Below are 57671 nucleotides of genomic sequence, written 5' to 3' on the forward strand. Positions count from 1 at the left end.
TAGAAGCAATCAAAAATGCGGTTCAAAGCTGGTTGCAGTTGCATATTGGCGGCACTTTGGCCTTAGTGGTAGAAAATATTTTGCTGGGTATATTGGTAATTGCATTATTTGCTGTACTGGGGTTACTATTGGTATTTATGGAACGTAAAGTGTCGGCCGTTATGCAAATTCGTTTAGGCCCCAACAGGGTAGGGCCTAAGGGTTGGTTACAAACCTCTGCCGATACTTTAAAACTCATGTTGAAAGAAGGTTTAACGCCTGATGGGGCAGATCGCTTTTTATTTAATTTGGCGCCATTTATGATTATGATTGCTGCCATGCTAATAATGGCACCTATTGCATTTGCCAAAAATTTCCAAATTTGGGATATTAATATTGGTGTATTGTATATTTCTTCGGTAGCTTCTATTTCCGTAATTGCTATTTTAATGGCAGGATGGTCTAGCAATAACAAATATTCGTTATTAGGTGCCATGCGCAGCGGCGCACAAATTATTAGTTATGAATTGTCGGCCGGTGTTGCTGTGATTACCATGATTATTTTAACCGGAAGCCTGAGTGTAAATGAGATTATTGCCTCACAGGAAAATGGATGGTGGATTTTTAAAGGTCATATCCCGGCAATAATTGCATTCATCATTTTCATGATTGCAGTTACTGCTGAAACAAACCGTGCGCCCTTCGATTTGGCTGAAGCAGAATCAGAGCTAACGGCCGGTTTCCATACCGAATATTCCGGGATGAAATTTGCTTTGTTTTTTCTGGCAGAGTATATCAATATTTTTATTGTTTGTGCCGTTGCTGCAATTTTATTTTTTGGTGGATGGATGCCCTTGCATATTGGCCATTGGCAGGCTTTTAACCATTTAATGGATTATATTCCATCTTCAATTTGGTTTTTTGGGAAAACCTTTTTGTTGATATTACTCATCATGTGGTTTAGATGGACATTTCCCCGGTTACGAATTGATCAGTTATTAAATTTAGAGTGGAAATATTTATTACCCATCAGTTTGTTGAATATGTTATTGATGACGGTTGTAGCAATATTAAAATGGTATTTATAGAAGTTGATTTTTTCGTGGAAACGTTTTAAAGATACTATACTTATTGCAGTACAAGTGTGCTACGCAACAAAAGTTGAACATTGTACGAATAGCTGGTAACAAAAATAAAAAAATGAGCATACAACAATACATACAGAATGTTTATAATGCAGTAAAATCTTTACTGAAAGGCATGCGCGTTACCGGATATTATTTTTTTCATCCAAAGGAAATTATTACCGAACAGTACCCGGATAATCGGAATACTTTAAAGTTGGCCGATCGGTTTAAAGGTGAAGTTGTGATGCTGCACGATGAAAATAATGAACATGCCTGCACCGGTTGTACTGCCTGTGAATTAGCCTGCCCAAATGGAACCATTAAAATTATTACCCAATTTGATATTACGCCGGAAGGGAAAAAGAAAAAAGCATTGAATACATTTGTATATCATTTGGAATTATGCACCATGTGCAATTTGTGTGTAGAAGCTTGCCCAACAGGAGCCATTGTGATGGCACAAAATTTTGAACATAGTGTATACGATAGAAAACAATTAACGAAAACCTTAAATAAACCGGGTTCAAAATTAAGAGCCGGTATTGAATAATATGGAAACAATTATATTTTACGGCATTGCACTCTTTATTTTAATAACCGGAATTTTAGCTGTAACAGCCCGGCATATTTTTAGGGCAGCTATTTGGCTCTTATTTTCTTTACTGGGAATTGCCGGTTTGTATTTTTGGATGGATTTAAATTTTGTTGCAGCGGTTCAAATTATTATTTATGTTGGCGGAATTGTAGTGTTGATTATTTTTTCAATTTTCCTTACGCAGCAATCCGGGCAAAAAATGGCCCAATCTTCTTTATTGCAATACATATTTAGTATTGCTGCAGTTGTTTTTGGAACTGCATTTATTGGCAGTATAATAGCCCGTTTTTATTTTGTAGAGAGCCATGTTGTAATGAATGCGGCAGTTGAAAATATTGGTACACAATTAATGAGTGTACAACAGTACGGTTATGCATTGCCTTTTGAACTGGTAAGTATTTTATTACTGGCAGCCATGATAGGAAGCATTGTAATTGCCATGAAACAAAAAACAGAAATTAAAAATAGTTAAACAAATGATGCAACAAATAACATTGCAACATATTTTATTGTTAAGTACAGCCTTGTTTTTTATTGGGGTATTTGGTCTGTTAACACGAAGGAATATGATTGCAATTTTAATGAGTATTGAATTGATGCTGAATAGTGTAAACATCAATTTTGTGGCATTTAATAAATACCTCTATCCAGAAAAATTAGATGGTGTTTTCTTTTTTTTGTTTGTAGTTACAATTGCGGCTGCCGAGGCCGCAGTTGCCATTGCCATTATCATTCATTTATATCGTTATCAACAACAAATTGATGTGGCTGAAACAGAGAAAATGCAATATTGAAATGAATTTTATTTAAAAATTATTTTATTGTGTAACATATAAATTAAATACAAACATAATTGGATTATTTGAATGTTTAAATTACTGCTATGAACGAAGGGTTGATGATGATACTAATACTCAGTTTACCATTAAGTGCATTTGTGGTAATCCGTTTTTTTACCGGAAGACGTATGGAAATATTTTCCGGTTATTTTTCTACACTCGTTTTGGTGATTACAAATATTTTGGCATTTGTATTTGCCTGGCAATATTTCTTTGAATATGGAAAAATCAATGGAGCCTATGCTTTGTTTGTGCCGGTAGATGTGAAATGGCTTGTTTTTACCGATTATCTGTCAATTGATTTTAGCATTATCATCGATGCTGTTTCTGTCATGATGCTGCTAATTGTTAGCTTTATTTCGTTGATGGTGCATGTGTTTAGTATGGGTTATATGAAAGGAGAAAAAAGGTATGGCTATTATTTTGCCTATTTAGGCTTATTTACATTTGCCATGCTGGGGTTGGTATTATCCGGTAATCTTTTTGAACTGTTTATGTTTTGGGAATTGGTGGGTATTTCATCTTATTTGTTAATTGGGTTTTACTACACAAAACCGGAGGCCGTTGCTGCAGCAAAAAAAGCTTTTATTGTTACCCGTTTTGCTGATTTTGGGTTTTTAATCGGTATATTGATTTTGGGTAGTCTGGTCAATGATTTTGATATTGTTCAAATGATTAGTTCCATTTCACAGCAACAGGTATTATGGCATGGTGCGACTGCATCATTTTTGGGCATGTCGGTGTTAACCTGGGCATGTCTGCTCTTATTTATGGGTGCTGCCGGAAAATCAGCGATGTTTCCTTTGCATATCTGGTTGCCCGATGCCATGGAAGGACCTACTCCTGTTTCTGCTTTAATACATGCAGCCACAATGGTAGTTGCCGGAGTGTATTTAATCGCACGATTTTTCCCGGTTTTCCAAATGGATGCAACAGTTTTGTACATTATTGCAATTGTGGGTGCTGGAACGGCATTGTTTGCTGCCATCATAGCTTGCACACAGTCTGATATTAAACGAGTATTGGCATTTTCTACCATTTCTCAAATTGGTTATATGATGCTGGCTCTGGGTGTAGATGATAGCCTGAATGGTATTCATGAAGGTTATACTGCAGCTATGTTTCATTTATTTACACATGCATTTTTTAAATCGCTTTTGTTTTTGGGTGCCGGGGCTATTATACATGCTGTGCATACCAATGATTTGCATGAAATGGGTGGATTACGCAAACAACTTCCTGTTACCCATGTTAGTTTTTTAATCGCCTGTTTGGCTATTTCAGGTATACCTCCCTTTTCTGGTTTTTTTAGTAAAGAAGCAATCTTATCTGCAGCTTATGAAAGCAATAAATGGTTATATGCTATAGCATTGATTACTGCTGCTATTACTGCCTTTTATATGTTTCGATTGTATTTTAGTATTTTTTGGAACAAGCCTGTTTCAGATGCTACTTCAATCACAAATGAGGGTGGCTGGCCGATTCGGATACCATTAATAATACTTGCTATCCTGGTATTGATTACAGGCTTTATTCCCTTTGGAACTTTTATAAGTGCTAATGGAAAGCCTTTGTTGTTGGAAATACATTTTGGCTTTTCCGTTATTCCTGTTTCACTCTCTGTACTTGGCATTTTTTATGCGGCAGTATTGTATTATCAGCAAAATAATTTACCTGCTTTATTAGAAAAATCGTTTGGATGGTTGTATGTTACCATTCGACAAAAGTTTTATATCGATGAAATATATCTCTTTATTACACACAAAATTGTAATGAATGGAATAGGCAATACAACCGCTTGGATGGATAAAAATATAGTGGATGGGATGGTGAATTTAAGTGGTTTACTTACACTTCAAATTTCATTGTTAATAAAAAAAATACAATCAGGTAAAATACAGCAATACCTTTTGTATTTTTTAATAGGTGTGCTATGCTTATTGGCAGTGGTATTATATAAAAACTGATTGCTGTTGCTAAAACCTGAACAAAAAATATGATTGTTAATTTTTTATTAATCGCTCCGCTGCTAACTGTTTTATTGCTATTGATGGTTAAAAATGAGCAGTATATGAAGCCGATTGCTTTAGCCGGTTCGGTAATACAGTTGTTGGTAATTATTGGTGTACTGATACAATATTTGGGTTTACAAACAACAACAAATGGAGCAATGCTATTACAAACAGATATCATCTGGTTTGCTCCTTTACACATTCATTATCATATTGGTGTAGATGGTATTTCGATGGTGATGTTGTTTTTAACTGCATTCATTGTAATAGCAGCTATTCTGGTTTCATGGAAAGAAGTGCTTTTGCAAAAGGAATTTTTTATTTTGTTAACATTATTGGCTTTGGGAGCCTATGGTTTCTTTATCTCGATTGATTTATTTTTAATGTTTTTCTTTTTGGAAATTGCCGTAGTCCCAAAATTTTTACTCATTCTGATATGGGGTAATGGTAAAAAGGCCTATAGTGCAACTAAATTGGTATTAATGTTAATTGGTGCTTCTGCATTACTGTTTATGGGCATTTTAGGTTTGTATTACCACGAACCCGGCCAGTTGCAAAGTTTTGATATGTTGCAAATTGCTCACATGCAACTCCCTTATGCGGTACAGCTAACATTTTTTCCTTTTTTGTTTATTGGTTTTGGGGTATTTACGGCATTGTTTCCTTTTCATACATGGGTACCGGATGGGCATTCATCTGCACCAACTGCAGGCTCTATGTTTTTAGCAGGTATTTCAATGAAATTGGGCGGATATGGGTTATTGCGATTGGTGCTATTACTGATGCCTGCAGCGGCTCAGTTTTATGCGCCTTATATTATTCTGCTTGCAGCTATTGCCATATTGTATGGTGCTTTTGCTACTATGGTTCAAAAAGACCTGAAATATATGAATGCCTATTCTTCCATTAGCCATTGCGGATTTGTATTGCTTGGAATTGGTATGTTAACGCCGGTGGCTTTAACAGGTGCAGTATTACAAATGGTTTCACATGGATTGATGACTGCTCTTTTCTTTGCTGCAATTGGAATGATATACAGCAGAACACATACCCGCATTATTCAGGAAATGAGTGGATTACTGGTATATATGCCTTTTATTGGTGGTTTGTTTATATTGGCAGGTCTTACTTCATTGGGCTTGCCGGGGTTGAGTGGCTTTACTGCAGAAATGACGGTTTTAGTAGGTTCCTGGCAGCAGCCGGTTACAGCATACAGAATTGCCACCATTGCAGCTGCCGCATCAATTGTAATTACGGCTGTATATGTGCTTAGAGCCATTGGTACGGTATTAATGGGCAAGGCAAAGCAATTTGAGCATACGCCAGCAGATGCCCGTTGGTATGAACAATGGGCGGGTACTATTTTGGTATTGGGTATTTTATTGGTTGGTGTAACACCATTTTTATTATTGAAATTAATTACACCTTCAATACTGTTTTTTCAACAATATATTTTTAAATAATTGAATCATTCTATCCCTTCAGCCACATGATGCATTATTATATACAACTATTATTACCTTTTAAACAAGAGCTGCTCTTGTTGCTCACTATTTTTATTTTATTACTGGTACAACTTTCAGGTAAGAAACTGCAACAGGAATGGACCATGCAATGGGTAAATATCATGTTGTTAGTAACAGTATTGGCAGGCTTTTGGCAGGTTGGTTATTCCACTGATTTAAGTACCATGTTTCAATTAACGCCCTTCAATGCTTTTGAAAAAACGGTGCTTGTGTTTGCAACTTATCTCATTTCTTTACAGGCATATAACTGGTTGCTTCATCATGAACAGATAATGGAGTTCTATGTATTATTGCTCAGCTCTTTATTGGGAATGTTTTGTATGATTTCAGCTACCAACTTACTGTTTTTTTATGTGGGGTTAGAACTCTCTAGCATTCCTTTGGCTATATTGGCTAATTTTCATTTGCAAAAAAAACAATCTTCTGAAGCTGCATTTAAGTTCATTGTTTCTGCTTCTTTCGCATCTGCATTATTATTATTTGGTATTTCATTACTATATGGCTGCACTGGTTCGCTCAGTTTTATTAATATTGCCGATCATTTGGTTATAAATTTTTTTTCTATTTTGGCTTTTGTACTTTTTTTTGTTGGACTGGCTTTTAAAATTTCAGTAGTGCCTTTTCATTTATGGACTGCAGATGTTTATGAAGGATCTCCGGTAACTATTACGGCTTTTTTATCAGTTGTTTCTAAAGCATCTGTTTTATTTGTTTTGCTGAATTTTTTATTCAAAGTATTTAATTCTTTAGAACATATATGGCATGTGATGGTCTTGATTCTGCTAACGTTAACGATTGTAGTTGGAAATTTATTTGCATTGCGACAGCAGAATTTTAAAAGATTCATGGCATTCTCGTCCATTACACAGGTAGGGTTTATTTTAATTGCTTTATTGGGTCAAAATATAACTGGTAGCGCTGCAGTTGTTTATTTTATAGTGGTGTATTTATTTTCTAACCTTTGTGTTTTTGGGGTAATAGCATTGGTGGCAGCCATCACCGGAAAAGAAAAAATTGAAGATTTTAAAGGGTTTTATCAAACCAATCCTTTTTTAGCATGGGTGTTATTGCTGGGATTGTTTTCATTAGCAGGTATACCACCTACTGCAGGTTTTTTTGGAAAATTTTTCCTGTTATTATCAGGTGCACAAAGCAATTATTTTGGGTGGATTACTTTTGCAGCTTTGAATTTAGTGGTTTCATTGTATTATTATTTGAGAGTAGTAGTAGTAATTTTTCATCGTGAATCTGCCGCAGTAATAGCGCCTATTCAGATTCCCAAACCCGTTCAATTTAGTTTTTTCATTTGCATTGCGGGGGTAATTATTACCGGTGTGGGTAGTTGGATTTATACTTACATTTATTCATTAGCAGCCGCTGCTTTTTAAAAAATAATGTGTATGGCCATCAATAAAAATCATGAATTTGAAGATTTGGATGGAATAAAATGTGCTATCGTAGAACGCAATATTTCCAGCGAACGCGTAATGTTTTTAAAAAATCTGTTAACCTATAACGGATATACCGTTGTAGTTGTTCCCGTAATCAATCCCGCAGCGAAAAATACAGTTGTTGAATCAGCATTGCCGAACGAAAAAATAGTTCCTGAATTGTTTACTATAGGTGTTACCGATGTAATCTTTAATGTTACTAATGCAATTTTTGGCAGGGCACTCAAAACAAAAGACGGGAAAATAGTAACACTGGCATACTGGCAACAGAAAGATAAAATATCGCACGATGATATACCTTATTTTGCAGATAACAGTTGTATGAACTGATAAGGAAAGTGGCAAAAAAATGAGGCTGTCTCAAAAGTCCGAGGCAGCCTCATATTATTCGGTAAGGGAGGGGGTGGAGAAAGTTTTCATTTAAGCCATTCTCAAACGCATCATTTTACTTTTGAGACTTCCTCATTTTTTTATTTTTTGAAAATATTATTGACTGCGCCTCCCAACATAGGAAATTTTTCTTTTACATATCCTGCTATTGTTTCAATGGCTTTTTGTGCCTGTTCGGGCGTTAAGCCGGCTTCTGCTACTAAGCGTTCAATCAGTTCATTCATGTGTTTATTTTTTAATGATTTGATTTGTTAGGGGTTAATTCAATTGTATGTTGGCTATGCAACTTTTAAAAGGCTTAATTTGCTTTTATTGAACATTTTTTCGGCATAAGCCAGATCTACATGAAATTCTTTTTGCCGTGATCCGGGTAACTCAAACATGGCATCGGTTAAAATACTTTCGCAAATACTGCGCAATGCTCTGGCCCCAAGTTTGTATTCCAAAGCTTTTGTAACCATAAAGTCGTATACCTCATCGTCAATAGTTAATATAATATTTTCCAGTTCAAACAAACGCTTGTATTGTTTAATTAATGCATTTTTAGGCTCCGTTAAAATATTGCGTAAGGTAGATTTATCTAAGGGATCCAAATGGGTTAATACCGGCAAACGGCCTAATAATTCAGGAATTAAACCAAACGATTTTAAATCTTGTGCACTCACAAATTGCAGCAGGTTGTTTCTTTTATTTTCCTGTTCATCTTTATCTACATTAAATCCAATGGCATTGGTATTAATTCTTCTGGCAATTATTTTATCAATACCATCAAAAGCGCCACCACAAATAAATAATATATTTTTTGTGTCTACTTTAATCATTTTTTGTTCGGGATGTTTTCTGCCGCCCTGCGGAGGAACTAAAACTTCTGTACCTTCCAGCATTTTCAATAATCCCTGTTGAACACCTTCTCCGCTTACATCACGGGTAATAGATGGGTTATCGCCTTTTCTGGCAATTTTATCAATCTCATCCACATAAACAATTCCTTTTTCTGCAGCATTAACATCATAATTACAATTTTGCAGCAGGCGCGTTAGCATACTTTCTACATCTTCACCCACATAACCTGCTTCTGTAAAAACAGTAGCATCAACTATGGCAAAAGGTACATTCAGCATTTTGGCAATGGTTTTAGCCAACAATGTTTTTCCGGTACCGGTTTCGCCAATCATAATGATATTGCTCTTATCAATTTCAATATCATCTGCCTGTGTTTTTTGAGTAATACGTTTATAATGATTATATACCGCTACACTTAAAACTTTTTTTGCTTCATCCTGCCCAATTACATACTCATCTAAAAACTTTTTAATTTCTAAGGGTTTTTTTATAGATATTTTAGTTGAGTTTGTGGCAGGTTGAATGTTATTATCTTTTAGTTCCTGTGCAATAATTTCCTGAGCATGTTCAATGCAATTTTCACAAATATGCGCTTCCTGTCCGGCTATCAGAATTTTTACTTCTGCCCGGCTTCTTCCACAAAATGAACAATGTAAATGTGTTTGTTTGGCCATAATACAATTTTTGTGTGTTTTAATAAGCTGTTAATGAATGGGTTAACACATTAAAACAACATACAACCACTGCCCGTAGGTACATGTAGTGACTGGCAAAGTTACTAATTTGTTGATACCGTTTAGGTTAAAAGTGACATTCGGTAATGATGCAGGATTTATATCTTGGTAAGTACGGCATCTACAATACCATATTCAACGGCTTCTTTCGCATCCATCCAATAATCGCGGTCAAAATCTGTCATGATTTGTTCTACTGGTTTACCGCAATTTTCAGCTAAAATTTTCGCGCCTAAATCCTTTGTTTTTTTCATTTGATCGGCCTGAATTTCAATATCGGCTGATGTGGCCTGAATATAACCACTAAGGCTGGGTTGATGAATCATTACTTCGCCATGCGGGTAAATAAATCTTTTCCCCTTTTTGCCAACACTTAATAGAATAGAGCCCATACTGGCAGCTAATCCCATGCAAATAGTGCTTACGGGCGATTGGATGAGTTGAATGGTATCGTAAATTACCATGCCACTGGTAACTACTCCGCCGGGGCTATTGATGTATAATTTTATCTCTTCTCCGGGTTTATCTGCATCTAACAATAACAATTTGCTCACCAACTCTCTGGCACTTTTATCATCTACTATTCCCCACAAATAAACTGCTCTTCTTTCAAAAAAAAGTTTCTCCATTTTTTTCAGCATCTGAGGGCTCATGGGTTCTTTCTCTTCCTTATTGTTGTTTTCTTCTTCTCCTTCTTCATTTAAGTAAGGATTAATGATGTATTTGTTCGTAATCATAAATATTTTGCTTTAAAATGTTGGTAAAAATGGCAGACAATGCAGCAATTAGTCTTTTTTATCTTTTTTAGGATTACGGAATAAAACCTCATCCACCAATCCATATGCTTTGGCATCTTGTGCAGTCATCCAAAAATCTCTGTCGCAGTCTTTACCTACTGTTTCAATATCTTTTCCTGTATGCTCTGCAATTACTTCATACAGTTCTAACTTTAATTTTTTGATTTCACGGGCAGTAATTTCAATATCTGTTGCCTGGCCACCAATAGCGCCACTGGGTTGGTGCAACATTATTCTGCTGTGTTTTAATGCGGTGCGCTTTCCTTTTACACCTGCACATAATAAAACGGCACCCATACTGGCTGCTACGCCGGTGCAAATGGTAGAAACATCGGGGGTAACAAATTGCATGGTATCATAAATACCCATGCCGGCATATACACTGCCACCAGGGCTGTTGATATACATTTGTATGTCTCTGGTGCGGTCTGTACTATCTAAAAACAACAATTGCGCTGTTACAATATTGGCCACATAATCATCTATTGCTTCTCCTAAAAAAATAATACGGTCCATCATAAGCCGGCTAAAAACATCCATTTGGGCAACATTGAGGGAGCGTTCTTCAATGATATAAGGGGTTAAAGCGGTTGGATTGAAATGGTTGCGGTAATTATGTAATGTTGCACTGCTAATTCTTCTGTGATGAATCGCATATTGCTCAAATTCTTTTTGTAAGTACATGCTCAATTAATTTTGAATGAAGTTAAGAGTTTAAGATGTTCAAATACCATGCAAAAAAAACAATACGACAAAATTACAGGTTAGCTGTTTTGTTTAAAAAAAATAAAAAATTTTTAAACAAAATAATCATTAATTGGTTACTATTGGTTAGCAGGCTAATTTTGATAAATATTTCAGTGTATTAAAAAAAGCTTTCTATCGGTACAGGCCACTTGATCAGCACACTTCTGATGCAGTGCCTGTAAAAAAAGTTTTCAGTTGGGTTTTTAGTTTTTTTTGAAGTGTGCAACCGAACTGTGTGAACAGTTGTATGTGAATTGCATCAGCAAGTGTAACAGAAAGGAAAATTATGAAGCAAAACAAAGTAGCAGTATATCGTAAAGAACATTTTAATGCCGCCCACAGGTTGCATAATAATGCATGGAGTGATGAAAAAAATGCAACTGTATTTGGTTTATGTAATAATAAAAATTTTCATGGTCATAATTATGAATTAATTGTGAAAGTAACCGGTGAACCCAATCCCGATACCGGTTATGTGTTAGATTTAAAAGTTTTGAGTGCATTGATTAAAAAAGAAATATTAGACCAATTTGATCATAAAAATTTGAATTTAGATACGGGTTACTTTCAACAAGTAAACCCCACAGCCGAAAACATAGCAAAAGTTATTTATCAGTTGCTGCGTGATAAGCTGGACGAACAATTAGAACTAAAAATATTTTTATATGAAACAGAGCGAAACTATGTCGAGTATCCAGCTTAATGGCAAAACTAAAGCAGAATTAACCGATGTATTGATTGATGAAATGGGTGATAATCACATCCTTACATCAGTAGATACACCTCTTCGGGAAGATGCTTTCGATTTATCTGATGAGGAAAAAACAAAAGCTATCGAAAAACATTTCCGTTCTATTATGGAAATTATGGGGTTAGATTTAACTGATGACAGTTTAAAAGGTACGCCTAAGCGAATGGCAAAAATGTATATTAAAGAAATATTCAGAGGATTGAATCCCGCCAATAAACCTAAAGTGACTTTGTTTAATAATACCTACCAGTATAACCAAATGCTGGTTGAAAAAAATATCTCTTTTTACAGCAATTGCGAACATCACTTTGTACCCATTATTGGAAAAGCGCATGTAGCCTACATGAGCAATGGTAAAGTAATAGGATTAAGCAAGCTAAACCGAATGGTAGAATATTTTGCTAAAAGGCCACAGGTGCAAGAACGGCTTACCATGCAAATAGGCACCGAATTACAACAAATTTTGGGTACCAACGATGTAGCAGTTGTAATTGATGCAAAGCATTTATGTGTGGCTAGCCGAGGTGTTGAAGATGATACTTCTACTACCATTACCTCTTTTTACGAAGGTAAATTTAAAGAAGAAACTACCCGGAATGAATTTCTGAAATATTTGGAATTGAACACGAAGTTCTGAGAGAAAAGCCCGATGCACAATTGGCCGGTTGTTTTTGCTACCGGCTTTTGTATGCATATAATACAAACTATTTTAAATATTTTACAGGATAGTTGTATAAAACAATACTTCGGTTTTTAATTTATAAGTATACTTGCATTAATTTTAAATGGATGTTTTATTGGCAGCAGATGAAAACATTTAAAAAGCAATCGTAATTTTTAATATAGGAATTCAATAAATTTTTTATAATGAAACATGCTTATGTTTTTCCGGGACAGGGTGCGCAATTTAGTGGAATGGGTAAACAATTGTATGAGCAACATGCTATTGCAAAGGAAATGTTTGAAAAGGCAAATGAAATATTGGGTTTTCGCATTAGCGATATCATGTTTATCGGAACAGATGAAGCGTTGAAACAAACCAATGTAACGCAACCGGCAGTTTTTTTGCATGCAGTGATTGCTTATGCCATGCTGCCTTCACCAAAGCCTGATATGGTAGCAGGCCATTCGTTGGGAGAGTTTTCTGCCTTGGTAGCCAATGGAGTGTTGCAATTTGAAGATGCGTTACGATTAGTGGCAGTTCGTGCCAATGCCATGCAAAAAGCCTGTGCATTACAACCTTCTACTATGGCCGCCATATTGGCAATGCCCGATGAAAAAGTTGAGGCCATTTGTGCGGAAGTACAACAGGAAACAGGCGAAGTGGTGGTGGCTGCCAATTACAATTGTCCCGGACAATTGGTGATTAGTGGTACCATTAAAGGAGTGGAAATTGCCTGCGAAAAAATGAAAGCAGCAGGCGCCAAACGTGCTTTGGTATTGCCGGTTGGAGGAGCTTTTCATTCTCCTTTAATGGAGCCTGCCAAAAAAGAATTAGCCGAAGCCATTCAAAAAACAAATTTTAGTGAACCCGTTTGCCCGGTTTATCAAAATGTTGTGGCACAGGCAGTGACTGATGCCAAAACCATTCAACAAAATTTAATAGTGCAATTAACCGGTGCTGTTAAATGGACACAAAGTGTGGAAGCAATGGTTGCTGACGGCGCTACGCATTTTACAGAAGTAGGTCCGGGTAAAGTATTGCAGGGGTTGGTTCAAAAAATTGCAAAGAATATTACAACAGATGGCGTTAGTTAAAATGTCCCAAAAAAGTATAAACGAAAATGGGTAGCCGTTATTGAAAGCTACCCATTTTATTTTTTAAAACTGAAGCGAGCAGTTCATCCATTCATCTTCAATTTTGGCATTATACTTTTTATAAAATTGAATGGCAGGTTCATTCCAATTCAATACCTGCCATACCATTCCATTTAATTTTTTTTCTTTTGCTTCCTGAATAAGCGCATCAAAAAGCAGGCTGCCAATTTTTTTACCCCTCATTTGTTCCGTTACCAAAATATCTTCTAAATACATGCGCTGCCCCTTCCATGTACTGTACCGAATATAGTAAAGTGCAAATGCCTGAACTACACCCTCTACCTCGGCTACCAATGCCCACCAAACAGGCTTTTCACCAAATCCGCTTTCTTCAAAATGTTGTAAGGTAACGGTTACTTCTTCCGGTGCTTTTTCAAAAACAGCCAGTTCATGAATTAATTCTAATAATCTTGCGCAATCTTTTTTTTCAGCTTTTCTAATTTGAATATTCATATGTTTATTAAGATAATGCCTGATCAAAATCATTTAAAATATCTGCAATATTTTCAATACCTACACTTAACCGAATTAATCCATCTGTAATGCCAAATTTCAAACGTTCTTCCACGCTAACGCCTCTGTGGCTCATGCTGGCGGGGTGGGATAATAAAGTATCTAATGTGCCCAGTGAAATTGCCCGAACACACATTTGCAATTTATCTATAAATTTTTTACCTGCTTCTAATCCACCTTTTACTTCAAAGCTCATGAGTGCGCCGGGATGTTTCATTTGTTTGGCTGCAATAGCATAATCAGGATGGGTTGCTAATCCGGCATAATTTACTTTTTCAATGGCCGGGTGCTGGTCTAAAAATTCAGCTACTGCTTTTGCGTTACTGCAATGGCGGTCCATCCGCAATTCCAGTGTCTTTAATCCGTTCATCAATAAAAAAGCATCAAAGGGATTGCTGTTGCCGCCTAGTAAAACCTGCCATTTCCAGGCATGTGTTTGCATAAATTCAATATCATTTCCAATTAAAACACCACCAATGGCTGTACCATGCCCGTTTAAAAATTTAGTGGTGGAGTGAAAAACAAAATCAACGCCATATTTAAAAGGTTGTTGTAAATAAGGTGTAGCAAATGTATTATCTACGGAAACCAGTATATGATGTTGTTTTGCAAGTTGGGTAATGGCTGCAATGTCGATACACTGAATGGTTGGGTTTGCCGGGGTTTCTAAATGCACTAATTTGATAGCCGGATTTTTTTTGATAATATCTTCCACCTGTGCCACATCTCTTAAATCTGCAATAATAGTGTGAACACCGGCATTGGATAAAACTTTTAGTAGCAATTCATGAGTACCGCCATATAAGGAGTAATGCGATAATACGGCATCTCCTGCTTTTAGTGTGCTCATGAAAAGAGTTGTCATTGCTGCCTGTCCGCTGGCATGTAACAATGCTTTCAATTGTAGCGGTGTGCCATTGTTGTTTTTTATGCCAAAGGCTTCTAATGCTGCAATGGTTTCTTCTGCAGCCGTAAAAGTAGGGTTGCCCCAACGACCATAAATTCTGGATTTATCTTCCCCTGCAAATCTTTCCATTCCTTCTTCTGCAGTAGAAAAAGTAAATGTAGATGTGGCATAGATTGGTGTAATATGTGCAAACTCGGCATTTTCCTCACTGGTGCTATGCAATGCAACTGAACTGATGCCGGTAAAGGGGAATATGTGCTTCATAATTTGGCTGGTTTTATGGTACTATGGGTTACAAAAATAAAGGTGAATTTAAAGTATACCTGCGATTATTTTTCGGGATGCGGTTTATTTTTATTGAAGGTTCGAATTGAGCTGTTTTTTATCTAATTTTAATCAACAACTTTTTTTGATCGAATAGAACGTATTGAACATGAAATCGCTATTTATTTCATATGCCATTTATAATCAATGGGCTAATTTGCAATTGATACATGTTATTCAAAATTTAGAACCGGCAAAGCACCATCAAATAGTGGTGAGTAGTTTTCCAAGTATATACAGTACGTTATTACATTTACTGGGTGCAGAAACCATTTGGTGGCAGCGGCTGCGCGAAGAACCACAAACTGGATGGCAACTAAAAGATGCCGGATTAAGTACCAGCGATGTACTTAATGGCTTGGCCCGTCAGGATACACTATGGGTGGAATGGATGAATGGTTTAAATGATGAACAATTGGAAAAAGTGATTTTATATAAAAATTCAAAAAAAGAATATTTTGAGCAGCCTTTGTGGCAAATATTGCTGCATATTTTTAATCACAGTACCTATCACAGAGGTCAGTTGGTAACCATGTTACGGCAATTGGGCGTAACAGAATTGCCATCTACAGATTATATACAGTGGGTTAGAATATAAAAAAGGTGATGGAATACCGCCATCACCTCAACAAATTCAATTGTTATTTTAATAAGCCCATTTCAGCAAAATGGCCCCCCATGTAAAACCACCTCCAAAAGCAGATAAAACAATATTATCGCCTTTATTTAAGCGGTCTTCCCATTCCCATAAGCAAAGCGGAATGGTAGCAGCAGTTGTATTGCCATATCGTTGAATGTTAATCATCACTTTTTCTTTGTCTAATCCCATCCTGTTGGCTGTAGCATCAATAATTCTAAGATTGGCCTGATGGGGTACCAGCCATGCTATATCTGCTGCAGTCAGATTGTTTCTTTCCATAATTTCAGCGCTCACATCTGCCATGCCCTTCACTGCAAATTTAAATACAGCCTGTCCTTCCTGATAGGCAAAATGCTCTTTTGCTAAAACAGTTTCAACAGTGGCGGGTTTTACAGAACCACCTGCTTTCATGTGCAGGTATTTGGCACCTGAACCATCACTGCGTAAAATACTATCCCGAATACCCAATTCTTCAGTGTTGGGTTCTAACAATACGGCACCGGCACCATCTCCAAAAATAATACAGGTGGAGCGGTCGGTATAATCTATAATGGCACTCATTTTATCTACACCCACTACAATTACTTTTTTGTAGCGGCCGCTTTCTATTAAGCCCGCACCGGTAGTAAGGGCAAATAAAAAGCCACTGCAGGCTGCACTCAAATCGAATCCCCAGGCATTGGTGGCGCCTAATTTATCTGCAATAATATTGGCAGTAGCGGGGAAAACCATATCGGGTGTAACGGTGGCACAAATAATACAGTCAATATCGGTTGCTTGTAATTTTTTTTTCTTTAATATTTCCTGGATAGCAGGAACAGCCATATCGCTGCTGCCTTTGCCGGGTTCTTTTAAAATTCTGCGTTCTTCTATTCCTGTACGGGTTCTTATCCATTCATCATTGGTATCCACCATTTTCTCCAAATCAAAATTGGTTAGTTTCGTTTCGGGTACATAACCTCCAACAGCGGTAATAGCGGCTGAAATCTTGCTCATATAATTGTTGTACTTTTTTGTAAAAATGACCGCAAATATCCGCTTTTATTTTAGAATACTATCATATTGGCCTATTTGCAGGTTATATTATGAATGAAAACCCTATTTTTGACCCTGCAACTATGATAGCATATATAAAAGGAAGTTTTGTGGTTAAATCGCCGGCGCATGCCATTATAGAGGCCAATGGTATTGGGTATGAAATGCAAATTAGTTTGCATACTTATTCTGCCATCAAAGATTTGTCGACCGGCTTATTACATACTTACTTACATATTACCGAAAATGGGCAAACATTTTTTGGTTTTGCCGAACCGGCAGAAAAAGAAATGTTTTTACTGTTAATTGGTGTATCGGGTGTGGGTGCTGCTACTGCCAGAATGATGTTGTCTGGTTTAAGACCACATGAAATTAGTCAGGCTATAGCGCAGGGTAATACCGCTTTGCTGGCCACTGTAAAGGGTATTGGCAAAAAAACGGCTGAAAGACTGGTATTAGAACTAAGAGATAAGATTAGCAAAAAAGAAATGGATGTTACTGGATTATCTAACGCCAATAACTTAATATCTGTAGATGATGACGCTGTTCAGGCACTGATTGCATTGGGTATTGGCCGGCCGGCCGCAGAAAATGCAGTTAAAAAAATTATGTTAACAAAACCTGAATTATCTTTAGAAGAAATTATTAAGCAATCATTAAAAAACTTATAACAATAGCCTATAAATTTACCTAACCAAGCCTGCTTTTTTTGAAGAAAGGAACCTTATTGCTTACTGCTTTTTTACTAACTGCTTCGGTGTTGTTGTTTCCGTATGGATGTTTATTTGCCCAAACTACTGATACACTAAAAAAAGGAGGAAACTCATTGCGTTTTCCTATTCATGACCGGAGGGGCGATTTTTTATCCTGGCAAAATAAAAATCCGTTCGATTTAAATGATACCTCATATATCAAACAAAAAGTAGAGTACGACCCCAAAACCAATCAATATTATATTTTAGAAAAAGTAGGGAATACTTATTTCAGAAAACCGACCGCTTTAACTTTTGAAGAGTATTACAAGTTAAGAACCCAGCAACAACAGGACGATTATTTTAAACAACGTGCCGATGCTTTAACCTTACTCAATAAAAAAGTTCAAAGACCGCCGGTAAGAGTTTATAATACACTATTTGACCGGATTTTTGGTGTAGGTCCGGATGGTTTAAAAGTAGACATAAAACCTCAGGGTAGCGTAGATATTCAAATGGGTTATAATGGTCAAAATACATTAAATCCCACTTTGCCGGAAGCAGCCCGGAGAACCGGTGGATTTGATTTTAACCTGAATACCAATTTAAATGTAAATGCCAATATTGGAAATAAATTAAAGCTTCCCATTAATTATAATACACTGGCTAACTTTAATTATCTCAATCAGTTAAAGTTGAATTATAAAGGCATGGACGATGAAATTATCAGAAGTATTGAGGCCGGTAATATTGCCTTTCAAACCAAGGGAGCACTCATGTCGAGTGCACAAAATTTGTTCGGTATAAAAACACAGTTGCAGTTTGGTAAATTAAGTGTTACTGCTGTATTAGCGAACCAGCAGTCGCAACGGCAAACACAGGCTTTGCAGGGTGGTGCGGCCATCACCAATTTTCAAAAAAAATTAGATGATTACGATGAGAACCGCGACTTTCTGTTAGCACAATATTTCCGTAATAATTACAATACGGCCATGAGTAATTTGCCGATTGTAAATAGTCAGGTACAAATACAACGCATTGAAGTTTGGGTAACCAACAGAAATGGTTCAACTACTGATACACGTGCCATAGTAGGGTTGATGGATTTGGGTGAACCACAGCCTTATAATCCCAATTTTCAATCACTAACGAGCAGCCCTTTACCACAAAATGGCGCCAATACTTTGTATAGTGCTATTACGCAAAACCGAGACCCATCTACTGTAGGTGCATTTTTGCAAAGTAAAGGGTTAACGCAGGTAAATGATTATGAAAAAACTTTTGCACGCAAATTAGCACCTACTGAATATTATTTTAATCCGCAAATTGGTTTCTTGTCATTGAATGCACAACTGCAACCGAATGATGTGTTGGCAGTGGCTTATCAGTACACTTACAATGGGCAGGTATATCAGGTAGGTGAATTTTCGCAGGATGTTGCTGTAGATTCTACACAAGGGGTACAAAAAGTATTGTATTTAAAATTATTGAAAGCTACATCAGCCCGCACCAATTTGCCCATTTGGGGATTGATGATGAAAAACGTATACTCATTAGATCTGGCCGGTGTGTCAAGAGATGGTTTTCAATTGAATGTATTATACAACCAACCCAGTGGTGGTTTGAAAAGATATTTACCTGAATCAGCTCCATCTGTTGAAGGAAAGCCTTTATTGACCATTTTAAATTTAGACCGCTTAAATAATCAGAATGATCCTCAGCCCGATGGTATTTTCGATTATCTGGAAGGTTTTACCATCTTGTCTCAACAAGGTAAAATTATCTTTCCCGTGCTAGAGCCTTTTGGTAAAGATTTACAAAATCTGGCTTTTGCAGGACAACCGGCAGCACTGATTCAAAAATATGTGTATTACCAATTATATGATTCCATTAAAGCCATTGCGCAAACCTATGCTAACGTAGACCGCTTTGTGATGAAGGGGCAGGCAAAAGGCACCAGTGGAAGCGATATTTATCTCGGTGCATATAATATACCTCCCGGATCAGTAAAACTTACTGCAGGAGGGCAAACCTTAACTGAAGGAGTTGATTATACCATTGATTATAATTTAGGTTCTGTCAAAATTTTAAATCAGGCTATTATTAATTCCGGTATTCCCGTAAATGTTTCTTATGAAAACAATGCTTCATTTGGTATTCAGCAACGAGGTTTCCTTGGTTTACGGTTAGATTATGCCGCCAGTAAAAAATTAGCCATTGGTGCTACTATAGAGCGTTTGAATGAACGGCCATTCTTTACCAAAATGAATTATGGTGAAGATCCTATTCGCAATACCATGTATGGTGTTGATTTCAGTTATCACTCTAACTGGCCCGGATTGACGAGAGCTTTGAATAAGCTGCCTTTCTATTCTACCAAAACCATGAGTACCATTGCTGCTTATGGCGAAGGTGCTTATTTTAAACCCGGCCATCCACCCCAAATTGGATCGGGCAATAATGGTTTAATTTATTTAGATGATTTTGAGGGAACTACTTCTAATATTGATTTAAGGTTTCCATCAACGGCATGGGCTTTGGCTTCCACTCCGGCTGGTAATCCTAATTTTCCGGAAGCATTATTAATAGATTCTGTTGACTATAATAAAAACAGAGCAAAAATTGCCTGGTATAATATTGAACCGAATTTGCAAGACAAGAACAGCCCCAACAATCCGCTGAGAGGAAATTTGGCAGCACTGAGTGATCCTCGTGTAAGACTGGTATATACCAATGAGTTATTTCCGCAGCTTACTACCAATATTGTAAATACTCAAACCTCAACTTTCGATGTAGCATACTATCCTACAGATATTGGCCCTTATAATTATGACAATGATCCCTCTCAGGTAAATGCCAATGGAAAATTATTAAATCCGAAAAAAAGATGGGGTGGTATTATGCGGGCTATTGATCAAACAGATTTTGAAACCAATAATATTGAGTATGTACAATTCTGGATTCAGGATCCTTTTATCAAATTGCCGAATAGTACCGGCGGCCAGTTAATGATTGATTTTGGTAATGTAAGTGAAGATATTCTGAAAGATGGCAAACGTTTTTATGAAAACGGACTAAATACCCCTACCTCACCCGCTGCTATTGATAGTAGTACAACTTGGGGAAGAGTGCCTGTGAATCCTATTCAAGTAACCAATGCATTCAGCAACAATCCTGGCGATAGGGTATATCAGGATGTGGGTTTGGATGGTTTAGATAATGATGGGGAGCGAAGAAAACGTACCGATTATCTTTCTAAAATAACAGCAAATTTTGGCACAAATTCACCTATTTATCAACGTGCCATTCAGGATCCTTCGAATGATGATTATAAATGGTATCGCGATCCGAGCTTTGATGCAAGTGGGGCAGGAATATTGGAGCGTTATAAAAATTTCAATAATCCGCAAGGCAATTCGCCCATTGCTACCGGAACATCACCTTTTTCTCCGGCAGCAACTTTATATCCTGATAATGAAGATTTAAACCATGATAATACTTTAAATGAAGATGAAGAATATTTTGAATATCAGGTAAATCTTGCGCCGGGTATGGATGTAGGCGTAACAAAATATATTTCTGATAAACGCATAGTGCCGGTAACCTATGCAGATGGAACTACCGGAACTGAAAATTGGTATTTGTTTCGGATACCATTGAGCGATTATGCCAGTAAAACAGGCCAAATACCAGATTTTAAATCCATCCAGTTTATGCGGATGTATTTAACAGGGTTTCAGGATTCAGTAGTATTGCGCTTCGCAAAATTAGAACTGGTACGCAATCAATGGCGGCAGTTTACGTTTAAATTAGATACAACAGGTTCTTATACACCTATTGATACCAGCACAATTACCTTTAATACCCTTGCTGTAAATTTAGAGGAAAACAGTAGTCGTACCCCGGTAAACTATGTTATTCCTCCCGGCATTCAGCGTGTGCAACAGCTAAGCAATAATGGTATCAATATTTTACAAAATGAACAATCATTGAGTTTACAGGTGGGTCATCTTACTCCGGGAAATTCCAGAGCAGTGTTTAAAACTTTGCCCAATTATGATATGCGTTTGTATGGCAAAATGCTCATGTTTGCGCATGTGGAAGCGGCTCCAAATACTGCATTGCAAGACAATCAGTTAAATTTGGTGGTTAGAATAGGGCAAGACTATCTGAATAATTATTATGAAATAAAAGTTCCTTTAAAGGTTACACCACCCGGCAATTATTCGCCTGTTTCCGATACTATAGTATGGCCAACACAAAATAACCTCGATTTCGATATTCAAACATTAACTAATTTAAAACTACAACGTAATAATAGTGGTGCTTCCGTTAGTACCATATATCGGCAGGTAATTGGGGATAAAACATTTTCTGTTTTAGGTAACCCGAATATTGGTGCAGTCAATGCATTTTTAATTGGCGTAGAAAATGCCAGCACCAATACCACACCGCTAAGTGCTGAAGTTTGGGTAGATGAATTACGGCTATCGAATATTAATGAAAGGGGTGCTTATGCAGCTGTTGGAAGGGTAGATATTGGTTTGGCCGATTTGGGAAAAATGTCTATTTCCGGAAGTATGCATACGGCAGGTTGGGGTTCCTTAGAATCGCATATTGGGCAACGGGCTTTGGATAATTTTACACAGTTTGATGCCTCTATTGCTATTGATGCGGGTAAATTGTTACCGAAGGGCACCAGGTTATCGGTGCCGGTATTTGCCAGTTTTGATAAAACCGTAAGTTCACCAAAATATGATCCATTTGATTTGGATATTACCTTATCTCAAAAACTAAGTGCAGCGCAAACAAAAGCCAAACGCGATTCCATTAAAAATGCAGCAATTGACCAAACCACCATCAAAACCATCAATTTCACCAATGTACGTGTAATGCCAAAAGGCAAAGTGCACTTATGGAGCCTCAGTAATTTTGATGTCAGCTATTCCTTTACACAAACGGTACAAAACAACCCCACTACTTTGCTCAATAATTTAGTAAAATGGCGTGCCGGATTAGGATATACTTATAATGCACCACCCAGATACAAAGAACCTTTCAAAAAAATAATTAAAGGAAACAGCCAATGGACCTCTTTTATTCGCGATTTTAATGTGAACCTGCGGCCTTCTCTCATTAGCTTCAGGGCCGATGTGAACCGGCAGTTTGGGCAGTATATTCCCCGTATTATTAATACCGATCAGCAACAAACCAAAGTAATGTTGGTAGATACTACCTACAACAAATATTTTACGTTCGATAAATATTATAATTTTAGATGGGATGTAGCACGTTCCGTAAATCTCGATTTTTCTGCAACCAGTTTTGGCAGGGTAGATGAACCTTATGGAATGATTAATACCAAAGCTAAAAAAGATTCAGTATGGCAGAATTTTATTAGTGGTGGCCGAACAACCCTTTATCAGCAACGAGCAAGTGCAACGTATACTTTACCCCTTGCAAAATTCCCGTTCACTAATTGGATAGCAGCCCGATACAGTTATGCTACTACCTATAACTGGATAGCTGCCAGTTTACTGGCTGTTTCATTAGGTAATACCTTAGAAAACAGTCAACAAAATAATTTAAATACACAGTTTGATTTTACAAGGCTTTATACCAAATCAAAATGGTTGCGGAATTTAGACTATCGTCCTCCGCCTCCGCCCAAACAATTCTTTAATAACCAAACCGGTAAACCTGTGAGCAGCCCTAATGGCGCAAATGCTAACCCGTTAGGAATTACTTTACCCAACCGGGAAGAAGCGATTACAGATACTGCAGGTAACAGGTTGCATGGTAAAAAGAAAAGAATAGCATTGCGAAAATGGCGGCAACAACGGCGTGATTACAGAACTGCATTGCGATTGCAACAGGCCAATCAGCCCACACAAATGAATGGCGCTGTTAGAGCAGCCGGTCATTTGGTTACCATGATAAAAAATGTATCAGTGAACTATGGCGAAAATTACAATAGCCGTGTGCCCGGCTGGTTAGGAAATACCACTGCTTTTGGGCAGGACATGAAAACCATGCAACCAGGGTTAGATTATGTGTTTGGCCGACAACCCGATAGTAGTTGGTTAAACAGAAAAGCGGCACAAGGGTTAATTACAAAAGACGGTACTTTCAACTACTTGTATCAGCAAAATTTTGAACAAAAATTAGGATTAACTGCGCAGTTAGAACCTGTTAGAGAATTCAGGGTAGATCTAAGTTTAAATAAAAGCTTCTCAAAAAACTACAGTGAATTATTTAAAGACACAACGGGGCTGGGATTGCCGCAGCAACATCTTAATCCATATACTGCCGGAGGTTTCAGCGTATCTTATATTGCTTTAGGAACATTGTTTCGAAAAACCAATCCCAATGAATTATCTTCTACTTTTCTTCAGTTTGAAAATAACAGACAAATTATTTCAAAAAGAGTAGCCAATTTAAATCCTTATTGGAAGCAGAATCCAACTTTTACTTCAGACGGATTTGCAACGGGTTACGGGCGCTATTCCCAAGATGTTTTAATACCCGCTTTTTTATCTGCTTATACCAAAAAAGATCCTTCTACTTTCCCTTTATTGAAGGGATCCGGATCGGGTATTCGATCCAATCCATTTAGTGGTATTCTTCCAAAACCCAATTGGCGCTTAAGCTATACAGGGTTAAGTAAAATACCTGCATTGGCTAAAATTTTTACAGCCATTAATATTACGCATGCTTATTCTGCCACTTTAAGTATGAACAGCTTTTCCAGTGCATTATTGTATCAGGATCCATTTCGTTATGGTGCACCGGGCTTTATAGATACGCTGAGTGGTAACTATATACCTTATTATTTGGTTCCCAATATCACTATGCAAGAGCAGTTTGCTCCGTTACTGGGTATTGAAGTTACCACCACTAAACAGTTAAGTTTAAAATTAGAATATGCCAAAAGCAGACAATTGAGTTTAAGTTTAATTGATTACCAGCTAAGTGAAACAAACAGCACACAGTGGACAACGGGCTTCAATTGGCGTAAACGTGGCTTACGTTTACCGTTTAAGTTGCCGGGCATGAAGAATACAAAATTGCAGAACGATTTAACCATTAAACTCGATTTGTCGTTTAGAAATGATGCAACCAGTAACAGCAGGATAGACCAATCCACAGCCTATGGAACCGGAGGCCAACAGGTTGTCATTATTCAACCCGCTATTGATTATGTTTATAATAACCGTATCAATCTCCGGCTGTTTTTTGATCAACGAAGAGTGACTCCTTTTATTTCAACTGCTGCACCTACTATTGTTACCAGGGCTGGCGTTTTAGTCAGGGTTTCATTGGCTCAGTAATCGTATTTCCCATTTTTCATTGTCAGGTAATTGTTTAAAATTCAATTAAAATAGGTTAATAAAATATGCTTTTTAACAAAGATGTTGGTCTGGTAATAAAATTAATTTACTTTCATACATCAGATGATATGATGTATGCATGCAGAACCTGTAAAAAAAAAATCGCTGAGTGATGTGGTTGCAGAAAAATTGCAACAACATATAGCAATCGGTAAATTTAAAATTGGTGATCAATTGCCCACTGAGCCCGAATTGATGGAATATTTTTGTGTAGGCAGATCAACCATTCGGGAAGCCATCCGAATACTTTCTTATTCCGGAATTTTAAAAGTTCAGCAGGGTGTAGGTACTTTTGTTGCTTTAAAAAATGGAACACCTGTGCCATGGTATCATCGCTTGCAGTCGGCACGAGGCGAGGAGCTAAATGAAGTAAGGCAATTACTGGAACTAAAAATTGCAGAGAAAGCGGCTATTTACAGAACAAGCCGGCAAATTAACTGCATGCGTAAATATTTAAAAGAACGTTATAAAGCAGCTATTGGGAATGATGTTGCAAAATGTATTGATGCTGATATATCATTCCATCTTGCCATTGCTGAAGCATGTAGTAATGAAATTTTATGTGATTTGTATAAAACAATAGCCGCCCAGCTAAAAAATTTTTTTCAGGAAGTTTTTGTTGATACAGACTTGTTTATGCTAAAACAAGACTTGCATGAAAAGTTATTACAAAGCATAATTGATAGAGATGCAAAAAAAGCCTGGCATTTTGTGGCTACAATTACAAGCCAGGAAAATGATGAATAAAAAATGTGATTCATTAAAGGTTAATTTTTAGGAATGAATAAATTTTAAGTGTTGATTAAATTGATAATATGGTTTTAAACTATACCAAATGTGTTTTTGTGTTTTTGTTTTTCAGTTTGATATTGACAATTCAGTTTTCTAATGCTCAGCAACAACCATTATTGTTAAGTGAAGCAATCCATTCCGGGTTAAATAATTATCAAACTATTAAAGCAAAGCAGCACTATTTAAAAGCTTCCAATTATTTATTACAAAATGTAAAAAATGATTACTTGCCTAATATTTTGGCAAGTATGCAGCAGAATTATGGAAGTATTAATGGTTTGTATGGGCCCGGTGCACCTTATGGCGCTTTTGGTGTTTCATCAGCAGGGCCTGTATTTAACAGCCAGCAATGGAATGCAGCTTTTGGATCATTGTATTTAATTTCTACTAACTGGGAGGCATTTACGTTTGGCAGAAAGCAATCCCGCATTGCAGCGGCTAATGCAGTGGTACAAACAGATTCTGCTGATGTTGAACAGGAAAAATTTGTGTTAAGTGTAAAAGTGGCAGGAGCATATTTTAATTTATTAACAGCACAGGGTTTGGTAATCGAAGCACAGGCAAACTTAAACCGGGCAGATACTTTTAGAACTGCCGTATTGGCAAGAACCTTGAATGGACTTAATCCCGGGGTTGATTCTTCTATTGCCAATTCAGAATATTCCAATGCATATTTAATTCTCATTGATGCTATCTCTAACAGGCAGCAGGCAGAAAGTACATTGGCACAATTACTCAATCAAAAACCTGAAACATTTTTCTTAGACACTTCTTTTTTTAATCGCATTCCTCAAAATTTTGTTTCATCATTTAATATTACTGCTAACCCACAAGTAAAATTTTTTGAAAGTAAAATTCGGCAAAGTGAAATGCAGGCAAATGCAATTAAGAATAGCATCCTGCCCGGTATTAATCTTTTTGGTATTTTTCAAACAAGAGGTTCTGGTTTTGGCAGTCAGTACAGTGCTGCTTCGCCCAACAATTACTCAAAAAGTTTTTTTGATGGCGTTACACCACTGCGCTCTAATTACATTGCCGGCTTATCGTTGGCATTTAATATCATGAGTATACCTAAGATAAAACAACAGGTGAATGCACAAAGAGAATTAACGGAGACATATAAACAGGAATATGATCAAACTTATACGCAATTGCAAGATGCTTTAATACTGGCAGATCAGCGTATTCAAAATACATTGCAAAGTTATCGAGAAGTACCTATTCAATTAAAAGCCGCACGTGATGCTTTTTTGCAAAAATCTGTACTATATGAAAATGGGTTAGCTACCATTATAGATTTGCAACAGGCATTGTATATTGTAAATAGGGCAGAAACGTCTGCAAAACTTGCATGTATTAATATATGGCAGGCACTCTTACTAAAAGCAGCCGCTTCGGGAGATTGGGATTTACTAATGCAGCAAATAAAATAATTTATATTAATGTATTTCAACTATTAAAGCATGAATTTAATTAGAACCGCATTAAGAAAACCCATTACTATTTTAGTACTGGTTGCCGGTTTATTCTTTTTTGGTATTAGGGCTATACGTACTATAAAAATTGATATTTTCCCAAATATTGATTTACCCGTTATTTATCTTTCTCATCCTTATGGTGGCTTTACTCCCGATCAAATGGAAGCTTACTTCGGTAAAAATTATGTAAACCTTTTATTGTATGTATCTGGTGTAAAAAGTATTGAAACAAAAAACATTCAAAGTTTAACCCTTATTAAATTAACGTTTTATGAGGGAACCAATATGGCTCAGGCGGCAGCCGAAGTAACTGCATTTAGTAACAGGGCGCAAACAATTTTTCCGCCGGGTACAAATCCTCCATTTATTATACGTTTTGATGCTTCTACATTACCTGTTGGGCAATTGGTGCTAAGCAGTAAAACACGCAGCAATAACGAGTTGCAGGATTTAGCAAATGTTTATATCCGTTCAGGTTTCAGTTCAATTCCGGGATTAGTATCACCGGCTCCATTTGGCGGCAATGCCCGCACCGTTGTAATAAAAGCAGATCCGGCATTAATGCGTGCCCATAATATTACACCCGATCAATTAGTGGCTGCGCTAAGGGTGAATAATCAGTCCATTCCATCCGGCAACGTGCGTATTGGAGATAAAAATTATTTTACACCCATCAATGCAACCATTAATACGGTCAAAGATTTTGAAGACATTCCTTTATACACCGGTACTGCAGAAAATATTTATGTAAAAGATGTGGCAACTGTAGAAGATGGGGCCGATGTTACGGTAGGATATGTTTTAGTAAATGGGAAACGTTCTGTTTATCTGCCCATCACAAAATCAGCCAGTGCCTCTACGTGGGAGGTGGTTCAAAATTTAAAAAAGGCATTGCCGCGATTTCAATCGTTATTGCCGGAAGATGTTCATTTAACGTACGAGTTTGATCAGTCAACTTATGTAATTAATTCCGTTAAAAACTTATTAAGTGAAGGAATTATTGGTGCAATTTTAACCGGATTAATGGTGCTGTTATTTTTAGGCGATCCACGAGGGGCATTCATTGTAATTTTAACTATACCCACTTGTATTATTTCAGGTGTATTGTTTCTTTCACTTTTTCATCAAACAATCAATATCATGACCTTAAGTGGCCTGTCTTTGGCCATTGGTATATTGGTAGACGAATCAACGGTTACCATAGAAAATATTCACCAGCATTTAAGTATGGGTAAACCAAAAGCATTGGCAGTGTGGGATGCTTGTCATGAAATTGCATTTTCTAAATTACTGATTCTGTTTTGCATACTGGCTGTGTTTGCTCCGGCTTTTACCATGAATGGCATTCCCGGTTCTTTATTTTTACCACTTGCATTAGCCATTACATTTTCAATGGTAACTTCTTATATCATGTCACAAACACTGGTGCCGGTGTTAGCCAATTGGTTCATGAAAAATGATTACCGGCACAATGATTCAGCCAAGCGTACTTCATGGTTTAAAATAAAAAGAAAATCTGATGCAGAGCAGTTTAAAGCTGCTGCTATTACACCTGAGTCTGAACAAAATACCTGGCAGCAAAAAGAAATACTAGCTACCAGAGCAGATTTTAATAATGATGGAAAAATTACTCGATTTGATCGATTCAGACTTCAGTTTGTTCAGTTTTTAAATAGTTTGTTGCCTTATAAAAAATGGATTACTGCTGTATATATTGTTGTGTCTGTTGCATTAGCTGTTGGTTTATTTTCTTTGATTGGTAGAGATGTATTGCCCAAGGCAGATATTGGTCAGTTTCAGTTGCGTATTCGCGATGAAGATGGTACCCGTATTGAAAAAACAGAAAAAGATGTATTGACTACTTTAAATGTTTTGTATGATATTGTTGGCAAAGAGAATGTTTCTATTTCTTCTGCCATGATAGGTATTCACGGATCACAGTTTTCAACAAATCCTATATACTTATTTATGGCCGGTCCGCAGGAAGCAGTACTGCAAGTTGCATTTAAAGAAGGATATGCGCTTGATATGGATACATTAAAAGATGCCATTCGTAAAAGAATGTATATGGTATTGCCGCAGGTAAAACTTTCTTTTGAACCGATTGAGTTAACAGATAAAATATTAAGTCAAGGTTCACCTACGCCTATTGAAGTAAAAATAATCGGAAAAAATAAATTACAGAATGAAGTATTTGCACAGCGCGTTATACAAAAATTACAGCAAATACCTTATTTACGGGATGTACAATTAGATGAAGCGATTCATTATCCTGCTATTAATATTCATGTAGACAGGGTTAGAGCTGCACAGTTAGGTACCAATATCGCCGCAATTTCACGATCTTTTGTAGCTGCAACATCATCTTCGCGGTTTACTGAAAAAAATGTTTGGATTGATCCCAAAACATCTTTAAGTTATTTGGTACAGGTAGAAATTCCGGAAAGTAAAATGTCATCAGTTTCCGACATTAATCAGATACCGTTAGTGCCCGGAAGTAACCGGCCTATGTTGGGCGATGTGGCAACAATTCATGAAGATTCTGTTTATGGACAAGATGATGATATTGGCGCCATTCCTGCACTTTCAGTTACCGCCAATATATTTAAAAAAGATTTAGGTACTGCAACACAGGATGTTGAAAATGCCATACAAGCACTCGGTAAACCACCCAGAGGTTTATATGTAGAAACACGCGGATTAAGTCAGGTGCTTACAGAAACATTAGACAGTTTGCAGGGCGGCTTAATTACAGCCATCATTGTCATCTTTCTAATGCTGGCTGCAAACTTTCAGTCATTTAAAGTTTCATTGGTTATTCTTTGTACGGTACCTGCTGTTTTGCTGGGTTCTCTTGCCATGTTATTGCTCACCGATTCTACTTTGAATTTGCAATCATATATGGGCATGATTATGTCCGTAGGTGTTTCTATATCCAATACTGTATTATTAGTTACCAATGCAGAGGCGTTACGAATAAAAAATGGGAATGCAGTATTGTCTGCTGTTGAGTCGGCTACTGTTCGTTTACGCCCAATTTTAATGACCACAGTTGCCATGGTAATGGGTATGTTGCCTATGGCAGCGGGTATTGGAGAAGCCGGAGCACAAGCAGCACCATTAGGCCGGGCCGTAATTGGTGGGTTGGTAGCATCTACTATTGTTGTGTTGTTGATATTGCCTTTGGTATTTGCATGGGTTCAAAATAAAACAACTACTGAATCTGTTTCGTTAGACCCACATGATAAAATGAGTAAACATTATATTCCTGAATTAGATCAAAATACACATGAAAATGATTTGTAAAAAATGGATGTACCTATTGCTTCTGCCCACACTTATTATTGTACAAAGTTGCCATGGTGGGCATTCTGCTAAAGATGCCGGCAATAAAAAAGATAGTAGTGTGGCCCTTACTGCAACACCAGCCTTTGTTGTGTACAAAGAAAAGCTGGATGGTTCATTAAAATTACCAGGAGAATTAATTGCTTTTCAGGAAGTGAACATCTATGCCAAAATTAACAGCTTTGTAAAAGATGTGTTGGTTGATGTCGGCAGTCAGGTAAAGGAGGGTCAATTACTGGCAACCACAGAAGCACCGGAAATTAATGCACAATTATTGGCTGCAGAATCTAAATTAAAATCTTTAGAGGCTATCTATATTGCGAGTGATGCAGCTTATAACAGATTATTAAAGACCAGTAGAACTCCCGGTACCATTTCTCCGAACGATTTAGATTTGGCATTAGCCAAGCAAAAATCTGATTATGCGCAATGGCAGGCTGCAAAAGCTTCGTACAGGGAAATTTTAGATACCAAAAAATATTTAACTATTCAGGCACCTTTTTCCGGAATGATTACTTTACGAAACGTCAATCCCGGATCGTATGTTGGCCCATCCGGTAAAGGATCAGATTTACCTATGTTTGTATTGCAGGATAGAAATAAACTCAGGTTAGTAGTTTTAATACCTGAACAATTTTCCCGATATCTTTCTCAGGGAAGCAAAATTAATTTTACAGTAAAAGCCTATCCTGATATTATTTTTCATGCAACTATAAATCGGTTGGCCGGTGCATTAGATACCAAACTTCGTTCACAGCGTATTGAAATGGATGTATACAATACCGATAAAAAATTATTACCGGGTATGATTGCGGATGTTAATATTCCTTTGAACACGAAAGATTCTAATCTGGTTGTTCCTAAAACTGCTGTTTTGTATGCAACCACCGGCACATTTGTTTTATGTATACACAATAGCAAGGTAAATTGGATTCCTGTACAATTGGGAAATGAAAACAATAGTAAAATTGAAATATTTGGTAACATTTTGCCCGGCGATACAGTTTTACAAAATGCCAATGAAGAAATTAGAGACGGAAGTAGCTTGCATCAATTCTCTGTTTCCAAATTTGAATGAGTAAAATTCAATTTGGATATTTGAGCATTTTCTGCTATTTTTATTTCAATTAAAAGCTTATCTGTTTTGAAGCTATACATAAAATATATGGTAAGCCTTCGTTGTATAATGATGGTGAAAGAAGAGCTAAAAAAGCTGGGTTTAAAATATGTTATAGTTGAATTAGGAATGGTAGAAATATTGGAAGATATTTCAGAAGAGCAGCGAAAAATTTTAAAAGAAAATCTTTTAAAATCGGGTTTGGAATTGTTGGATAATAAACGAAGTATTTTAATAGAAAAAATTAAAAGTGTCATTGTTGAAATCATACATTTTGAGGATGAATTGCCCGAAACGAATTATTCGGATTTTATTGCGAAGAAACTGAATTATGATTACGCATACCTCTCTGCTATTTTTTCTGAAGTAAAAGGAATTACAATACAGCAATATATTATTTTTCATAAAATCGAGTATGTAAAAGAGTTGTTATTATATGATGAACTGAACCTTACTGAAATTGCCTATCAACTTCATTACAGCAGTGTTGCTCACTTATCAAACCAATTTAAAAAAGTTACTGGACTTGCCCCGTCATTTTACAAACAATTAAAGCTAAAACGTACCATTAACTTAGAAAACCTGTAATATCTATAAGTTTTGTGGTTACATGTGTAATTATGCAAAGTGTTAATGTTTACAACTTTGTGTATTAAACATTTCACAAAACTTACAAGATAATGACACAGAAAATTTTTTCAAAAAGCTTTAAGGATGCCAAACAGTTTTTGCCAAAATGGCATCTTAAATTATTTAATATAAGTTGGCTTATATTGTTACTATTCTCTTTTATTGGCAGTAGCTGTAAAAAAGTATTAGAAGAGGTAGGTTCGGTAGGTGTTTGTCCGGTTGTAGTTTCAACAACACCCATTAATGGAGCAACTAAGGTGGTTTTAAATACAAATCTTACTGCCACCTTTAATGAGGTAATGGATACTGCCACCATTAATACAACAACATTTGTTTTAATGCAGGGCACTACACGTATACCCGGTATTGTAACCTATTCGGGCACAACTGCTACTTTTACACCAGCAGGTTTATTAGCGGTAAATGCTATCTATACAGCTACTATAACAACCGGCGCAAAAGATAAAGCTGGAAATGCCATGGTGGCCAACTATGTTTGGACATTTAATACCGGTAATGCACCTTCTGTTGTTTCAACAGATCCTGCCAATGGTGCAACGAATGTAGATCTGGGTAAAATTATTACTGCTACTTTTAATACTGCAATGAACCCAACTTCTATTAATAGCAATACTTTTACCATTAAACAGGGATCTAATCTTATTTCCGGAACCATTACTTATTCAGGTGTGGTAGCAACCTTTACACCCACAGTTCCTTTATCAGGAAATATGGTATACACAGGTACAATTTCTACCGGGGCAAAAGATACTTCGGGTAATGCCTTGATGAGTAACTATAGTTGGAGTTTTTCAACAAGCTCCGTACCCATGGTTATTTTAACCGATCCGCTTAATAATGCTACAAATGTTGATGTCAATAAAATTGTTTCAGCAACATTTAATACAGTCATGGATTCAACTACCATTAATGCTTCAACCTATTTTGTTAAACAGGGAACAAATTTAATACCTGGTGTGGTGAGTTATTCAGGAACGAAAGCTTCCTTTACACCAACCAATCCGCTTGCTTTAAATACTGTTTATACAGCTACTGTAACAACAGGAGCTAAAGATAAAACAGGTAAAGCATTGGCAAATAATTATGTATGGAGCTTTACTACTTCTTCACAGCCACCACCATCACCTTCTATTTTAGGAAGTGCTTCAACATTTGGTGCATTTGGTGGTAATGCCGGAATTACAAACCAGGGGTTAAATACTGTTATCAATAATGGTGGAATAGGTACAACAGCTGCATCTACTTTGGTTACAGGTTTTCATGATGGTATTACCAATGCCGTGTATACTGAAACGCCTTTAAATAAAGGATTGGTTACCGGTGGCATTTATACGGCTCCTCCGGCTCCTGGAACAAGTACGACCTACCAAATTGCATACAATGCATTTTTAGATGCTACCAATGCATATAATAGTTTATCTCCGGCTTCTATGCCTGGAGGTACTGATCCCGGTGCTGGCGAATTGGGTGGATTGACATTAGCCCCTGGTGTATATAAATCTGCCAGTGGAACTTTTAAAATTACCAACGGAAATCTTACACTCGATGCTATGGGAAATCCAAATGCAGTTTGGGTATTTCAAACAGCATCTGGCCTAACTGTTGGTATTGCCGGTCCATCTGGTGCCAGAAGTGTGAATATGATTAATGGGGGATTGCCTAAAAATGTGTATTGGTATGTTGGCAGTGCTGCTACTATTAATGCTGCCGGTGGTGGAATAATGGTCGGAACTATCATTTCACAGGCGGGTGTTACTTTTTCAACAGCAGGAAATGCAGTACAAACTGTGTTAAATGGCAGAGCACTTTCGTTAAGTGCTTCAGTAACAATGGTAAATACAACAATTAATGTTCCTAACTAAATAAAAAAATACATCCGGCAACTATAATTGCGGGATGTATAAAAATTCATATTCATTTTTTAAAATTACTATCATGTTAAATACATATGTATTAAAATCAAAAAAATATTTTTTGCTGATTTTGTTAATTTTTGCAGGGCTTGCAACAAATGCACAAACAGTGAAGCGAATACAACCGGTATGGTGGTTTGGCGAATCAGGCGCAGTTAATTTTAATGAATACCGTGGTACTACACAAATGCTGAATAATGGATTAAGTGTTCCAACTGCCTTTCATAAAGGTGAAGGTATAAAGCCTTATGCTTCAATATTGGCAGAATACCGCCCCAACAAAGTGTGGGGAGGCATGTTGAATATAGCTTATGATAATAGAGGTGGAGAATTTGATGCTGTGATGGCACCTTGTAATTGTCCGGCAACCTTAGCTACCAATTTAAGTTATATAACTATTGAACCAAGTATCAGACTGGCTCCATTCAAATCTGCTTTCTATCTGTTTGCAGGTCCTACAATTAGTATTAATGTATCTAAATCATTTAATTATACCCAATTAAAGCAGGCCGATAAAAATGGTGATTGGAGTGATATTCATAAAACCGTTGTTTCTGCTCAGGCTGGTGCCGGTTTTGATATTCCGCTTTCAGCAAAAACAAGCAGAACACAAATGACACTTTCTCCTTTTGCTTCCTTTCAAACAGACCTTTTTCAGCAGCCGCGTTCTGTTGAATCATGGGCATTGTTTACCATTAGAACCGGAGTTGCTTTAAAGTTTGGAACAGCCAGAAGATCTGCTCCTGCGCCACTTCCCATTATAAAAGAGGTAACTCCGCTAATTGTGCCTGAAAACAATGTTCAATTCTCAGTTCGTGCACCCAAAGTTGTTCCCCTTAGCAGGCAGGTAAAGGAAACCTTCCCATTGATTAATTCTATATTTTTTACAGTCGGATCTTCAAAAATACCGAACCGTTATGTATTATTCAATCAAAGTCAGGCTGCTGCTTTTAATGAAAATCAATTGCAACAGGAACAACCCACTGATTTAAATAATGGCAGATCTGCAAGACAATTGGCTGTGTATCATAATATTCTAAATATTTTGGGTGATAGATTAAGAGCAAATCCTTCAAGTACCATTTTATTGAGTGGTGCATCTATGAACAATATTCCCGAGGGTAAGCAAATGGCTGAAAATATAAAACAATATTTAGTGAATATATATGGTATTAATGCATCCAGAATCACAACAGAAGGAAGAAATAAACCATCCATACCATCTCTTCAACCGGGCGCTACTGAACAATTAGCATTGCTAAATGAAGAAGATCACCGGGTCGATATTACAAGCACATCACCTGAATTATTAATGCAAGTTGGCGGTGCTACATCACCATTTCTTAAACCGGTTCAAATTACTGCAGTTCAAGAAGATCCATTAGATAGTTATGTGCTTTTTAATGTAGATGGCGCTGAAAAATCATTAAAGTCATGGTCAGTAAATGTTACTGATGATAAGGGAGTTATTCAACAATATGGCCCCTATACTGAAGATCAGGCATCAGTTTCCGGTAAAACAATACTTGGAAATAATGCACAGGGTAATTATAAAATAACAATGGTAGGTATCACAAAAGATGGTACAACAATTACAAAAAAGAGCTCTGTAAGTTTATTAAAAAGAGATGATCCAAAACAAGAAGGTTTGCGGTATTCTATTCTGTTTAATTTTGATAAATCAAAAACCATACTTTCTTATAAAAACTTTTTAACCGGAGTAGTGGCTCCTTTGGTACCAGATAATGGCACTGTAATTATTCATGGACATACAGATATTATTGGTGATGCTAATTACAATATTAAATTATCTCAACAACGTGCAGAGGCAGTAAAAGATATACTGCAAAGCGCATTGTCGGCTAAAAATAATATTAAGTATGAAGTATATGGTTTTGGCGCAAATGCAAATGCAGCCCCATTTGAAAATATGCTTCCCGAAGATCGTTTTTATAACAGAACAGTTATCATTGATATTCTTCCTAATTAAACAACAATTGGTTACTGAATTTTTAATCTTAACAAGCCCTAAACATATAGGTTATGTTTGGGGCTTTTTTATGCGTGCCATTTATTGAAAGTTTATCAAATTACCGCATCAATCAAAATGTTGAGTCCAAATACTTAAAACAGTGTATTTATGTAAGCAATTGAGGTATATATGTAACAATTATTTTGATTGAATTTCTCAACTTTGTATAAGTTTTTTTATTTGTGATAAATTTTAAGCCATAAAGCCATCAGATTAACGCTGCAATTTATTTCAGGTTACATTATCAATATTACGATTGACTTCATTTAAAATAATATTTTGAAAATACACATCAAATATATGGTTAGTGAGCGGTGTATACTTGCTGTAAAAGCAGCTTTGATGCATTTTCAACTTCATTTTGTAATGATGGATATGGGTGAAGTTGATATTTTGGAAGATGTTTCAAATGAAGATATGCAGCAATTGAAATTAATGTTGTTACAATCCGGATTAGATTTAATGGATGACAATAGAAGTATTCTAATTGAAAAAATTAAAAAAATAATTATTGAAATGATTCATTTTTCCTCAGATGTACCAATAATGAATTATTCTGATTATATCAGTTCAAAACTGGGTTATGATTATACTTATTTATCGAACATTTTTTCTGAGGTAAAAGGCATTACAATTCAACAATATATAATCCTTAATAAGGTAGAGAAAATTAAAGAACTGATTAGCTACGATGAATTAAACTTTACTGAAATAGCATATAAACTGCACTATAGCTCTGCTGCTCATTTATCCAACCAATTTAAAAAAATTACAGGTTTAACTCCTTCGCAATATAAAAAGCTAAAATATAAAAATAGACGGCCAATTGAAGAATTAGACATAGCTTACAAAGATAAATAACCAAAAACAATGGGTAAATCAGTATTTGAGGAAATGAACTATGCCAGAAGTTTAATTGAAGCCAGTATGGACCCATTGGTTACAATAAATGTAAAAGGTAAAATAACGGATATGAATCAAGCCTTTTCAACGGCAACCGGCCTTACAAGATCAGCATTAAAGGGTACTAACTTCTACGATTATTTTACCGATATAGTTATGGCTCGTAAAGTATACAAAAATGTTTTTGTCAACAATTTTGTAATTGATTCACCACTTACTTTACGCCACACCAATGGAAAACTAACCGACGTATTATTTAATGGCTCCGTTTATAAAGATGAAAGTGGTAAAGTAATAGGCATTGTAATTGTTGCAAGAGATGTAACTGAGCAAAAAAAAATTAGCATAGAGCTCATTGAAGCACGTATAGCTGCAGAACAGGCTACTGCAATAGCCCAACAGGCTAAAACTAAAGCTGAATATGCTACCATTATTGCAGAGAATGCCATGAAGGCAAAACAACAGTTCTTGTCTAATATGAGCCACGAAATCAGAACGCCAATGAATGCCATTATTGGCTTTACCAAAGTGTTGCTAAAAACAAATTTAACCGATAAACAAAATGAATATTTGTGTGCCATTAAATTAAGTGGTGATGCTTTAATTGTGTTGATTAATGATATTTTAGATCTGGCTAAGATAGATTCAGGGAAAATGAGTTTTGAAAGCATTCCTTTTAAAATATCAGCATCTATCTCCTCTTTACTTCATTTATTTGAAATTAAAATTCAGGAAAAAAATTTAGTTTTTATTAAAGAGTATGACACAGCCATTCCGGAAGTTTTATTGGGCGATCCGGTTCGTTTGAATCAAATACTACTTAATTTAATTAGTAATGCTGTAAAATTTACCAGTCATGGACAAATTAAAGTTTCAGTAAAATTAATTTCTGAAGATGAAGATAAAGTAGAAATAAATTTTATTGTGTCTGATACCGGTATTGGTATACCTAATGATAAGATAAGCAGTATTTTTGAAAACTTTCAACAAGCTTCCAGCAGCACTGCCAGATTATATGGAGGAACCGGTTTGGGATTGGCAATTGTGAAACAATTGGTAGATGCCCAACTTGGTAAAATTAAAGTAGAAAGCATTGTTGATAAAGGCTCTAGCTTCAGCTTTACACTTAATTTTCATAAAACCACTTTAGAATCTTATCAATCCGACGATACAATTGAATTAGATGGTAGTATTACCAATGTTAATATTTTGGTAGTAGAAGATATGGCGCTAAATCAACTGTTAATGAAAACGTTATTAGATGATTTTGGCTTTGCTAATGATATGGCTTTAAATGGTAAGGAAGCCATTGTAAAATTGAAAAATAAATCATACAATCTTATATTAATGGATCTTCAAATGCCGGAAATGAATGGATTTGAAACAACTGAATTTATTAGAAATGTCATGCAATCAAATATCCCAATTATTGCGCTTACAGCCGATGTTACTACAACCGATTTGCAAAAATGCACTGCTGTTGGCATGAATGATTATATTCCGAAACCGATTGATGAAAAACTATTATACAATAAAATTATTTATCACCTAAAGAAAAACTGCATAGTATTGAATGACAATAAAAGCAAACAAGTTAATCAACCCGGTAAAATTAAATATGTTAACCTGGAATACCTGTCTACACGAACAAAATCAAATCAGGAATTAATGAAAGAAATGATATTATTATATCTGGAACAAACCCCGCCTTTAATCGATAGTATTAAAAAAAGCTTATTGGAAAAAGATTGGCCTGCTTTGCATGCTGCTGTTCATAAAATAATACCATCATTTTCTATTATGGGAATTGCTAAAGAATTTGAAGAAATAGCCTTAAAAGTTCAGCATTATGCTATTGAAAGACAGCACGGAGGGGAAATTGCTTCTTTAGTAGTACAATTAGAAAATGTATGTTCCAGCGCTTGTGATGAGTTGAAATATAAATATGAAAATATGTAACCCCATTTAATGGGCCATTTTTAATTTAACAAGTAAATTCCGTTGCTTGCTATAATCCATATATAACTATACAACAATGAAAAAAGGTAAAGTGTTAACTGTTTTTTTAGTAGATGATGATCCTGTATTTTTAAAATCACTTGAAATTGATTTTTTAACTCAAGACTTGTATAACATTGAAACCTTTTTGAATGGTGAAGATTGTTTGGCTAATCTGCATCATCATCCTGATTTTATTATTTTAGATTATTTGCTTAATGGAATTGATACAAATTCAATGAATGGGATTGAAGTGTTAGATAAAATATTGGCTTCCAATGGGTCAATTCCGGTCATTATTTTATCGGCACAAGATAAAATTGAAGTTGCTGTGAATTGTATGCATCACAAAGCTGTTGATTATGTAGTTAAAAGTGAAACATCATTTATAAGAATCAATAAAATTATTCGAACCATTTGTAAGCAACAAAAAATGGAAAAAATTATTAATTGGTATTTGGACAGGTTATAATGATTCTCTGCTTTTCCTCTTATCTTCAACTTTTTGTTTTGGTATTCATATCCACTATTACCAATGCAATGCAAAACTTTCTTTTTGTAAATTCTGTATTTATTAATCTGTGAAAGGTGTAATATAATATGTTGTTTGTGTAATGCAACATCGCTTAATTTGTTTCACCTTTGTTCTATCAATTAATTTAAAAAATATTATATGAACACATCTAACAAAATTAGTCAGCAACACTATCAAACCGGAAAATTTAAAGTAAATGGCAACTGGTCTGTTCAGTCAAAGCAATTGAAAGAGAAGTTTCCTCAATTAACTGAATCTGATTTACTGTTTGAAACCGGGAAAGAAGAAGCATTACTAAAACGTTTGGAAACCCGATTAAATAAGGATCGCGATGCAGTGATAAATATTATTACCAATAATAATACTTCGATTACATAATAGTTTTATTCATTTTATTGTTATGATTGGCTGAGTGCTGGAAAATCCAATCTTAATTAAATGTTTGAATGCTTTAATGTCAGATAAAAAACAATTTAACATTATTGTCCGACAAAACTTAACTAAAAAATCGCTGTAATCCTTCTCTGTAAAGTATTACAGGCTAAAAAATGATTGTTTTAAAATTGGAGGGAGTACCCCATCTTTTGAAATGAGCTGAAATATCTTTCTGCAAAGGGTTTGAACTATTATTTTACAATTTTAGTCGGACAACAATGACAATTTAATAAAAATAAAAAATTAAAAAAATGGGAAATCTTTTTTACACAATTGCTGTAATACTCATCATTATTTGGGCATTAGGCTTTTTTGCTTTCCATTTTGGAGGCATCGTGCATATTCTTCTCATCATTGCCATTATTGCAATTCTACTTCGGCTTATTCGCGGTAGAGATATTATTTAATCAAAAAAATTAAACATGAAAAATTCAATTGACACAAGTAAATTAATTGGTGCATTATTGTTAGGAGCAATTACTGGCGCTGCATTGGGGGTACTATTTGCTCCGGAAAAAGGTAGAACTACCCGTGGTAAATTAATGGATGGAGCTAAAGATTTAGCTGAAGATTTAAAACATAAAATGTTGCGTGAAGCACATGAACTGCGTAATAAAGCTGAGGAACTACAAATGCACGCCGAAAACAAAATGGATGATATGTCTAAGAATGTTAAACAAAAAATAGAAGGTATCAAACAAACTGCCAATTCTATTGCTTAACAAGAACTTAATATATTCAATAATATTAAAAAATAAAAAAAATGAAAAAATCATTTCTAAGTCTTCTCCTCATTTCAGGAATATTTACTTCAGTATTATTCAGTTGTTCTGATACAACACAACAAAAAGCCGAAAAGGTCGAAGCTGCTAAAGTTCAATTACAGGATGCGAAACAGAATTTATCTCAGGCCAGACAGGATTCAGTAAATGATTATGCTGCTTTTAAAACTGCAGCTGATGCACAGTTAGCTGCTAACGATAAAATGATTGCCGATTTAAAAGTTAAAATGAACTCTGACCGCGCTGCTATTCGTGAAAAATATCAAAAACAGTTAAGTGAAATTAACGCTAAAAATGAATTGCTAAAAGATAAGATGAATAATTATAAAGAAACAACTTCTGATCAATGGGCCTCTTTTAAGTTAGGCTTTAATCAGGATATGGATGCTTTAGGAAAATCAATTTCCGGATTAGCTAATCGTAATATGAATAAAAACTAAATTTTAATTGGATGAGTCATTTCAGTTTTAAATAAAATTGAAATGACTTATTTAAATAACTAATAAATTAACTTATATGATAAATGTAACTAAGTATCCTTTTACCCGAGTGGCTTTATTTATTGGATTTGCAGTAACAGGGTTTATTTTATTAAGTTCTTGCGCTAAAAAAGCTAATTTTTTAAATTCAACTGTTGTGCCTGCAGCAAAAGGTACGGTTAAAATAAAAAAAGATAAAAACAAAAACTATGTAATTAAAGTTCAGATTGTTAACCTAGCTGAACCTTCCAGATTACAGCCTCCTAAAGCCAATTATGTAGTTTGGATGGTTTCAGATAATTTAAATCCTAAAAATATCGGACAAATAAAATCATCTTCCAATTTTATGTCTTCTAAATTAACGGCTTATTTCGAAACTGTTTCATCAGTAAAACCCACAAAAATATTTATTACTGCTGAAGATGATGCCAATATTCAGTATTCTCTTTCTCAAATTATTTTAACTACCAATAATTTTTAATCATTCGTACATTAATTTATTTTAATTGCTATTGCTGATGAAGGCAATGTATTTCCCATCTGGCGACCAGGAAGGCGTATTGATGGTTCCCTGACCTCCATACACATAGGCAATTACTTTGGGTTGGCCGCCATTAACCGGCATTAATCTTAAATATACCTGTTTATAAAATGGGTGATCTGATGGATTTACATCCGGTTCAAACGAAATAAAAACAATCCATTTTCCATCCGGTGAAACATGCGGAAACCAATTGTTATAAATATCATTGGTTAATTGTACCTGTTCAGTGCCATCCGGTTTCATACGCCAAATTTGCATTCGGCCTGTTCTAACTGAATTAAAGTAAATGTACTTTCCACTGGGTGCATATTCCGGCCCATCGTCTAAACCCGGTGTATTAGTGAGTTTTATTTCTTTTCCGCCTTTGACGGGAATTTTATATATATCAAATTCATGATCACGTTGACCGGTAAATGTTAACCAATTGCCATCTGGCGACCAGCCATGCAAATAGGAAGGCCCTGCTGGTGTAATTAATTCAGGTTCACCGCCTGTTGAAGGTAATGTATATATAAGCGAAACGCCTTGTTCATTATGGCTGCTGATACCAATCTTTTTTCCATCAAACGAAAGTACATGATCATTGTTATTGTGAATAATACTTCCGGTATTTAAAACTATAGGTAGTTGAGTACTTAAATTGAAATGATACAACAGCCCATCCCCGTTGTAAATCAATGATTTTCCGTCTTTCATCCAATTTGGTGCCTGTATTGATTTAGGTGAATGATAAATTATTTTTCGTTTTCCGGTACTTACTTCCATTGTTTCCAAATTACTGCCTAAATATTCTTTATATGGAACAAGTAAAGCAGATGCCGGCTTAATGATTCTTACATTGTAAAACAAGGCTTTTTCAAGAATAGCAGGATTATGTGCACAAACAAATAAGCCAACATACACTTCTTTTGCTAAGTTTAGGTGAATAGTGTCACGACTAAATATATTGCCTTGTTTTGCAACAGACATAATGAACAGATTTCCCTTTCGTTCCAATTGAATAACATCTACGTTATAATTAGCAGATCTTTTCTCTTCTATATTTTCATTATTGTTTTTTCTAAATTGTAAGGAAGTTAGCCCATCTCCATGCAATGCCGCTGCCACCATGGCCGAAGTACTATCTAATGTGTTACGCACCATCCATCCTGTTTTTCTATGCGCTTCCATACCTTTCCCCAAAAAGACTACATTGGTTCGTACAATAAAATCACCAGATATTTTTTTCCACAAAAAATGAAAACCATCATGGTTAAACCAAATATTACTCCCAGAACCTGTTACAATATATTCCTGTTGATCAGTTTTATAAATTGCATTTCCCGGCAAAGTATTGCCTACATCATTATTTCCTTCAAATATACCTAAATGATTTGTTTGCGCCTTACTGTTTTGCAGCATAATGAATAGTACAAAGATGGTGATACATTTTTTCATATGGATTGAGTTGAACCTTCACAAAATATTGATTAGGATAAGGTTTGTTATTATAATGTTGCAATACTATTGAATGCAAATTACTCAATTAAAAAACCTGTTTTTTAAAGTTAAGCAATTTTATTTTTGAATTACCTAATAGCTAATATTGTTTTGATGTTGGATAAAAAATATTGATTTCATTAAAAGCGTAAAAATATTTCGTAAATAGTTGTTTCGATGCGTTCATTTGTTTTTTATGGAAAAAATATGCTTACTGATGGAGCCATCCATTATCATTCATCCAATCAGAAAGCCGATAGGGCCAGTTTTTAAGTGTAATATATTCCGATCTTTTTCCCATATTAAATGCGTGGCTACCAAATTGAAACAAATGTATTTCAACAGGTACTCCTGCCTTCCTGTGTAACATCATGAGTTGAACAATTGATTCAGAACAACAGGTATCACCATTCGATGCCAATAAAAAAGTAGGAGGTGCATTGTTGGGTACATATTTAGGTACTGCCAGTGGTCCGGGATAAATTAAAATTTGAAATGCCGGTCTGGCATAAAAAGAATCAATATGATCATGCTCAACAGTATGCCCTTCATTAAAATGATACGATAGCCATGCGGCTAATTCACCACCTGCTGAAAATCCCATTACGCCAAGTTTGGCTGTATCAATCTGTAACAGTTTGGCTTCACTTTTAATGAATCGGATGGCTCTGAAAATATCTTGTTTCGTATTTTCTATAGTGTATGGTGAACCAGCCTCTCTGAACAAACGATATTTTAAAACAAAAGCAGTTATACCCAAACTATTTAAATATACAGCTGCATCTTTTCCTTCTGCATTGTATACTAATGCAGAATGGCCACCACCCGGACAAATGATAACGGCTGTGCCATTGGCCATATTTTTTGTAGGAAAGAATACAGTTAATGTTGGGTTGTTGATGTTTTTTACCCACCAGTCTTTGGCTTTTTCCGGCATGTTTTTTAATTGTTCAAAACCGGGAGCACCATTTTCCCATATTGGTATGATGGGATGGTCATCCTGTGCAATTATTTGTCCGAAGAATAAAGTAGTAAAGATAAAAACAATTGGTAAACGACTGTTTCCTGCATTCCAATATTTCATGGCTAATCAATTATTAAATGGAAATAAATTACCGTTATAGGCAATGAAAGTTAGTAAATTTTAAAAGAATAGCAGTAAGATTCTTCTTTTCAAAATTGTACTGAACATAGGTGTGCTGTTTTCCCCTTCTGTGCAATGAGATAATATAATCAAAAATACGGGGCACCACTCACAAAGAGTAATGCCGCATGGTAAACGCTATTCAGTATAACTGCTTTCATTTATTTGTTCATATTTTATTATTAGAATCATTATTGTCCGACAAAACTTAACTAAAAAATCGCTGTAATCCTTTGTTGTAAATGATTACAGGCTAAAAAATGATTGTTTCAAAATTGGAGGTAGTACCCCATCTTTTGAAATCGGCTGAAATATGCTTCTGTAAAGGATTTGGACCATTATTTTACAATTTTAGTCGGACAACAATGTATTAGAATAATAAAATAACTGACATGGTTAAATTATAAACTGCTTATGTAATATCTACTATACTTGTACAAGTATAAATCAAGGCAATTATGATGCCATAAAAGTTAATCAGTATACTATTTTAAGAGTTATAAAACTTATCGTTTAATTCGTATAATTCACAGATAGGATATTTTGAAAAAGGAAATCTCTAAAAAAATTAATTAGCATTTTTTTCAGAGGTTTGCATAAACAAAAAACTAATTTCTATTCTTTATAAAAAGTTGCTGCATTAGCCTGTGCAGTGCTGGTTACAATTAATTCGTTAATGCAAACATGGGCAGGCAGCGTTGCACAGTAATAAGTAATGTTGGCAATATCTTCCGCATACAATGGTGTATAACCCTCGTAAACAGATTTTGCAGTGGTTTCATTTCCTTTAAAACGTACCAATGAAAATTCAGTTTCTGCGGCACCGGGATGTATGGCTGTAACTTTTATTTTATGTGGTAATAAATCAATGCGCATGGCTTTACTAAGTGCATCAACAGCATGTTTACTGGCACAGTAGCCATTTCCGTTTACATATACTTCTTTACCTGCTATTGAACCAATGTTAATGATATGCCCTTTTTGTTGTGGTATCATAAATGGTAAAACGGCTTTGGTTACATACATCAATCCCTTTACGTTGGTGTTTAACATGGTTTCCCAATCATCAATATCGGCTTTGTCAAAGGGCTCTCTTCCTAAAGCCAATCCTGCATTGTTTACTAAAACTGCTATTCCTTTCCATTCTTCCGGAATATTTTCAATACATGTAAATACAGCATTCCTGTCTTGTACATCAAATACCAATGGCAATGTTTTAACACTATATTTTTGTTCTAATTCTTTGCTGATTTGTTCTAATCTTTCTTTTCTTCTTCCTGTTAATATCAGGTTCCATTTATTTTTTGCAAATAATTGGGCAATGGCTTTCCCAAATCCGGAAGTAGCACCGGTAATGAGTATAATCTTCTTCATACTATAATGGTTTGAATTGATAATTTTAAACGCTGGAACAATGTAAAAGTGATTGCAAAATTACCTGATTAATATGACTGTGCCATTTTTTGAAATGGTATTGCCTAAATAATCCATTCCTTTTGCGATGAACACATAAGCCCCACTGGGTTGTGCAGTTCCATTCATGGTGCCATCCCATCCTGCATTGGGTTGTGAAGTGGTGTAAATTAGTTGCCCCCAACGGTTATAAATACTAAAAAAATCTAAGCGACTGATCCCTAACAATATGGGTCGCATAATATCGTTTTTTCCATCGCCATTGGGTGTAAAGGCTTTGGGTACCAATATATCAGGCCCTGAATTATATACCTTGACCCATAAACTGTTTTCACCAAAACAACCTGAAATGGAATCAGTAGCTCTTACCGTAAATCTTATTTCGTTAACCGGGCTTGTAATGGTGGCAACAGGATGCGAAATAGCCGAGTTATTGAGATAGACTGATGGTGTCCAGTTGTATGCAAAATGACTGCTATCTGCTAATAAAGCCTGTAATTGCAGAGGTTGATTGAGTACTACTGAAGTATCATTTCCCACATTAATTTGTATGGGCTGTACCACTTTTACCAATACAGTATCTGTTACCGGTTTAATACAACCACTGTTATTTTGCCCGGTTAAAACATAATGGGTAGTTTGGTTAGGGCCTGCAATGGGTTGTAATGTATTGGCATTGAGCAGCGTGTTTATCGGCGACCAGCTAAAATTATCTGCATTGGTATTGCCGTTTAATTGGGTTCTATTGCCAAAACAAATAATAGCATTGCCCGAAGCCTGAACGGTTGGGTACGAAAATACCTGTATGTTAACCGTATCATAAGCAGGGCATTTGCCTAAGTTGGCTTGCACATAATAAGTAGTGTTAGTAAGTGGTGCTACTTTTGGATTCTTAACCGGCGCAATGGGTATACCGTTAGTGCTTGTCCATTTATAACTGAGTGCATAACTTACAGGGTTAAACTGTAAGGTATCGGTTTTACAAATGCTGGTATCGGGGCCGGCATTAATGGTAATGTACTGTAATACATTTACCTGTATAGAATCTTTATTAATACAGCCATTATTATTTACAGTTACCACATAAATTGCCGTGTCTTTTGGATGTACCTGTGGGTTGGGCGCAGTAGCATTGATAATACTACCCGGTGCCTGCATACTCGTCCATTGAAAACTACTGCCGGGACTGTTGGCTATTAATGGTAAGGTATCTATGCTGCAAATCAGTGTATCATGAAAAGGTAAACTTAAGAAAGGTTTATCAGGAACGGCAATGAATTTAGAAAGCGTATCGGTACAACCTTTTGAACTATATACCGTGAAGAAAACCTTTTTAGTTCCGGTGGAAGCATAAGTGTATGTTGGATTTTGTTGGGAAGACGTATCTGATGTTGTGTTGGCATCTCCAAAGTTCCATTGCCAGCCGTTTATGATTCCATATTTGGTAGTACTTGCATCTTTAAACTGATAAGGATTTAAAATACAACTACCAGAAACAGAAAAATCGGCTTTGAATCCGGGAAAAACAGATACCTGAGCAGTTGCAGAATCTTCGCAACCGCCGGTTGCGGTTACTTTTAATTTCAATACAAAAGTTCCGGCATCTGAATAAGTATAAGTGGGTTTTGGACTTGTTGAAGTATCTTTCAACGGATTTTTTAAATCGCCAAATTTCCAGGCATACGACTGTATGTTTGGATTGGTACTCTCATTAAAAAAGTTAAATGTAAAATTGTTGCAGTTAATGTATTTCGGATTGAGGCTGGCGCCATTTATCGAACAATCCCCAATCGTTAATATAAAATCTTTTCGGTGATGGTCTAATAAAACGCTATTACGCCATTCTTCTACAATTACACATACAACATATTTTCCTGCCGGTGGTGCAATACCTGAAATTAAACCGGTGTGAACGTCAATAGTAACACCGCTACCCAATGGACTAAACCCCGAGTAAGGTGCTATATAATTTACTAAAACGGGTTGTAAAGTGGGAATAAGGCTGGGATCAGGATCGGGATTAGTGCTTACAGTGTAATTACCGGGTGTACCGTCGTATGCCGGCGCAAATTTATAGGCCAATGAATCTCCATCAGGATCAGAAGCTGAGTAATTGAAAGTAAATCCTGTGTTTTTACATACAATGGTCGTATCACTAATGGTAAAAACAGGGCTGCTGTTGGTGCCTACAGGTAATTGCTGTGTGCCGGGAATTTCGGCAGTAAAGGTAGCGCCAACACTGCTGCCTGCTACATTTTGAACCACTGCTCTTGAATAACGAACCCATGAAAGGGTATAGCCTCCTGTATTAATTGGTAATTCTATGGTGCTGCTATAAGTACCTACCTGATAACAAGCCACCGGATTACCGGTTAAGCAGGGATTGATGCCTTGTGTGTTTTGAATTGTGGGTGGATTGCCAGCAAATTGCTGTGCCAGTTTGATAGAGGTAATATAGGTGGCAGTTGCTTTATCATAAATGCCAACCGTTACATTTTCTTCATTCAAGGGTGCTGAATTTGCGGGAGCATTGCACTCTCTGAACAAACGCATGGTAATTAAATATTTAGCCGTGTTGGGTGAGGAGCCAGCACCCTGGTATAAATAGCTTAATTCACCTGCTGCAATATGCACGGCATTTGCATTTTGAACCAGAAAGAGTAATAAAAAACTTATGAATAAATATTTCAGCATATCAACTTCTGCATCAACAATTAGGTGAATAGAATCAGTATTTTATTTTTCAAGCGGATATTGGTTTTTTATATGTACAAAGATGTATTTGCATTTGATAATGCTGCTTATCTGATGAGTACCACTGTTCCCTTTTTATAAATTTTTTTACCTGTAAAATCTATTCCCTCTGCGGTATAAACATACGTACCTGCCGGCTGCATGCTGCCATTATAAGTGCCATCCCAACCTTCCCCAATTTGATTTGTGGTAAAAATAAGTTGCCCCCATCTATTATAAATGCTAAAATATCGTAAATCGGTTATACCAACGGGAATGGGTTTCAGTATATCATTTTTATTATCATGGTTGGGGGTAAAAGCAGTTGGTATAAAAATATCGGGGCCGGTTCTAAAAACTCGAACCCAAAGTTTATCAGCACCGGTGCATCTTGCACTGGTGGTTGCCATTACGGTATATTGAATAGAATCTGTAATTCCGTTAAAGGTTGCAATAGGGTTGGGAATGTTAGGATTACTTAAATAGCTGGTCGGAATCCAGGCATATTGTACTATAATGCCGGTACTATCACTATCATAATTACTGGTAGCCATTAATTGCAAAGGCTGGTTTACTACTACTGCCGTATCATTGCCGGCATTTACTTTAACCGGAGTATAGACTGTAACTAAAATAGTATCTGTAACCGGTTTAATACAGCCGGTATCATAACGAACGGTGAGTGTATAAGGAGTAGTATTGCCCGGTGCAACAATGGGTTGCAAGGTATTGCTGTATAGTATATTTTTATTGGGCGTCCATTCAAATGCGGAGGCATTGGTAGTTGCGTTCAGCTGTGTTCGCCCTCCAAAACAAATGCCTACGTCAGTTCCGGCATTGGCTTGAGGATATGGATCGGCAACAACACGTGTGTAAGCCGTATCCCTGCATTTACCTAAATTGGCGATGAGCCGGTAGTTGGTAGAAACTGAAGGTTGAAATAAAGGGCTTTTTATTTTAGGATTATCAATGCCTGTTGCAGGAGTCCATTCATAACCCAATGCTTCACTTACCGGATATAAACGAAATGTATCACTTAAACAAACTGTTGTATCGGATATTACCTGTACGTTAATAGAATCTAATACACGAACGCGAATGCTGTCTTTACTCACACAACCATTATTATTAACGGTTACCTGATAAGTAGTGGTTGATTTTGGATAAACAAACGGATTGTTTGTAGTTGGATTAATGATGTTATAATTAGGTACCCAACTATAAGCGCCAATGCTGGCCGATTGTAGTTGAAGGGTATCAATACTGCAAATCAACGTATCGCGAAAAGGTAACTGCAATGGCGGATTACTATATATAATTACTGATTGTTTGGCAGTGTCAATACAACCTTTATCACTTTGTGAAATAAGTGTAACATTTACTGTTCCCGGTGCTGAATATGTATAAGAAGGATTTTGTTGTTTTGATGTTGCCGCATTTGAATTTGGGTCGCCAAAATTCCATTGCCATTTACTAACGGTACCGTATTTGGCCTTACTTTTATCAGTGAATTGAAATGGCCTTAAATAACAATCGCCCTGTACACTAAAATCAGCTTTATATCCCGGATATACCATTACAATAGTACTGTCGGTACCTACACAATCATTAGGTCCGGTAACTGTTAAATGGGCCACATATCTGCCTGTATCGGGATAAGTGTATTGAAGTGTAGGTGTATTGGCTGAAAACGATGGATTGGCAGGGTCACCAACCGTCCATTTATAGGAAAGTATGGAAGAAGACGTGGACTGGTTCTCGAAATAAACAGTATAATCTTTGCAATTTACAATGCTGGATGGTAAGTCGGCTTCAATAATATCGCAGGATTGTACTTTTAAAATAAAATCTTTTCTATGATACCCAATTTGTTGACCATTCCTGAATTCAGCAATGCAAACATTCACTACATATTGTCCGGCCGGAGGTGCAATACCACTAATAATGCCCGTTACAGGGTCAATGGTTACCTGATTGCCCAATGGCATAGTGCCACTATAACCGCCACCATAAGGTACAGGCGTTAAGGTTAAAAATTGTGGTGGTGCCTGATTTTGCCCGGTATTGGGTGCCGAATAAGCATCGCAAAAAGAGTAACTTAACGAATCATTATCGGGGTCCACGGCACTAAAATCCAAATTGAATTTTTTGTTGGCGCAAACCAATGTTGTATCTTTTATTTTGTATTCAGGGCTGCTATTGTGGCCAACGGGCAGGGTATTGGTGCCTGGCAAAAAAGTTACATAATCGCTACCTACATTGTTATTGGTAAGGTTTGAGATATTATCAATACGGCAGCAACCCATTCTGGAAAGTGTATAACCGTTGGCATTAATCGGTAAATCAATTGTGTTGGTATATAATGCAATTTGATAACACACGCTTACATTGCCCACCAGACAGGGAAAATTAGCTGTATTTAACTGAATGGTTGTGATGCCGCCGGTTAAAGGCAGGCCCAATGATTTTACCAATGTGGTTCCATCATAAAATCCTACTATTACAATTTCCGATTGCAATAATGGTCCCGTTGAAGCACAGTCTCTAAATAAACGCAAAGTAACCTGATAGCTATTGGTGCCGGGTGTTGTACCAGGACCTAAATATTTATAAAATAATTCACCACCGGCTACATGCCTGGCCCGTGCCAGATGTGCAACTGCCATCAATATTATAATTATCAATAAAATCTTTTTCAAACGGTATAAAGTTTTATGCTCTATTCACTGCTTCTTATGCATCGGCAAGCGTGTTATATACTGATTTTAAAAAACTGTTGATATGCTGATTTACTTTTTCTGTTTCCTCCCACATGCCCATGTGGCCTGTTTCAGGAAGAATATACACATAAGAACAGTTGGGCAAATGTGATTGTTGTAATACATCTTCAATAGGTGCAGCTTTATCTTCTGTACCCATAATAAACAAAACCGGGCAACCTGCATTTTTTAAGACATTGGTTCTGTCTGGCCGCAAACGCATAGCTTCATAATATTGCTGACATGCCTGTGTATTGCTGTTTTTTGCCTGTTCTATTAATAGATCTATTTTTTCGGGATGTGCTGCCTTAAAACGTGCGGCAAATAAATTAGGGATGGTAGTTTTGATAAAAGCATAGGCACCATATTCTTCCATTACCCGGATGCCTTTTAAACGGGTTTCTTTTTTTTCAGCATTGTCTGCAAATGCGGTTGAATGAATGAGTCCAAAACCTTTTAACTGTTCCGGATACAATGCAGCAAATGCTAATGTAATATAGCCCCCTAAACTATGCCCCAACATTACAAAATGGGTGATATTTTCTTCCTCAATTATTTTTTTGATGGCCTGCGCATAATCTTCCATTTCAACAGCATCTTTTCCTGTTTGCGGTTGTAACATATCGGTATTGCCCGTTCCGGGAATAGATGGTGTAATTACAGTAAAATTATTTTTTAAAAAAGCAACTTGTGCATTCCAAATAGATGCATCTTCTCCAAATCCATGTATTAAGAGTACCACAGGTCCGGCCCCAACTTTGTGATAGGCCAGTTTACCGTTTTTGTAGTTGCAATATCTTTCCATCATACAATTACCTTTTTATCTTCAATTGCCAACATTTAAACAATTGATATAAAATTACCAATAACGCTGCAAATGCCGCCAGTTTGTATAACCAATCGCCCCATTTTACATACAAGGTACTACCGGATGCAGCAGGAATAGGAATATTGAATTTAATTACCGCAGCTTTGTTGTAATCTGTTCGGGTTAAAATTTTGCCCGATGGGTCAATCACTGCACTAATTCCGGTATTGGCACTACGGGCTACAAATTTTCTGGTTTCTATAGCTCTTAAACGGGCATAGGCTAAATGCTGTAAATGACCGGGTGTATTGCCCCACCAGCCATCATTGGTGATAATAGTTAATAAATTGGCGCCTTTTTTTACATATTCTGCCACATAAGCACCATATATACTTTCATAACAAATAATAGGTGCCATTTTGTAGGGATTGTTGGTCTCAGAAAAAACCACGGCAGCCGTATCGCGGCCATATCCACCGGTGGTTCCTCCAAATTTTTCAAAAACCGGGCCCATGAAATTTAAAAATGTAGGTAATGATTCTACACCGGGTACCAATTTACTTTTATTGTAAAACTGGTTAGGCCTACCTGCCTGTATGGCAACTGCGCTGTTAAATGCATCGTAATATTGCCCATTGGGCATGGCATGTGCTGTGGGGGTAGCTTTTTCAAATCTGTACAAAACATAGCTTTCTAAACCGGTTAATAAAGTTATGTTGGGATGTTGCTGAATAAACTGAAATACCGGTTGATAAACAGGGCTATTATTCAATTCATTCTGAACCACCGGTTCGGGCAACGCAGTTTCGGGCCATATAAGCAATGTTGTTTGTTGATTCATGGCCGAATCTGATAAATGAATTAAACGCTCTATTTGTGTTTGGGTTGATAATGTTTCAAATTTTTGATAGGGGTCAATATTGGGTTGCACAATTACCACATTGGTACTCGTATTAGCTGCTTTTATGGTGGGGATAGATAGGTATCCAATCATAAACGGTAGCAGCAAAATGGCCAAAAAAATGCCTGCTAATGGTTTGGAAATGCGTTGACTGGTTTGGTGTTTTTGTAACAGTTGAAACAACAAAATATTGACCAATAGAATCCATAAAGTTCCACCGCTAACGCCGGTAACTGAATACCATTGCACCCAATTGGGATGGGTAGCAAACACATTGCCGAGCGTTAACCAGGGCCAGCTTAATTGCCAGTTTAAATGAATCCATTCAAACAGCATCCAGTAAACTATGAATGCAATGCTACCAAATAATTCACTGGTTTTAGAACGCAGTTTAAAATAGCCCCATAAAGGAACGCACATTAATATTGAATTGGCTATCATGGCAGCAATACTGCCTACATCGGTCGAGTTCCAAATCCACCAGGTGGTACCCACATTCCATATCAACAGGCTCAAAAATGCATAACCTATAAAACTACGGATTTTAGTGGTAGAAGCTGCTATCCAAAGCAAAGGCACAAAGGCAAAAAATATACAAAAGGTGAAGGGCGATACCGGCCATGATGCTACCAACAGCAGGCCACTTGCAATACTTAAAAAAAACAGTTGACTCTTTTTCAAACAAAATATATTTTTTCGCTCGAAAGTTCGGTTTTTTTTTGAAAGTGCCTGTTTTTTTAAGTTAAGTGGTCATTATTTTTAGTTGTGGTTCGTGCGTCAGAGTAATGCAAGTTTTTTTGCTTTAGGAATCAACAGGTTGTTTTCAATTTGCAGGTGCTCCTCTAAATTTTGATACAAATCTTTTAATGCGATGAAACTGAGCTGAAAAGTTTTACAGGCTTGCGGAGGTGCAGTAAAATTTTGCGTAAGCGTTTTTATTTTTTCCATTAAATCATCAGAATGGTCATGTTCTTTTTCTAAGATGCGCAATAATTTATCTAATTCTGACATGGTATTTTCCTGATTGTCTGTTGGTTGTTTTTTTTCCAAAGCTGTAATGGCCGGAAATAGCTTTGATTCTTCATAAATTAAATGTGCAGAAATTTCATCTTTCCACATCTCAAAAAAGAAAAACACATCTAATAAAAATGGGAATTTTTCACCATGTTTATTGGCTACTTTTTCTAATTGCCCCAATAACACGGGTAACTGTATTTTTAAATAGGCGTGGTAATTATTGAGAATATAATTGATAAGTTCTGTTAATGAAAGCTGGCTCAAATCGCTGCTGTTGTTATTTGGCTTGAATGCCAATACTTTTTGAATAGCATTTGCTATTACGGAAGCAGGTATTTGTTGGATAGCACAAACCTCGGCCAATGTTTTTTTGCTCAGATGACAATAGTCAACATGAAATTTTTCCAGTACTGCACCTGTTGCCGGCGATTGTGCTACAATGGAAAAAAGTGGTTCTGACAAAATGTTTTCCATAGCTTTTTTTGCAAAGCTACAACGGTAAGAAAGTACAAACTATGATTAAAGTCAGTATGTAATTTTGTTTTTAAAATTTAACCCAAAAATTCCGGCCATTAATACCAGCGCAGCAAAAAGCAATGCTTCATTCGTATATGGAACAGCGTGGTAAGATAAATCTGCAATTCCTTCTATCATCAATAGCAATTCATTGAGTAAAATACCGGCAATAAATACAATCATACCTTTTTTGATACCCGGAGTGAGTATGATTATTTCTGAAACCAAACAATGCGCAATAATGTACAAGGAAATTACCCCCAACAAAACCAAATGCAAATAGCCAATAACAATTGGCCTAAAGCCATAAGTTAAAGTGCTTAATGCAGGAATGGCTGAACCTAATTGCAACAACAACTTTATGCTAAATGCAATGGCTACCAGAAATAATACAATTTTTGTAAACTGTGGCATCTGTGTTAAGAGTTGTTTTTTGTTTTGCAGTATAATTTGTAGCATCATTATCCAGGCAATTACCTGGGCAAATGCAGCGGCTACCACCAGCCAATAAACGATGGTTGGAATGGGTATCCATGGTGCTGACAGAAAATAATCTGGTATACAGGAACCCGCAAAAAGATAAAATAACCATTTTAATTTTTCTGTATTCATGCCACTTTGCTCTAATAAATGATTCCATAAACCCAAACAGGCAAATAAAAACCATCCATTATATTGAAAGTGGAGAAAAAAATATACAGAAGCCAAATAATTGTTCTGTTCAATATGTTGGGTAGCCATCATATAGGCTAAGGCAAAAACACCAATAGAAGAAAGTGCATTGAATAAAACCGCAGCTTTAAAATAGGCGTGTGTGGTACTATACCACTGAATTTTTTTTACATCCTTCCAATATAAAACTGCAAAAACATAGCTTACTATAATAGAAAGGGTAGAGAAAGTGACAGAAGCTGCAGCATACCCTTCAAAAGGGAAAGTAAACAACATGCCATAAGCAGCCATTAAATTAGCCCATAAAACCGGTTTGTATTTTTTAAAAGCATGCAGGTTTTGATGATGGGCTAAATATTGCACCAATAACGTCATTAATGCCATACTAACCCAGCCTGTAAATGCAAAATGCGAGTGGGCATGTAATAAATATTTTTGATTTACAACAGGCAGTGCGTAAGCAATCTTATACCGAAGCGTTACGCCGATGATGGCTACAATCAATAAGTTGAACAAACTAACGGATATCCATTTTTGTGTGGCATCTTTCATAGCGTTGCAAAGTAAAAACAGCATTTTGTGTGCCGATATGATTTCAATCATACCAAAGTATAAAATATTTTAAACATTCATGATTGTTGTAAATAAAATGTTTGTTTACAGGCACATTATCAGAAATATACTTTTCCTTTTGCTATGGCCAATTTTCCTTTATCCTGTAATTGGCGAATACTTCTGATAACCGTTTCTACGCGAAGGCCTGTCATATCGGCTATTTGCTGGCGGGTTAGTTGTACCATATTGCATTTGGGACAAAAAAATTTTTTATTGTTTTTGAAGTAAGTTAACAGGCTGCATATTTTTTCTTCTGGTTTGTTATTCGCCAGTTCTTTCGACATTAAGAATTTAAATCTTAATCTTTTGGCTAATAATTTCGAAAACATAAAATGAATTTCCGGTTCTTCTTTTATTAATTGGTGAAAATGATGTTTTTGTAATCTTAAAATAATACTTTCTTTATTCGAAACTGCAGTGGCAGCGTATGGTCCCTCATCAAATAACGACAGTTCACCAATGGGTTCGCCGGGTTCAATCATATCCTGAATAAATTCTTTTCCTTCCTCATTGATATTGATCCATCTTACAGAACCTTCAACTAATTGATAATAAAAATGACATTCATCTCCTTCACGAAAAATCACTTCATTGGCTGCTGTTTTTTTGTAGGTAGCCCCAAAAGAAAGTAATAAGTCTGCATCTATCATGGTATGTTGATTCTGGTGAAGTATAAATTTAGATGCCACACTGTGCCCTAAATATGATATTAAGCAGTTGGGCACATGATTTTCGTCATGTTTTTTTGAATTGTTCAATCGAAGCATCTGCTGAAATATTGATGTACAAAGGGTTTTAATAAAAATCTGCAATTATCGTTTTTCCTGCAATTCGGGTTGATAAATGCAATATGATTCTACGCATAAAACGGTGCCATCACGCTTTGTAATCTTGTGTTGAAAAAAATCATTATTGTCCGACAAAACTTAACTAAAAAATCGCTGTAATCCTTTGTTGTAAATGATTACAGGCTAAAAAATGATTGTTTCAAAATTGGAGGTAGTACCCCATCTTTTGAAATCGGCTGAAATATGTTTCTGTAAAGGGTTTGGACCATTATTTTACAATTTTAGTCGGACAACAATGAAAAAAAATAAAAAGTTTGTTACATCCCGTTCTTTCAACACTTAACTAAACAATACAATTTAAATTTAAAATTAACATGAAAAAGCTGATTATTTTAAGCATTTTTGGATTATTGATGGTTGCCTGCAGCAATTCAGGCGAAAAAAATGAAACAACTGCAAATACTTCCGGCAGTGCTGTCACTTCAGAAACGGCTTCAAGTAGCAATCCATCTTACGATCCCAACAGGGGAGAGGGCAAATTCACCCATGTGGAGGTGAATTCAACGCTTGATGCAGCGATGGCAGAAGCAGGCAATAAAGTGTACACCGTTAAATGCAGTGCCTGCCATAAACTAACCGATGAAAAGTTAGTTGGTCCCGGTTGGAAAGGTGTTACACAACGCCATACACCGGAGTGGATTATGAATTTTG

Annotated in this window: 47 protein-coding genes (2 of these 47 running past the window's edge); 30 read left to right on the plus strand and 17 right to left on the minus strand. The window is 36.2% G+C overall.

The annotated features are described in order from the left end of the window. From nuoH to AC3QLY_RS07455, 8 genes are all read left to right on the plus strand, one after another. Window positions 1-1067, plus strand: the 3' portion of a protein-coding gene (gene nuoH / locus AC3QLY_RS07420) for an NADH-quinone oxidoreductase subunit NuoH (protein ID WP_081299052.1). 10 nt of this gene lie to the left of the window's left edge; 1067 of the gene's 1077 nt are visible here — the last part of the coding sequence; the start codon falls outside the window, past its left edge; it ends in the stop codon at window positions 1065-1067. Between the two features lie 112 nt (window positions 1068-1179). Then, the gene (locus AC3QLY_RS07425) at window positions 1180-1656 is read left to right on the plus strand and encodes a 4Fe-4S binding protein (RefSeq protein ID WP_074418567.1); all 477 of its coding nucleotides are present in this window, start codon (window positions 1180-1182) and stop codon (window positions 1654-1656) included. A gap of 1 nt (window position 1657) precedes the next feature. Further along, window positions 1658-2173 carry an NADH-quinone oxidoreductase subunit J family protein gene (locus tag AC3QLY_RS07430; protein WP_074418565.1) on the plus strand — a complete coding sequence of 172 codons (516 nt, stop codon included), beginning with the start codon at window positions 1658-1660 and terminating at the stop codon, window positions 2171-2173. A gap of 4 nt (window positions 2174-2177) precedes the next feature. Beyond that, window positions 2178-2495: an NADH-quinone oxidoreductase subunit NuoK gene (gene nuoK, locus AC3QLY_RS07435; protein ID WP_228733159.1), complete on the plus strand. Its 318-nt coding sequence runs from the start codon at window positions 2178-2180 to the stop codon at window positions 2493-2495. An 89-nt stretch (window positions 2496-2584) separates the two neighbouring features. Then, on the plus strand, window positions 2585-4507 hold the full coding sequence (gene nuoL / locus AC3QLY_RS07440; RefSeq protein WP_074419379.1) for an NADH-quinone oxidoreductase subunit L: 1923 nt from the start codon (window positions 2585-2587) through the stop codon (window positions 4505-4507). Between the two features lie 29 nt (window positions 4508-4536). Continuing rightward, complete coding sequence (locus tag AC3QLY_RS07445) at window positions 4537-6015, plus strand: complex I subunit 4 family protein (RefSeq protein WP_074419378.1); 1479 nt, start codon at window positions 4537-4539, stop codon at window positions 6013-6015. Window positions 6016-6041: 26 nt separating this feature from the next. Then, window positions 6042-7466, plus strand: coding sequence for an NADH-quinone oxidoreductase subunit N (locus AC3QLY_RS07450; protein WP_492991168.1), 1425 nt, complete (start codon window positions 6042-6044; stop codon window positions 7464-7466). Between the two features lie 12 nt (window positions 7467-7478). After that, window positions 7479-7859, plus strand: coding sequence for a hypothetical protein (locus AC3QLY_RS07455; RefSeq protein ID WP_492991170.1), 381 nt, complete (start codon window positions 7479-7481; stop codon window positions 7857-7859). 140 nt (window positions 7860-7999) lie between these two features. Here the strand turns inward: AC3QLY_RS07455 and AC3QLY_RS07460 are convergent, their stop codons facing one another. The 4 genes from AC3QLY_RS07460 to AC3QLY_RS07475 all read right to left on the minus strand — a co-directional run bounded on the left by AC3QLY_RS07460 (window position 8000) and on the right by AC3QLY_RS07475 (window position 10977). Continuing rightward, the gene (locus tag AC3QLY_RS07460; protein WP_176712999.1) at window positions 8000-8143 is read right to left on the minus strand and encodes a hypothetical protein; all 144 of its coding nucleotides are present in this window, start codon (window positions 8141-8143) and stop codon (window positions 8000-8002) included. 54 nt (window positions 8144-8197) lie between these two features. Beyond that, the gene (clpX, locus tag AC3QLY_RS07465) at window positions 8198-9436 is read right to left on the minus strand and encodes an ATP-dependent Clp protease ATP-binding subunit ClpX (RefSeq protein ID WP_492991173.1); all 1239 of its coding nucleotides are present in this window, start codon (window positions 9434-9436) and stop codon (window positions 8198-8200) included. A 158-nt stretch (window positions 9437-9594) separates the two neighbouring features. Further along, window positions 9595-10233, minus strand: coding sequence for a ClpP family protease (locus AC3QLY_RS07470; RefSeq protein WP_074419376.1), 639 nt, complete (start codon window positions 10231-10233; stop codon window positions 9595-9597). Window positions 10234-10281: 48 nt separating this feature from the next. After that, a complete protein-coding gene (locus tag AC3QLY_RS07475; RefSeq protein WP_074418139.1) occupies window positions 10282-10977 on the minus strand; it encodes a ClpP family protease in 696 nt (231 codons plus the stop codon). A 349-nt stretch (window positions 10978-11326) separates the two neighbouring features. Between AC3QLY_RS07475 and AC3QLY_RS07480 the strand changes: the two genes are divergently transcribed. The 3 genes from AC3QLY_RS07480 (at window position 11327) to fabD (ending at window position 13549) form a co-directional block, all read left to right on the plus strand. Then, window positions 11327-11743 (plus strand): 6-pyruvoyl trahydropterin synthase family protein, encoded by a 417-nt coding sequence (locus AC3QLY_RS07480; RefSeq protein WP_074418138.1) that lies wholly within the window; start codon window positions 11327-11329, stop codon window positions 11741-11743. Beyond that, window positions 11706-12428, plus strand: a complete 723-nt coding sequence (gene folE / locus AC3QLY_RS07485) for a GTP cyclohydrolase I FolE (RefSeq protein ID WP_074418137.1) — start codon at window positions 11706-11708, stop codon at window positions 12426-12428. Before AC3QLY_RS07480 ends, folE begins: the two co-directional genes overlap by 38 nt. A 230-nt stretch (window positions 12429-12658) precedes the next feature. After that, complete coding sequence (fabD, locus tag AC3QLY_RS07490; RefSeq protein ID WP_074419826.1) at window positions 12659-13549, plus strand: ACP S-malonyltransferase; 891 nt, start codon at window positions 12659-12661, stop codon at window positions 13547-13549. Between the two features lie 63 nt (window positions 13550-13612). Here fabD and AC3QLY_RS07495 read toward each other — a convergent pair whose 3' ends face one another. After that, window positions 13613-14062, minus strand: a complete 450-nt coding sequence (locus AC3QLY_RS07495) for a GNAT family N-acetyltransferase (protein ID WP_068246285.1) — start codon at window positions 14060-14062, stop codon at window positions 13613-13615. Window positions 14063-14069: 7 nt separating this feature from the next. Further along, entirely contained in the window at window positions 14070-15293 is a 1224-nt protein-coding gene (locus AC3QLY_RS07500; RefSeq protein WP_074418135.1) for a trans-sulfuration enzyme family protein, read from the minus strand. Between the two features lie 169 nt (window positions 15294-15462). Here AC3QLY_RS07500 and AC3QLY_RS07505 point away from each other — a divergent pair, with 169 nt between their 5' ends. Further along, the gene (locus AC3QLY_RS07505; protein WP_074418134.1) at window positions 15463-15951 is read left to right on the plus strand and encodes a DinB family protein; all 489 of its coding nucleotides are present in this window, start codon (window positions 15463-15465) and stop codon (window positions 15949-15951) included. A 48-nt stretch (window positions 15952-15999) separates the two neighbouring features. On the opposite strand, the gene AC3QLY_RS07510 is transcribed toward AC3QLY_RS07505, so the two are convergent. Beyond that, window positions 16000-16989: a beta-ketoacyl-ACP synthase III gene (locus AC3QLY_RS07510; RefSeq protein WP_074419827.1), complete on the minus strand. Its 990-nt coding sequence runs from the start codon at window positions 16987-16989 to the stop codon at window positions 16000-16002. Between the two features lie 89 nt (window positions 16990-17078). Between AC3QLY_RS07510 and ruvA the strand changes: the two genes are divergently transcribed. The 17 genes from ruvA to AC3QLY_RS07595 all read left to right on the plus strand — a co-directional run bounded on the left by ruvA (window position 17079) and on the right by AC3QLY_RS07595 (window position 42052). Then, window positions 17079-17699, plus strand: a complete 621-nt coding sequence (ruvA, locus tag AC3QLY_RS07515; protein WP_228733161.1) for a Holliday junction branch migration protein RuvA — start codon at window positions 17079-17081, stop codon at window positions 17697-17699. A gap of 38 nt (window positions 17700-17737) precedes the next feature. Next, on the plus strand, window positions 17738-25051 hold the full coding sequence (sov, locus tag AC3QLY_RS07520) for a T9SS outer membrane translocon Sov/SprA (protein WP_492991177.1): 7314 nt from the start codon (window positions 17738-17740) through the stop codon (window positions 25049-25051). A gap of 135 nt (window positions 25052-25186) precedes the next feature. Beyond that, complete coding sequence (locus tag AC3QLY_RS07525) at window positions 25187-25858, plus strand: FadR/GntR family transcriptional regulator (RefSeq protein WP_074418110.1); 672 nt, start codon at window positions 25187-25189, stop codon at window positions 25856-25858. Window positions 25859-25926: 68 nt separating this feature from the next. Further along, entirely contained in the window at window positions 25927-27336 is a 1410-nt protein-coding gene (locus AC3QLY_RS07530) for a TolC family protein (protein WP_492991180.1), read from the plus strand. Between the two features lie 30 nt (window positions 27337-27366). After that, on the plus strand, window positions 27367-30687 hold the full coding sequence (locus AC3QLY_RS07535) for an efflux RND transporter permease subunit (RefSeq protein WP_492991182.1): 3321 nt from the start codon (window positions 27367-27369) through the stop codon (window positions 30685-30687). Then, window positions 30677-31804, plus strand: coding sequence for an efflux RND transporter periplasmic adaptor subunit (locus AC3QLY_RS07540; RefSeq protein ID WP_492991184.1), 1128 nt, complete (start codon window positions 30677-30679; stop codon window positions 31802-31804). The genes AC3QLY_RS07535 and AC3QLY_RS07540 overlap by 11 nt, the downstream gene beginning before the upstream one ends. 66 nt (window positions 31805-31870) lie before the next feature. Beyond that, the gene (locus tag AC3QLY_RS07545) at window positions 31871-32431 is read left to right on the plus strand and encodes a helix-turn-helix domain-containing protein (RefSeq protein WP_492991186.1); all 561 of its coding nucleotides are present in this window, start codon (window positions 31871-31873) and stop codon (window positions 32429-32431) included. A gap of 92 nt (window positions 32432-32523) precedes the next feature. After that, complete coding sequence (locus tag AC3QLY_RS07550; protein ID WP_081300486.1) at window positions 32524-34356, plus strand: Ig-like domain-containing protein; 1833 nt, start codon at window positions 32524-32526, stop codon at window positions 34354-34356. Between the two features lie 73 nt (window positions 34357-34429). Further along, a complete protein-coding gene (locus AC3QLY_RS07555; RefSeq protein WP_074418112.1) occupies window positions 34430-36397 on the plus strand; it encodes an OmpA family protein in 1968 nt (655 codons plus the stop codon). A gap of 321 nt (window positions 36398-36718) precedes the next feature. Further along, window positions 36719-37300, plus strand: coding sequence for a helix-turn-helix transcriptional regulator (locus AC3QLY_RS07560; protein WP_074418105.1), 582 nt, complete (start codon window positions 36719-36721; stop codon window positions 37298-37300). A 9-nt stretch (window positions 37301-37309) separates the two neighbouring features. After that, the gene (locus tag AC3QLY_RS07565) at window positions 37310-39301 is read left to right on the plus strand and encodes an ATP-binding protein (protein ID WP_074418104.1); all 1992 of its coding nucleotides are present in this window, start codon (window positions 37310-37312) and stop codon (window positions 39299-39301) included. 76 nt (window positions 39302-39377) lie between these two features. Continuing rightward, window positions 39378-39812, plus strand: coding sequence for a response regulator (locus tag AC3QLY_RS07570; protein ID WP_074418103.1), 435 nt, complete (start codon window positions 39378-39380; stop codon window positions 39810-39812). 201 nt (window positions 39813-40013) lie between these two features. Next, the gene (locus AC3QLY_RS07575) at window positions 40014-40253 is read left to right on the plus strand and encodes a hypothetical protein (protein WP_074418102.1); all 240 of its coding nucleotides are present in this window, start codon (window positions 40014-40016) and stop codon (window positions 40251-40253) included. Between the two features lie 308 nt (window positions 40254-40561). Further along, window positions 40562-40717, plus strand: a complete 156-nt coding sequence (locus AC3QLY_RS07580; protein WP_141676772.1) for a lmo0937 family membrane protein — start codon at window positions 40562-40564, stop codon at window positions 40715-40717. A gap of 15 nt (window positions 40718-40732) precedes the next feature. Beyond that, on the plus strand, window positions 40733-41032 hold the full coding sequence (locus tag AC3QLY_RS07585) for a YtxH domain-containing protein (RefSeq protein ID WP_074418101.1): 300 nt from the start codon (window positions 40733-40735) through the stop codon (window positions 41030-41032). A 41-nt stretch (window positions 41033-41073) separates the two neighbouring features. Continuing rightward, window positions 41074-41532, plus strand: a complete 459-nt coding sequence (locus tag AC3QLY_RS07590) for a sll1863 family stress response protein (protein ID WP_492991192.1) — start codon at window positions 41074-41076, stop codon at window positions 41530-41532. 76 nt (window positions 41533-41608) lie between these two features. Then, a complete protein-coding gene (locus AC3QLY_RS07595; RefSeq protein ID WP_074418099.1) occupies window positions 41609-42052 on the plus strand; it encodes a hypothetical protein in 444 nt (147 codons plus the stop codon). A 21-nt stretch (window positions 42053-42073) separates the two neighbouring features. On the opposite strand, the gene AC3QLY_RS07600 is transcribed toward AC3QLY_RS07595, so the two are convergent. From AC3QLY_RS07600 to AC3QLY_RS07645, 10 genes are all read right to left on the minus strand, one after another. Next, window positions 42074-43552, minus strand: a complete 1479-nt coding sequence (locus tag AC3QLY_RS07600; RefSeq protein ID WP_492991194.1) for a TolB family protein — start codon at window positions 43550-43552, stop codon at window positions 42074-42076. Window positions 43553-43805: 253 nt separating this feature from the next. Then, window positions 43806-44678: an alpha/beta hydrolase gene (locus AC3QLY_RS07605; RefSeq protein ID WP_492991196.1), complete on the minus strand. Its 873-nt coding sequence runs from the start codon at window positions 44676-44678 to the stop codon at window positions 43806-43808. Between the two features lie 675 nt (window positions 44679-45353). Next, window positions 45354-46112, minus strand: coding sequence for an SDR family NAD(P)-dependent oxidoreductase (locus AC3QLY_RS07610; RefSeq protein ID WP_492991198.1), 759 nt, complete (start codon window positions 46110-46112; stop codon window positions 45354-45356). Between the two features lie 60 nt (window positions 46113-46172). Further along, a complete protein-coding gene (locus AC3QLY_RS07615; protein ID WP_492991199.1) occupies window positions 46173-48845 on the minus strand; it encodes a PKD domain-containing protein in 2673 nt (890 codons plus the stop codon). Between the two features lie 107 nt (window positions 48846-48952). Then, complete coding sequence (locus AC3QLY_RS07620) at window positions 48953-51583, minus strand: PKD domain-containing protein (protein ID WP_492991200.1); 2631 nt, start codon at window positions 51581-51583, stop codon at window positions 48953-48955. Between the two features lie 34 nt (window positions 51584-51617). Further along, window positions 51618-52451 (minus strand): alpha/beta fold hydrolase, encoded by an 834-nt coding sequence (locus tag AC3QLY_RS07625; protein ID WP_492991201.1) that lies wholly within the window; start codon window positions 52449-52451, stop codon window positions 51618-51620. 4 nt (window positions 52452-52455) lie between these two features. Beyond that, window positions 52456-54033, minus strand: coding sequence for an apolipoprotein N-acyltransferase (lnt, locus tag AC3QLY_RS07630; protein ID WP_492991203.1), 1578 nt, complete (start codon window positions 54031-54033; stop codon window positions 52456-52458). Window positions 54034-54129: 96 nt separating this feature from the next. Next, entirely contained in the window at window positions 54130-54843 is a 714-nt protein-coding gene (locus tag AC3QLY_RS07635; protein WP_068240990.1) for a hemerythrin domain-containing protein, read from the minus strand. Window positions 54844-54894: 51 nt separating this feature from the next. Then, window positions 54895-56160, minus strand: a complete 1266-nt coding sequence (locus tag AC3QLY_RS07640) for a hypothetical protein (protein ID WP_492991205.1) — start codon at window positions 56158-56160, stop codon at window positions 54895-54897. A gap of 68 nt (window positions 56161-56228) precedes the next feature. Further along, a complete protein-coding gene (locus AC3QLY_RS07645; protein ID WP_074420096.1) occupies window positions 56229-56822 on the minus strand; it encodes a Crp/Fnr family transcriptional regulator in 594 nt (197 codons plus the stop codon). A gap of 512 nt (window positions 56823-57334) precedes the next feature. On the opposite strand from AC3QLY_RS07645, the gene AC3QLY_RS07650 reads away from it, so the two are divergent. Then, window positions 57335-57671, plus strand: the 5' portion of a protein-coding gene (locus AC3QLY_RS07650; protein ID WP_492991207.1) for a c-type cytochrome. The gene runs 149 nt beyond the window's last position; the window shows 337 of its 486 coding nt (coding positions 1-337); its start codon is at window positions 57335-57337; its stop codon lies beyond the right edge, outside the window.

This window comes from Hydrotalea sp. GW822-HT8A01 (assembly GCF_058798575.1).

Coding starts and splice junctions, on each gene's coding strand:
- AC3QLY_RS07525 (WP_074418110.1), top strand. CDS start 25,187: ATGCATGCAGAACCTGTAAAAAAAAAATCGCTGAGTGATGTGGTTGCA.
- AC3QLY_RS07550 (WP_081300486.1), top strand. CDS start 32,524: ATGACACAGAAAATTTTTTCAAAAAGCTTTAAGGATGCCAAACAGTTT.
- AC3QLY_RS07590 (WP_492991192.1), top strand. CDS start 41,074: ATGAAAAAATCATTTCTAAGTCTTCTCCTCATTTCAGGAATATTTACT.
- AC3QLY_RS07580 (WP_141676772.1), top strand. CDS start 40,562: ATGGGAAATCTTTTTTACACAATTGCTGTAATACTCATCATTATTTGG.
- AC3QLY_RS07645 (WP_074420096.1), bottom strand. CDS start 56,822: ATGATAGATGCAGACTTATTACTTTCTTTTGGGGCTACCTACAAAAAA.
- AC3QLY_RS07535 (WP_492991182.1), top strand. CDS start 27,367: ATGAATTTAATTAGAACCGCATTAAGAAAACCCATTACTATTTTAGTA.
- AC3QLY_RS07500 (WP_074418135.1), bottom strand. CDS start 15,293: ATGAAGCACATATTCCCCTTTACCGGCATCAGTTCAGTTGCATTGCAT.
- AC3QLY_RS07430 (WP_074418565.1), top strand. CDS start 1,658: ATGGAAACAATTATATTTTACGGCATTGCACTCTTTATTTTAATAACC.
- nuoL (WP_074419379.1), top strand. CDS start 2,585: ATGAACGAAGGGTTGATGATGATACTAATACTCAGTTTACCATTAAGT.
- AC3QLY_RS07450 (WP_492991168.1), top strand. CDS start 6,042: ATGATGCATTATTATATACAACTATTATTACCTTTTAAACAAGAGCTG.
- AC3QLY_RS07595 (WP_074418099.1), top strand. CDS start 41,609: ATGATAAATGTAACTAAGTATCCTTTTACCCGAGTGGCTTTATTTATT.
- AC3QLY_RS07615 (WP_492991199.1), bottom strand. CDS start 48,845: ATGCTGAAATATTTATTCATAAGTTTTTTATTACTCTTTCTGGTTCAA.
- AC3QLY_RS07540 (WP_492991184.1), top strand. CDS start 30,677: ATGATTTGTAAAAAATGGATGTACCTATTGCTTCTGCCCACACTTATT.
- AC3QLY_RS07470 (WP_074419376.1), bottom strand. CDS start 10,233: ATGATTACGAACAAATACATCATTAATCCTTACTTAAATGAAGAAGGA.
- AC3QLY_RS07565 (WP_074418104.1), top strand. CDS start 37,310: ATGGGTAAATCAGTATTTGAGGAAATGAACTATGCCAGAAGTTTAATT.
- AC3QLY_RS07625 (WP_492991201.1), bottom strand. CDS start 52,451: ATGATGGAAAGATATTGCAACTACAAAAACGGTAAACTGGCCTATCAC.
- AC3QLY_RS07635 (WP_068240990.1), bottom strand. CDS start 54,843: ATGGAAAACATTTTGTCAGAACCACTTTTTTCCATTGTAGCACAATCG.
- AC3QLY_RS07425 (WP_074418567.1), top strand. CDS start 1,180: ATGAGCATACAACAATACATACAGAATGTTTATAATGCAGTAAAATCT.
- AC3QLY_RS07455 (WP_492991170.1), top strand. CDS start 7,479: ATGGCCATCAATAAAAATCATGAATTTGAAGATTTGGATGGAATAAAA.
- folE (WP_074418137.1), top strand. CDS start 11,706: ATGAAACAGAGCGAAACTATGTCGAGTATCCAGCTTAATGGCAAAACT.
- ruvA (WP_228733161.1), top strand. CDS start 17,079: ATGAATGAAAACCCTATTTTTGACCCTGCAACTATGATAGCATATATA.
- AC3QLY_RS07570 (WP_074418103.1), top strand. CDS start 39,378: ATGAAAAAAGGTAAAGTGTTAACTGTTTTTTTAGTAGATGATGATCCT.
- AC3QLY_RS07505 (WP_074418134.1), top strand. CDS start 15,463: ATGAAATCGCTATTTATTTCATATGCCATTTATAATCAATGGGCTAAT.
- AC3QLY_RS07610 (WP_492991198.1), bottom strand. CDS start 46,112: ATGAAGAAGATTATACTCATTACCGGTGCTACTTCCGGATTTGGGAAA.
- AC3QLY_RS07600 (WP_492991194.1), bottom strand. CDS start 43,552: ATGAAAAAATGTATCACCATCTTTGTACTATTCATTATGCTGCAAAAC.
- AC3QLY_RS07575 (WP_074418102.1), top strand. CDS start 40,014: ATGAACACATCTAACAAAATTAGTCAGCAACACTATCAAACCGGAAAA.
- AC3QLY_RS07640 (WP_492991205.1), bottom strand. CDS start 56,160: ATGATTGAAATCATATCGGCACACAAAATGCTGTTTTTACTTTGCAAC.
- AC3QLY_RS07475 (WP_074418139.1), bottom strand. CDS start 10,977: ATGTACTTACAAAAAGAATTTGAGCAATATGCGATTCATCACAGAAGA.
- AC3QLY_RS07460 (WP_176712999.1), bottom strand. CDS start 8,143: ATGAATGAACTGATTGAACGCTTAGTAGCAGAAGCCGGCTTAACGCCC.
- AC3QLY_RS07445 (WP_074419378.1), top strand. CDS start 4,537: ATGATTGTTAATTTTTTATTAATCGCTCCGCTGCTAACTGTTTTATTG.
- AC3QLY_RS07510 (WP_074419827.1), bottom strand. CDS start 16,989: ATGAGCAAGATTTCAGCCGCTATTACCGCTGTTGGAGGTTATGTACCC.
- AC3QLY_RS07495 (WP_068246285.1), bottom strand. CDS start 14,062: ATGAATATTCAAATTAGAAAAGCTGAAAAAAAAGATTGCGCAAGATTA.
- AC3QLY_RS07585 (WP_074418101.1), top strand. CDS start 40,733: ATGAAAAATTCAATTGACACAAGTAAATTAATTGGTGCATTATTGTTA.
- AC3QLY_RS07605 (WP_492991196.1), bottom strand. CDS start 44,678: ATGAAATATTGGAATGCAGGAAACAGTCGTTTACCAATTGTTTTTATC.
- AC3QLY_RS07555 (WP_074418112.1), top strand. CDS start 34,430: ATGTTAAATACATATGTATTAAAATCAAAAAAATATTTTTTGCTGATT.
- clpX (WP_492991173.1), bottom strand. CDS start 9,436: ATGGCCAAACAAACACATTTACATTGTTCATTTTGTGGAAGAAGCCGG.
- AC3QLY_RS07530 (WP_492991180.1), top strand. CDS start 25,927: ATGGTTTTAAACTATACCAAATGTGTTTTTGTGTTTTTGTTTTTCAGT.
- fabD (WP_074419826.1), top strand. CDS start 12,659: ATGAAACATGCTTATGTTTTTCCGGGACAGGGTGCGCAATTTAGTGGA.
- AC3QLY_RS07480 (WP_074418138.1), top strand. CDS start 11,327: ATGAAGCAAAACAAAGTAGCAGTATATCGTAAAGAACATTTTAATGCC.
- nuoK (WP_228733159.1), top strand. CDS start 2,178: ATGATGCAACAAATAACATTGCAACATATTTTATTGTTAAGTACAGCC.